54 protein-coding genes and 1 pseudogene (1 of these 55 running past the window's edge) are annotated in these 57671 nt (G+C 53.0%); 46 read left to right on the top strand and 9 right to left on the bottom strand.

Annotated elements, in window-relative coordinates:
• From ACFSX3_RS32510 to ACFSX3_RS32485, 6 genes are all read left to right on the top strand, one after another.
• On the top strand, positions 1-262 hold the final stretch of the coding sequence (locus tag ACFSX3_RS32510) for a CheR family methyltransferase (RefSeq protein WP_209991853.1). The gene continues 608 nt to the left of window position 1, outside the view; 262 of the gene's 870 nt are visible here — the last part of the coding sequence; the start codon falls outside the window, past its left edge; it ends in the stop codon at positions 260-262.
• A 17-nt stretch (positions 263-279) separates the two neighbouring features.
• On the top strand, positions 280-1950 hold the full coding sequence (locus ACFSX3_RS32505) for a response regulator (RefSeq protein WP_209991854.1): 1671 nt from the start codon (positions 280-282) through the stop codon (positions 1948-1950).
• A gap of 96 nt (positions 1951-2046) precedes the next feature.
• A complete protein-coding gene (locus ACFSX3_RS32500; protein WP_036694974.1) occupies positions 2047-2385 on the top strand; it encodes an STAS domain-containing protein in 339 nt (112 codons plus the stop codon).
• Between the two features lie 18 nt (positions 2386-2403).
• A complete protein-coding gene (rsbW, locus tag ACFSX3_RS32495) occupies positions 2404-2856 on the top strand; it encodes an anti-sigma B factor RsbW (RefSeq protein ID WP_173139715.1) in 453 nt (150 codons plus the stop codon).
• Positions 2853-3623, top strand: a complete 771-nt coding sequence (locus tag ACFSX3_RS32490) for a sigma-70 family RNA polymerase sigma factor (RefSeq protein ID WP_209991855.1) — start codon at positions 2853-2855, stop codon at positions 3621-3623. Before rsbW ends, ACFSX3_RS32490 begins: the two co-directional genes overlap by 4 nt.
• A gap of 211 nt (positions 3624-3834) precedes the next feature.
• Positions 3835-4800 carry a WG repeat-containing protein gene (locus ACFSX3_RS32485; protein WP_209991856.1) on the top strand — a complete coding sequence of 322 codons (966 nt, stop codon included), beginning with the start codon at positions 3835-3837 and terminating at the stop codon, positions 4798-4800.
• Positions 4801-4904: 104 nt separating this feature from the next.
• On the opposite strand, the gene ACFSX3_RS32480 is transcribed toward ACFSX3_RS32485, so the two are convergent.
• Together ACFSX3_RS32480 and ACFSX3_RS32475 are read right to left on the bottom strand one after the other, a co-directional pair.
• Complete coding sequence (locus tag ACFSX3_RS32480; protein ID WP_209991857.1) at positions 4905-5234, bottom strand: DUF5665 domain-containing protein; 330 nt, start codon at positions 5232-5234, stop codon at positions 4905-4907.
• Between the two features lie 129 nt (positions 5235-5363).
• Entirely contained in the window at positions 5364-5888 is a 525-nt protein-coding gene (locus ACFSX3_RS32475; RefSeq protein ID WP_209991858.1) for a YtxH domain-containing protein, read from the bottom strand.
• Between the two features lie 323 nt (positions 5889-6211).
• Here ACFSX3_RS32475 and ACFSX3_RS32470 point away from each other — a divergent pair, with 323 nt between their 5' ends.
• Positions 6212-6931, top strand: a complete 720-nt coding sequence (locus ACFSX3_RS32470) for a pirin family protein (protein ID WP_209991859.1) — start codon at positions 6212-6214, stop codon at positions 6929-6931.
• A 117-nt stretch (positions 6932-7048) separates the two neighbouring features.
• Here ACFSX3_RS32470 and ACFSX3_RS32465 read toward each other — a convergent pair whose 3' ends face one another.
• Entirely contained in the window at positions 7049-7273 is a 225-nt protein-coding gene (locus ACFSX3_RS32465) for a DUF1128 family protein (RefSeq protein WP_209991860.1), read from the bottom strand.
• A gap of 140 nt (positions 7274-7413) precedes the next feature.
• Between ACFSX3_RS32465 and yyaC the strand changes: the two genes are divergently transcribed.
• Both yyaC and ACFSX3_RS32455 read left to right on the top strand, forming a co-directional pair.
• Positions 7414-7941 carry a spore protease YyaC gene (yyaC, locus tag ACFSX3_RS32460; RefSeq protein ID WP_379254988.1) on the top strand — a complete coding sequence of 176 codons (528 nt, stop codon included), beginning with the start codon at positions 7414-7416 and terminating at the stop codon, positions 7939-7941.
• A 68-nt stretch (positions 7942-8009) separates the two neighbouring features.
• Complete coding sequence (locus ACFSX3_RS32455) at positions 8010-8795, top strand: alpha/beta fold hydrolase (RefSeq protein WP_209991861.1); 786 nt, start codon at positions 8010-8012, stop codon at positions 8793-8795.
• Positions 8796-8878: 83 nt separating this feature from the next.
• Here the strand turns inward: ACFSX3_RS32455 and ACFSX3_RS32450 are convergent, their stop codons facing one another.
• Positions 8879-10186 (bottom strand): MFS transporter, encoded by a 1308-nt coding sequence (locus ACFSX3_RS32450; protein WP_209991862.1) that lies wholly within the window; start codon positions 10184-10186, stop codon positions 8879-8881.
• Positions 10187-10753 (bottom strand): winged helix-turn-helix domain-containing protein, encoded by a 567-nt coding sequence (locus tag ACFSX3_RS32445; protein ID WP_173139699.1) that lies wholly within the window; start codon positions 10751-10753, stop codon positions 10187-10189. It abuts the gene before it with no gap.
• 206 nt (positions 10754-10959) lie between these two features.
• On the opposite strand from ACFSX3_RS32445, the gene ACFSX3_RS32440 reads away from it, so the two are divergent.
• From ACFSX3_RS32440 to ACFSX3_RS32430, 3 genes are all read left to right on the top strand, one after another.
• Positions 10960-11622: a DUF6483 family protein gene (locus ACFSX3_RS32440; protein WP_209991863.1), complete on the top strand. Its 663-nt coding sequence runs from the start codon at positions 10960-10962 to the stop codon at positions 11620-11622.
• 47 nt (positions 11623-11669) lie between these two features.
• Positions 11670-12863: a class I SAM-dependent methyltransferase gene (locus ACFSX3_RS32435; RefSeq protein ID WP_209991864.1), complete on the top strand. Its 1194-nt coding sequence runs from the start codon at positions 11670-11672 to the stop codon at positions 12861-12863.
• A gap of 492 nt (positions 12864-13355) precedes the next feature.
• Positions 13356-15998 (top strand): O-antigen ligase family protein, encoded by a 2643-nt coding sequence (locus ACFSX3_RS32430; protein ID WP_379254992.1) that lies wholly within the window; start codon positions 13356-13358, stop codon positions 15996-15998.
• 141 nt (positions 15999-16139) lie between these two features.
• Here the strand turns inward: ACFSX3_RS32430 and ACFSX3_RS32425 are convergent, their stop codons facing one another.
• Both ACFSX3_RS32425 and ACFSX3_RS32420 read right to left on the bottom strand, forming a co-directional pair.
• Positions 16140-16793, bottom strand: a complete 654-nt coding sequence (locus ACFSX3_RS32425; protein ID WP_209991865.1) for an SdpI family protein — start codon at positions 16791-16793, stop codon at positions 16140-16142.
• 110 nt (positions 16794-16903) lie between these two features.
• Positions 16904-17164: pseudogene (locus ACFSX3_RS32420) on the bottom strand (autorepressor SdpR family transcription factor); the annotation flags it as partial.
• Positions 17165-17428: 264 nt separating this feature from the next.
• On the opposite strand from ACFSX3_RS32420, the gene ACFSX3_RS32415 reads away from it, so the two are divergent.
• The 11 genes from ACFSX3_RS32415 to ACFSX3_RS32365 all read left to right on the top strand — a co-directional run bounded on the left by ACFSX3_RS32415 (position 17429) and on the right by ACFSX3_RS32365 (position 23261).
• On the top strand, positions 17429-18043 hold the full coding sequence (locus ACFSX3_RS32415) for a DedA family protein (protein ID WP_036696330.1): 615 nt from the start codon (positions 17429-17431) through the stop codon (positions 18041-18043).
• Entirely contained in the window at positions 18040-18606 is a 567-nt protein-coding gene (locus ACFSX3_RS32410; RefSeq protein ID WP_209991866.1) for a thioredoxin family protein, read from the top strand. Before ACFSX3_RS32415 ends, ACFSX3_RS32410 begins: the two co-directional genes overlap by 4 nt.
• Before the next feature lie 5 nt (positions 18607-18611).
• Positions 18612-19241 carry an MBL fold metallo-hydrolase gene (locus tag ACFSX3_RS32405; RefSeq protein ID WP_209991867.1) on the top strand — a complete coding sequence of 210 codons (630 nt, stop codon included), beginning with the start codon at positions 18612-18614 and terminating at the stop codon, positions 19239-19241.
• Between the two features lie 217 nt (positions 19242-19458).
• Positions 19459-19665 carry a hypothetical protein gene (locus ACFSX3_RS32400; RefSeq protein ID WP_209991868.1) on the top strand — a complete coding sequence of 69 codons (207 nt, stop codon included), beginning with the start codon at positions 19459-19461 and terminating at the stop codon, positions 19663-19665.
• Positions 19666-19723: 58 nt separating this feature from the next.
• Positions 19724-20266 carry an RNA polymerase sigma factor SigY gene (sigY, locus tag ACFSX3_RS32395; RefSeq protein WP_209991869.1) on the top strand — a complete coding sequence of 181 codons (543 nt, stop codon included), beginning with the start codon at positions 19724-19726 and terminating at the stop codon, positions 20264-20266.
• Positions 20256-20576: a DUF5345 family protein gene (locus tag ACFSX3_RS32390; RefSeq protein ID WP_209991870.1), complete on the top strand. Its 321-nt coding sequence runs from the start codon at positions 20256-20258 to the stop codon at positions 20574-20576. The genes sigY and ACFSX3_RS32390 overlap by 11 nt, the downstream gene beginning before the upstream one ends.
• Positions 20573-20806, top strand: a complete 234-nt coding sequence (locus tag ACFSX3_RS32385; RefSeq protein WP_209991871.1) for a hypothetical protein — start codon at positions 20573-20575, stop codon at positions 20804-20806. The genes ACFSX3_RS32390 and ACFSX3_RS32385 overlap by 4 nt, the downstream gene beginning before the upstream one ends.
• 40 nt (positions 20807-20846) lie before the next feature.
• Complete coding sequence (locus ACFSX3_RS32380) at positions 20847-21038, top strand: PLD nuclease N-terminal domain-containing protein (protein ID WP_209991872.1); 192 nt, start codon at positions 20847-20849, stop codon at positions 21036-21038.
• Positions 21038-21949: an ABC transporter ATP-binding protein gene (locus ACFSX3_RS32375; protein WP_209991873.1), complete on the top strand. Its 912-nt coding sequence runs from the start codon at positions 21038-21040 to the stop codon at positions 21947-21949. The genes ACFSX3_RS32380 and ACFSX3_RS32375 overlap by 1 nt, the downstream gene beginning before the upstream one ends.
• On the top strand, positions 21946-22719 hold the full coding sequence (locus ACFSX3_RS32370) for an ABC transporter permease subunit (RefSeq protein WP_209991874.1): 774 nt from the start codon (positions 21946-21948) through the stop codon (positions 22717-22719). Before ACFSX3_RS32375 ends, ACFSX3_RS32370 begins: the two co-directional genes overlap by 4 nt.
• A 158-nt stretch (positions 22720-22877) precedes the next feature.
• A complete protein-coding gene (locus tag ACFSX3_RS32365) occupies positions 22878-23261 on the top strand; it encodes an ATPase (protein WP_209991909.1) in 384 nt (127 codons plus the stop codon).
• A gap of 286 nt (positions 23262-23547) precedes the next feature.
• On the opposite strand, the gene ACFSX3_RS32360 is transcribed toward ACFSX3_RS32365, so the two are convergent.
• On the bottom strand, positions 23548-24411 hold the full coding sequence (locus tag ACFSX3_RS32360; RefSeq protein WP_209991875.1) for a PocR ligand-binding domain-containing protein: 864 nt from the start codon (positions 24409-24411) through the stop codon (positions 23548-23550).
• 103 nt (positions 24412-24514) lie between these two features.
• Between ACFSX3_RS32360 and ACFSX3_RS32355 the strand changes: the two genes are divergently transcribed.
• The 21 genes from ACFSX3_RS32355 to ACFSX3_RS32255 all read left to right on the top strand — a co-directional run bounded on the left by ACFSX3_RS32355 (position 24515) and on the right by ACFSX3_RS32255 (position 54721).
• Positions 24515-25474, top strand: coding sequence for an acetylxylan esterase (locus ACFSX3_RS32355; RefSeq protein ID WP_209991876.1), 960 nt, complete (start codon positions 24515-24517; stop codon positions 25472-25474).
• A 186-nt stretch (positions 25475-25660) separates the two neighbouring features.
• Entirely contained in the window at positions 25661-27322 is a 1662-nt protein-coding gene (locus tag ACFSX3_RS32350) for a sensor histidine kinase (protein WP_379254998.1), read from the top strand.
• Entirely contained in the window at positions 27319-28989 is a 1671-nt protein-coding gene (locus tag ACFSX3_RS32345; protein ID WP_209991878.1) for a response regulator, read from the top strand. The genes ACFSX3_RS32350 and ACFSX3_RS32345 overlap by 4 nt, the downstream gene beginning before the upstream one ends.
• Before the next feature lie 98 nt (positions 28990-29087).
• Positions 29088-30731 carry an extracellular solute-binding protein gene (locus tag ACFSX3_RS32340; protein WP_209991879.1) on the top strand — a complete coding sequence of 548 codons (1644 nt, stop codon included), beginning with the start codon at positions 29088-29090 and terminating at the stop codon, positions 30729-30731.
• A gap of 9 nt (positions 30732-30740) precedes the next feature.
• Positions 30741-32159 (top strand): family 43 glycosylhydrolase, encoded by a 1419-nt coding sequence (locus tag ACFSX3_RS32335; protein WP_209991880.1) that lies wholly within the window; start codon positions 30741-30743, stop codon positions 32157-32159.
• Between the two features lie 36 nt (positions 32160-32195).
• Positions 32196-35438: a DUF6259 domain-containing protein gene (locus ACFSX3_RS32330; RefSeq protein WP_209991881.1), complete on the top strand. Its 3243-nt coding sequence runs from the start codon at positions 32196-32198 to the stop codon at positions 35436-35438.
• A gap of 41 nt (positions 35439-35479) precedes the next feature.
• Positions 35480-37102, top strand: coding sequence for an extracellular solute-binding protein (locus ACFSX3_RS32325; RefSeq protein WP_209991882.1), 1623 nt, complete (start codon positions 35480-35482; stop codon positions 37100-37102).
• Between the two features lie 18 nt (positions 37103-37120).
• The gene (locus ACFSX3_RS32320) at positions 37121-38029 is read left to right on the top strand and encodes an ABC transporter permease (protein WP_379255007.1); all 909 of its coding nucleotides are present in this window, start codon (positions 37121-37123) and stop codon (positions 38027-38029) included.
• Between the two features lie 14 nt (positions 38030-38043).
• Entirely contained in the window at positions 38044-38925 is an 882-nt protein-coding gene (locus tag ACFSX3_RS32315) for a carbohydrate ABC transporter permease (RefSeq protein ID WP_042139988.1), read from the top strand.
• 34 nt (positions 38926-38959) lie between these two features.
• Positions 38960-41029, top strand: a complete 2070-nt coding sequence (locus tag ACFSX3_RS32310) for a TIM-barrel domain-containing protein (RefSeq protein WP_209991883.1) — start codon at positions 38960-38962, stop codon at positions 41027-41029.
• A 9-nt stretch (positions 41030-41038) separates the two neighbouring features.
• A complete protein-coding gene (locus tag ACFSX3_RS32305) occupies positions 41039-42556 on the top strand; it encodes an FGGY-family carbohydrate kinase (RefSeq protein ID WP_209991884.1) in 1518 nt (505 codons plus the stop codon).
• A gap of 13 nt (positions 42557-42569) precedes the next feature.
• Positions 42570-43448, top strand: coding sequence for a class II fructose-bisphosphate aldolase (locus tag ACFSX3_RS32300; protein WP_209991885.1), 879 nt, complete (start codon positions 42570-42572; stop codon positions 43446-43448).
• 34 nt (positions 43449-43482) lie between these two features.
• Positions 43483-44532, top strand: coding sequence for an aldose 1-epimerase family protein (locus ACFSX3_RS32295; protein ID WP_209991886.1), 1050 nt, complete (start codon positions 43483-43485; stop codon positions 44530-44532).
• A 19-nt stretch (positions 44533-44551) separates the two neighbouring features.
• Positions 44552-46045 (top strand): L-arabinose isomerase, encoded by a 1494-nt coding sequence (araA, locus tag ACFSX3_RS32290; RefSeq protein ID WP_209991887.1) that lies wholly within the window; start codon positions 44552-44554, stop codon positions 46043-46045.
• Between the two features lie 174 nt (positions 46046-46219).
• On the top strand, positions 46220-46507 hold the full coding sequence (gatC, locus tag ACFSX3_RS32285) for an Asp-tRNA(Asn)/Glu-tRNA(Gln) amidotransferase subunit GatC (RefSeq protein ID WP_173139646.1): 288 nt from the start codon (positions 46220-46222) through the stop codon (positions 46505-46507).
• 25 nt (positions 46508-46532) lie between these two features.
• Entirely contained in the window at positions 46533-47990 is a 1458-nt protein-coding gene (gene gatA, locus ACFSX3_RS32280; RefSeq protein ID WP_209991888.1) for an Asp-tRNA(Asn)/Glu-tRNA(Gln) amidotransferase subunit GatA, read from the top strand.
• Positions 47991-48280: 290 nt separating this feature from the next.
• Positions 48281-49726 (top strand): Asp-tRNA(Asn)/Glu-tRNA(Gln) amidotransferase subunit GatB, encoded by a 1446-nt coding sequence (gene gatB / locus ACFSX3_RS32275; RefSeq protein WP_209991889.1) that lies wholly within the window; start codon positions 48281-48283, stop codon positions 49724-49726.
• Positions 49727-49810: 84 nt separating this feature from the next.
• Entirely contained in the window at positions 49811-50284 is a 474-nt protein-coding gene (locus tag ACFSX3_RS32270) for a GNAT family N-acetyltransferase (protein WP_209991890.1), read from the top strand.
• A 37-nt stretch (positions 50285-50321) separates the two neighbouring features.
• Entirely contained in the window at positions 50322-52247 is a 1926-nt protein-coding gene (locus ACFSX3_RS32265) for a DUF4097 family beta strand repeat-containing protein (RefSeq protein WP_379313778.1), read from the top strand.
• A 125-nt stretch (positions 52248-52372) separates the two neighbouring features.
• Entirely contained in the window at positions 52373-52804 is a 432-nt protein-coding gene (locus tag ACFSX3_RS32260; RefSeq protein ID WP_209991891.1) for a Fur family transcriptional regulator, read from the top strand.
• Between the two features lie 195 nt (positions 52805-52999).
• Entirely contained in the window at positions 53000-54721 is a 1722-nt protein-coding gene (locus ACFSX3_RS32255; protein ID WP_209991892.1) for a glycosyl hydrolase family 18 protein, read from the top strand.
• Between the two features lie 127 nt (positions 54722-54848).
• On the opposite strand, the gene ACFSX3_RS32250 is transcribed toward ACFSX3_RS32255, so the two are convergent.
• Complete coding sequence (locus ACFSX3_RS32250; RefSeq protein WP_209991893.1) at positions 54849-55214, bottom strand: DUF2614 family zinc ribbon-containing protein; 366 nt, start codon at positions 55212-55214, stop codon at positions 54849-54851.
• 128 nt (positions 55215-55342) lie between these two features.
• Between ACFSX3_RS32250 and ACFSX3_RS32245 the strand changes: the two genes are divergently transcribed.
• Together ACFSX3_RS32245 and ltrA are read left to right on the top strand one after the other, a co-directional pair.
• Positions 55343-56218, top strand: a complete 876-nt coding sequence (locus ACFSX3_RS32245) for a nucleotidyltransferase-like protein (protein WP_209991894.1) — start codon at positions 55343-55345, stop codon at positions 56216-56218.
• 625 nt (positions 56219-56843) lie between these two features.
• A partial coding sequence (gene ltrA / locus ACFSX3_RS32240) for a group II intron reverse transcriptase/maturase (RefSeq protein WP_379313776.1) occupies positions 56844-57671 on the top strand: 828 nt, incomplete at its 3' end.

The following is a 57671-nucleotide window of genomic DNA, read 5'->3' as shown; positions in this document are numbered from 1 at the left end:
TTTACGCAAGAATATCATTTTTGCAGAGCATAATCTGGCGACAGACACTTCCTTTAATGAATTCAATGTGATCCTGTGCCGCAACGTAATGATCTACTTTAACGATGAGCTCCGCGATCATGTGCATGGCTTGTTCCATGAGAGCCTCAGCCGGTTCGGAGTACTGGTCCTCGGTTCTAAGGAATCCATTCATTTCACGCGATACAGTGATAGCTATGAGCCTCTGGACCGGGTAGAGAAAATATACCGCAAAAATAAATAGCGGGTTAGGAGGGACCTATGGGGGTTCAGGAACCGATTCATATACTGCTGGTTGACGACCGTCCCGAGAATTTGCTGGCACTCGAAGCCGTCCTTGAGAGTCAGCATTACAAGCTTGTCAAAGCCAATTCTGGAGAAGAAGCACTGCGGTGCTTATTGAAATATGAATTCGCCGTGATTGTTCTGGACGTTCAGATGCCGGGTATGGACGGGATCGAAACCGCCAAATTAATCAAAGCCCGGGAGAAGACCAAGGATATTCCGATCATCTTCATCTCTGCCAACAGCAGGGAATCGGAGCATCTATTCGCAGGGTACTCGGCCGGCGCTATTGATTATATGGTCAAACCGTTTATTCCGCAGATTCTAAAGTCTAAGATTGAAGGCTTTGTTAATATGTATCTGACCAGCAAGAAGCAGCAGCTTCAAGCGATGCAGTTGCAGCAAAAGACGCTGGAGCTTGAGCGCATGAACGGTGAATTGATCAAAGCCAAGGAAGAGGCGGAGATCGCCGCGAAGGCCAAGACCGAATTTCTTGCGATGATGAGTCACGAGATCCGCACACCGATGAATGGCGTAGTGGGCATGATTGATCTTTTGATGGAGACCCAGCTTGCTCCTGAGCAGAAGGAATACACAGAGATTATCCGCAAAAGTGCGGACACACTAATTACGGTGATTAACGATATCCTTGACTTCACCAAGATGGAGTCGGGCAAGATGGAAATGGAAGAGCAATTATTCGAGCTGAATACCACCATTCAGGAGGTATTTAGCTTGTTCTCGGCAGAAGCCGGCAAAAAAAATCTGGAGCTGGCCTATTTCATCGACCAGAAGCTGCCGCGGCTGATCTATGGAGATATGGCCCGGCTGCGCCAGGTGCTGATCAACCTCGTAGCCAATGCGGTGAAATTTACCAACCAGGGCGGCGTTTATTTAGTTGCTTCCAGTCTGCCAGCAGCGGATAATAAACTGGTCATTGAATTTACAGTTAAAGATACAGGCATCGGCATTTCTCCGGAGAAATGTGACCGGCTGTTCCAGCCCTTCTCCCAGCTTGATTCATCCATGACCCGCAAATACGGAGGCACGGGCCTGGGCCTCGCCATCTGCAAATCCCTGGTGGGTATGATGGGCGGAGATATCCGCGTAGAGTCGATGGAAGAGAAGGGGGCTACCTTTGTATTCAGTATCCAGGTTGGGGTGCCGGAGCATGAGCTGGAAGGCGTCAGCCGGGAAGAGGAAGGTGCAGCGAACGGGGGAGAAGACGCAAGCCGGAGCAAAGTGCTGGTCGTGGATGACCATCCGATTAATCAGCGGCTTATGGTTAGCATGCTGGATAAGCTAGGATATCGTGCCGATGTTGCCGAGGACGGGAACCAGGCTGTAGAGCTGACCCGGGAATCCGTGTATGATTTTATCTTCATGGACCTGCAGATGCCGGTGATGGATGGACTTGAAGCAACCTCCCTGATTCGTGAGGAGGGCAGCGGTTCTCCGGACAAGACGGTGATCATTGCGATGACAGCGAATGTGATGGAGGGAATTCAGGACCGGTGCACCGCTGCCGGGATGGACGGTTACATCAGCAAGCCGCTTAAGCTAAGCAGCATCAAACAAATGCTCTCCAGATATTCCGGCAGGGATAATCCCGCAACCCAGCGGAACACCTCAATTTTCAATGCTTAGTCCATGAATTGCCAGTGCCGTATTGTTACTTTTTTGTTTCAACCATGTGCTATTAGGGTTATTGGTAAAGAAAACATTTAATCAGGAGAGTTGTCTATGAATACACATAAAAGCGAAAAGTTTCATGCAAAAACCGAAACTGTTGGTTCGGTATGTACTGTCTATCTGGTAGGTGAACTCGATCTGTCTGTGGCGCCAGACTTTCGTTTGGTGATGGAACCTCTAGTGGGAGATACTGGACTTGATCTAGTGATCAATCTGAAGGATCTGAAGTATATTGACAGCACCGGTATCGGAATCCTGTTGTCGATCCTCAAGGCAAGACATGGAATGGACGTTAAGTTTACCGTTGCTGAAGTTCCTCCGCAAATACAGAAGCTGTTTGACATGACCGGCATTTCCAAATTTTTTGCCTCCCAAGAGAATTCCCACTAGGAAAGGATCGAACTAAGAATGAGTGATGACGTACAAAGAGTAGTTCTTCAGTTACCCGCCAGTGCAGAATATGTCGATATCGTCAGACTTAATTTATATGGCATTGCCTCCAAGATGGGTTTCACTTATGAGGACATTGAAGATATGAAGGTAGCAGTCTCGGAAGCCTGTAATAACTCCGTGCTGTATGCTTACGGGCAGGCAGACGGTGTGGTTGATGTAATCTTTGAGGTAGGATCAAGTGTCTTATCCATTACTGTCAAAGATGAGGGGGAGAGCTTTGACGGTTTGGATGCGTCCGGGGAACGTCTGACGCTTCATGACAAGGAGCTGAATGATGTTCAGGTAGGCGGACTCGGATTCTATCTAATGCAGGCGCTGATGGATGACGTTAGCGTCGTTAGTGAAGCAGGGAAAGGAACAGTCGTTACCCTGACTAAACGGCTCAATTTCAGCGAGGAGAAAGTATGAGTGACAAAGTGACTCCCCCAGAGTCCATGAATGAAGCAGTAAGCCTGATCTGGGAATACCAGCAGACGAAAGACAATGAAATTGCAACAGTGCTCATCCGCAAATATGAACCGATGGTGAAGATGGCCGCCGGCAAAATCGCTCGTAACCGCCCGGATCTCTACGAGGATCTGTATCAGGTGGGGCAAATGGCGCTGATCCGACTGCTGGCGCAATACGACATCAGCTTGGGGATTCCCTTCGAGCCATATGCGATGAAGAGTATGATTGGACACATGAAAAACTTCCTGCGTGATAAATCCTGGTACATACAGGTTCCGCGGCGGATTAAGGAAAAAGGCGCGCTTGTGCAGCAGGCCATTGATGAACTGACCATGCGGCTCGAACGTTCTCCGGCGGTTGAAGAGATTGCCCATTACCTGGATCTGACGGTTGAGGAAACTGTGGAAGTGCTGGCTGGCAGAGAATGTTATCATTATGTCTCCCTGGATTCACCGCTCTCTCAGGAAGAGAGTGGAGCCACACTCGGGGAATTGATCAGCTCTGACGCAAATGACTACGAGACCGTGGAGAAGCGTATGGATCTCCAGCAGGCGCTCGGACAACTGAAGGAGCAGGAGCAGCAAGTACTGCTGCTGGCCTTCCAGGATGGCCAATCCCAGCGGGCTATTGCCCAGAAGCTGGGCGTCTCGCAGATGAGTGTGTCCCGTATCCAGAAGCGGGCTACGGAGAAGCTGAAGCAGATCATGGCTAATTCATCCTATTAAATATCAATGCCATTATAATTATTAGGGCAGTGTTATGATTATTTATAGAGCATAAAATTACTTCAAAAACAATTCCGATGATTAAATGTATCGGGATTGTTTTATTTTTTGATGAGACGGTGGAGTATTTTTACATTTGGAGAAAAAATATAAAGTTAATCATTGGGTCTGAACTGAAATTCATCATATTCTCTCAAGAGAAAATTATTAAATGAAGAGAGGACAAATAATGGTGCACAAATACGGTTATATTGATCGAGACGGTAACTTTGCCATTGAGCCTATTTTTGATTTTACTAATTCGTTTCGAAATGGCATTGCTTCATGTGATTTTGAGGGGAAATCAAGATTTATTGCCGTAAATGGAGATACCGTATTACAAACAAATTACTCTTTTGTAGGTAATTTTTATTGTGGTAGAGCTTTATTTACGAATGGAAGTAAATTCGGATACATGGATTTAGAAGGGAACGTAGTTATACCGATAATATATGATTACGCTTACAATTTTTCGGAAGGATATGCTAGCGTAACAGCACCAAACGGGAAAATAGGCATTATTGATATTGAGGGAAATTTGATCATTGATCCCATTTACGATACTGCGATACATTTTGAAAATGGAATTGCAACAGTCAGTAATGCAGAAGGGAAATATGGGTGTATTAACATCGATGGAGATTTTGTAATCGAGCCGAAATATGATTCTCATATATTTTTTTCGGAGGGCCTAGCCGCAGTAAATGTAAAAAATAAGCATGGATATATTGATATGCAAGGAAATTTGAGAATTCCACTTCAATATAAATACACAAATGGATTTTATGGCGGGTTAGCTCCAGTATTAGTTGGTAGTAAATATGGTTTTATCAATAAAACGGGGAGTATTGTAATAGATCCTGTTTTTGTTGATGTAGGCAAGTTTATTTCAGGGGATCTATCTGCTGCGAAACTGAGTAAAAAATGGGGATATATTAATCGAAGTGGAGAATTCACAATTGAACCTAAATTTAAAAATGTTTCGCATTTTATCGAAGATAGAGCCTTTGTTATTGAAAATCAATATCAAGTAGTAATAAAAACTAGTGGGGAGTTTATTGATACGAAGTATTCGCTGATTCAAGCGGAATCCTTTAACGAAGGATTGAGTGCTGTTCAAGCAGAGGTAAGAAAATAAATATATTAATTTTAATCTGGTTATTCGGCCATGAGCAACATCCCTCCTGCAGTCTATTCGCGATAGAGTAGGCTGCAGGAGGGATGCGCGGGAAATGTGATCAGCTAGTTAGCATCTATATACTTTTTGATTTCTCCAAGATATTCCCCGATAACCGGTACATTGAGAAACAAACTGAGAATATAGCCAAGTAAACCGAGAATGACAAAGGTACCGAGTGAGAGGCCCAGACCTCTGGAGATCCCGGCCATCAGATTGGTAATAATCCGCTTCTTGGGGTCTGTATAGTTCTCCAGGATATCCTTGAACTCGGATTTCTCCAGTGAGTCGGCGATCTTGTCGAGCCTCGCATTCAAGCGCTTGACCTCATGCCGCAGCTCGAAGGGATGCTCATCTACGTCATAAGCTTTGGTTCTGTTGTCCGCTTCTCCCATAAGGCGTACCTGCTTTCTGTAGCCTGAATCAGGCTTTATTGAAATATAAGACATGCATAAATAGGGAGCGGCCAGCTACGGAAGATCTGGCCGCTCCCTTCAATGTATAATCAGCCTGAAAATCCGGGATTAATAAGAGGATTTAACTTCGTCCTTAGCATCCTTAGCTGCGCCTGCGATTTCCTTGGAAGCGTCCTTCGCCTTGTCGGCAACATCTTTGGAGGTATCCTTGGCTTCAACCGCTATGTCCTGGGAGGCATCCTTAACGCTGCCCGTGATGTCCTTGGAGGCATCGCTTACCGTTTCGCCAATCTTTTTGCCGGTTTCCGCCAGAGTAGCTGCAATTTGTTGCTTGCTGTCACTGACTGTGGTGAAGATATCGGAGGCTTTGGCCGATACGGTGCCTGCCAGGTCTGTAGCTTTTTCACCTACGGTCGTAGCAATCGTCTTGGTCTTGTCAGTTACGGCTCCGGCAACCTCTTTCGTCTTGTCCGTAGCTACGGTCAGCTTATCGGACAGGTCACTGCGCATCTCGCGTCCAGGCTTCGGTGCGAATAACAGTGCCGCTGCTGCTCCGAGCAGACCGCCGATGAAGATCCCTTTAAAGAATGTGCTGCCGCTTTCTACCGGAAATTCCTTCTCTGCTTTATTCATTATCAATCACTCCTTATCAGAATTGTCATTCAAATTCAGGTGAGCCTGAATGTTCTTACTTCGTATATACACTTTGGGCTAAGTGCTGAAACAGCGGAATAGCTTGGCAAAGATTGCCGGAGCATAAGGGAGCATACCAGCCGAAAAGGTGTTTTTTCATACCTATTTCGATGAATATGCGGCTTTACAAGTTTGATTGATCTCGAAGGGAAGGGGGTAAGAAATAGTTAATCATAGCGCATCTATACATCCCATATTGAAGAGCATTCATTCCCCTGTTTAGGATATTGATAAGATTCCAACATCTATGGAGGTGCAACATTATGATAAAAGTAGTTACAGCAGCCGAGCGACATACATCGAATAGAGAATGGATACACAGTGAATTCAGCTTTTCGTTTGCCGATTATGATGATCCCAGCAACGCCCATTTCGGCGCACTGCTGGCGCATAACGACAATGAATTGAAGCCGGAGCAAGGTATGCATGAGCACCCGCATCATGATCTGGAGATTATCACTTATGTGGTATCCGGTGTGCTGAAGCATCAGGATGATCTGGGGAATCATGCAGATCTGCAGGCAGGCAGTGTGCAGCTGATGAGCGCAGGAACAGGCATTAACCATTCGGAGACGAATCCGTCAGACCATGTGGATGTCCGGTTCCTGCAGATCTGGCTTTTGCCCGACCGGCCCGGTAAGACTCCGAAATGGGATGCCCGGTTCTTTCCGGCCGAGCTTAAGCTCAACCACCTGCTGCATGTGGCTTCAGGGGAAGGGACTCAGGGCTCGCTGCAGCTGGACAATGATGTTAACATCTACTTGTCCGTTCTGGAGACGAACCGTGAGCTGCGCTATCCCCAGCAGGAGGAGCGGCGCACCCATCTGTATGTCATTTCCGGGAATCTGGAGATATCATGCGCGGACGGTGTATTCCAGCTCCAGCAGGGGGATGCGGCGCGTATCCGCAAGAGCTGTGACCTGACCCTTAAAGGCATAAGCAGCGAAGGCGATGCCGAATTCATCCTGATTGATCTCCCGTAACAGCCGGAGCATGACAGTAAGATTATTATTGCAGCATACAAAAGCCCTTCAGCTTCAACGTCCCGTCTTACGGACAATGAAGCTGAAGGGCTTTATAGTGTATACGAACTGCTGGTGCTATTTCTGGCGCAGGCGTCCTAGCTCGGAGACCAGTGCCTCCACCTGTGAGATACTGAGCCTGTCGCTGCCCATGGCAACCTCATACACATCCTGAATATCCTCGTATTGCTCCACCGAAAAGGCTGACGCCTGCATTGCAGCGGCACTGGCCATTTTCAGCTTGTTTTTGATGCCCTCAATCATATATTCAACGTTTTCCTGGCTTGGTTTCGATAAGTCCATTGGGTATACCGTCCTCCCTTAGTCATAGTTCCAGTATTTTAACATGGTTGACCCGCAAATGACCATTTTTTTGTCCAGATCACGCAAACATGTTAAATTATAGGGAAACATTCCAGGTAGGTTAACGAGGGGGGAAGGTCTTGGCCATCAGAGAAGAGGAGAGCAGAAAAAGACGTAAGATGGATGCCGGGGGGCTGGCAGCCTTCTTCCGGGAGATCGCAGAAGTGTATTCGGCGGAGAAGTTGACCTTTCTCTGTATCGGAACGGACCGCTCTACAGGGGATGCACTCGGCCCCCTGACGGGAAGCCGTCTGCTGGAGTACGGATTTCCGAATGTAACGGGAACGCTGCCATCGCCCTGTGACGCGGATAATCTGGTTCAGCGGATAACAGAGATTCCGGAAGGGCAGATTATTATCGCTATCGATGCCTGTCTGGGACCGCCTGCGGCGCTGGGCTGTTATTTTGCGGCAGCACAGCCGCTGCGTCCGGCAGAATCTGTCGGGCTGCGGTTGCCGGCAGTAGGGAATTACAGCCTGGCAGCCATCGTTGATGTGAACAGCCCCCGCCCCTACCGGACCCTGCAGACCACACCGCTCTACCGGGTGATCCTTATGGCTGACCAGATTGCACTGGCTGCAGCCCATGGTTTCGGACTTACGGATTGAGAGCGTTTCAAATGTTCTGTTCTAGCTTATTAATATAGACGACTACATAAGAAAGAGGGGAAGCAGCCATGGAAAATGTTCGATGCGAAGGAAGCAACATTTGCTACAGTGATCAAGGCAAGGGTGAAGTAATAGTGCTGCTGCATGGATTCTGCGGGAGTGCTGAATACTGGGAGAAGGTTATTCCAGGCTTAACCGCCAATTACCGGGTCATTGCCCCTGATCTGCGCGGGCACGGGGCTTCAGATGCTCCGCTTGGAGCCTATACCATCGAGCAGATGGCCGATGATGTGCTGTCGCTGCTGGATGCCTTGGAGATTCCTGAATGCTATCTGCTCGGACATTCGCTCGGAGGCTATATTACCCTGTCGTTTGCCCAGCATCATGCTTCCAGATTGAAGGGCTTCGGGCTGATTCATTCCTCCGGCTATCCGGACAGTGAAGAAGCCAAGGAGAACCGGCTGAAGAGCGTCACGATGATCCAGAGCGAAGGCATCTTTGCTTTTGTAGATCAGCTGGTGCCTGGACTGTTTGCTCCTGAAGCGGAACCCCGGCTGCTGGATCGTGCCAAGGAGATCGGCTATAAGACTCCGCCGCAAGGCGCTATTGGCGCGTCCTTGGCTATGCGCGAGCGCCCGGACCGCCGCGATGTGATCTCGGCAACAGCGCTGCCTGTGCTGCTGGTAGCCGGAGCAGAGGATTCCAAGGTAACGCCAGAGCGGACCTTCACCTCGGATAACCAGAATATCACCAAGGTGACGCTGCCCGGTGTAGGCCATATGGGCATGTTTGAAGCACCGGAGCAACTGGTACAGATTATTAAGGATTTCGTGCACGCCCCTGTGCAGAAGTAATTCATATAAGCAGAAAGAGGCAGCACTTCCGCCATCGGGTGGGTGCTGTCTCTTTGTGTTGACCGCACGGCCGCATGGCGGTTTTATTGAAATTTACGGATAGCCGGAACACAGAGCACGAGAGCGACACAGGTCAGTCCCAGAGTGGAGAAAATAAGGATTGTCGGAACCCCGCCAATCAGGTCGGCCAGCCAGCCGACAAAGATGTAACCGACCGGCAGCAGAGCGAAGGACCCGAACATATCCAGACTGGCTACCCGTCCAAAGGCTTCCTTCGGAACAAGCTCCTGCAGGCTGATCTCCCAGATCAGCCCGAAGATCATCAGCCCGAAGCCTTCAAGGGCAAAGAAACCGATGGCTGCAGCAGGAGTACCCGCGAACGGCATGAGCAGCAGGGCCAGACCACCCAGCATAGCACCGCTGTAAGCCATAATGCCGCGGTTCTTCCATTTGGGCCGCAGTCCGAACAGCAGGCCTGCGATAATTGCGCCTACCCCGGAGAAAGTAACGGCAAGCCCGTAGACATAAGGAGGCCAGCCGTGATGGACCTTGAAGAGCCAGGGAAGCAGGACGGTGCTGATTCCCGCGTAGCAGATGTTGATGAAGCAGAAGGCCAGAATCGTAATCCACAGCCAGGGGTGGCTGCGCAGAACGGAGATCCCCTCGATGAAATCCTCTTTCCAGTTAGGAGTATCCTGGGCTTCAGTATCCGGTAGAACTGAGGCCGCGGCATCTGCGGCGGGTCTGGTCTGTAATTGGGCGATCAGCACTCTGCGCAGATAGACCAGGCAGATGAGGGAGATAAGATAGGTGAAGGCATCCAGGCCAAACCCGACACCTGCGGACAGGTGAGTGATCAGCAGACCGCCCAGGGCGGGGCCGATCAGGCGTACGGACTGGGTAGTGATTTGGGTCAGCGAATTCGCAGCCACGCGGATGTCGGGAGTGAATACTGTGGCCCGGACTGCAGCATAGGCAGGCTGGAATAGACCATCGAGCAGACCATAGAAGGCTACCAGGATACAGAGCAGCGGAATGCTGAGTATTCCGGTCAGGGCTAAGACTGCTGTTATCATCATTACGGCAAAACGGGCAATATCCGCCAGCATCATAATCCGCACACGGTCGTAACGGTCCACGATATGTCCGGATACCGGAAGCATGATCACATTCGGCAGCATGTAAGCGGCCATGACCAGACCCATCGTGGTAGTTGATCCGGTCAGGGAATAGACGAGAACGGGCAGAATGACCATCGTCACTGAGCTGCCGAGGAATGAAATTAAATGTCCCAGCCACAGATAAGGGAAGGCGCGCGAGCGGACAAAAGGAGCAGCGAAACCCTGCAGCGGATTGTGCTTTTCCTGCCCGGAAGGGGCGGCGGTATTCATCTACTTCTGTACCTCCGAATCTGTATCCGGCTCAGTAGCAGGCTCTGCAGACTGCAGACGGCCCATCACGATTTCCACGCCATATTCGTCGCCGGCAGTAACTTTAGATTCCCAGGCGGTGATCAGCTCCATCATCTCCTGATGGAATTTCGCAAGCTCCCGGGGGGAAAGGGTGAGTCTGGTGATGAAATGCTCCACCTGGTCTTCTTGGCTGAAGTGAAAGCCGGTAAGCTGCTCCGAGCGGAACATAGTTCCCTTAGAGCGGTAGAATTTCTGAATGATGCCCCCCGCCGTTTCGGTGCGGACAAGCTCCAGAAGCCCGCCTTCATAGAGCTTGATGATGTGGTAGTGGATGTTCCCCGGTGTCTTGTTCAGCTTCCCGGCAACCTGTTTGGATGTGAGGGGTTCCCCCGACAGCGTATGCATGATCTTAATCCGCAAGGCACTTTCCAGCAGTTTATCCTGTTCCGGGGTTACCTTCAAAGGCTGGACGTTTTCTTCCAGTTGAGACTTGCTTGAAGCAGCAGCTTCCGGAGGGCTTTGCCCGGGGTCAGCAGGTTGTGGCATCACGTTTCCTCCTATAGTTCGATCTGTCTTACAGTACGATCTGTATTCCAGATCAGATATGTGTATTGTATTTGAGGCTGCTATTTTATGTCAAGAACAATCAGCAGCAGTGAACAGGGGTGTCTGTTGAGGAACGGGTTGTGCACAGGTGGCGCAGGCAGGTGGAATGGTTTAAGATGATTTCAAAGGCGAAAGGGTGAGCAAACATGTTCCGGAGAGATTATATCGTGCGCATGATTGAGGATATGACGGCAATGGTAGCCAAGGTGCTGACCTTGAAGCAGGATAAAAAAACTACAGAAGCCCTGTGGGAAGTGGATGAGCTGCTGATGCGGCATTTTCGCCTGAATTCGCGTCTGCTCAATTCGTTGTCCGTAGAGGATATTATTGATATGTTTCGTCTCGGCGGGGTGCTGGAAGCGGATAAGCTGCAAGGGGTAGCCCGGCTGCTGAAGGAGGAAGGCGGAATCTACACGGCCAAAGGGGAGCAGGATCAGGCCTTGTTCAGGGCGATGCGCTCGCTCCACCTGTTTTTGTATGCGGATCTGCATGGCGCCGACCGGGAACTGCTGAATATGACGGAAGAGATCAATGAGCTGCTGGAGGAAGTGGAGCCCTACCGCCTGCCGGCCAAAACAGAGCGGCTGCTGATGGCCTACCAGGAATCCATGGGACGGTATGCCAAAGCAGAGAACAGTCTGTACCGGCTCTGGGAGCATGGGGAGAATGTTGCAGAGGAGGGCAGGGAGCTGTACGGACGGCTGCTGCTGTTGAGTCCGGAGCGGTTAGCCGAGGGCGGTCTTCCTCTGGAGGAAGTGCAGCAGGGCGCGGAGGAATGGAGCAAGCTGACGGTTAGTGCTATAATATAACGATATTCAGGAGACACCGTGCTCTATTTTATAAACCCGAAAGTGGGATGTACCCAGTGGAAGCTTTGAAAGAATTGATCGAGCAAGTGATTACCGGCCGTACGCTGATTACAGCTACTTTAAGCCAGCTGCGCAGCAAAGGCGAGACCGCCTACAGTAAAGTACAGATCAAACCTGTTGAGTTAAAAGGGAAGCTGCATTATCAGTTTGCCTACTATATCGGCCCCAAGGTGGAACACCGCAACATTCCCGCAGAGAATGCCGCAGAAGAAATGCTGTCTTTGCTGCGGGAGACCTTCCGCCAAGGCCTGCTGTGTACCGCCAGTGCCGACTACCAGGTGCTGATCAGCAAAAAATATAAGGTGTCCATTCTGACCAAATCGGCCAGCAAACAGGAAGCCCCGGATCTGGCCCATAACCGCCGGAAGCAATATGTGCTGGACGAGGGCGAGCCGGTGCCGTTTCTGGTGGAGCTTGGCATTATGAACAGCGAGGGCAAGGTGCTGGCCAAAAAGTATGACAAGTTCCGCCAGATCAACCGGTTCCTGGAGATGGTCCAGGATGTGCTTGGCGACCTGCCGGCAGGGCGTCCGCTGACGATTGTTGATTTTGGCTGCGGCAAATCCTATTTGACCTTTGCCCTGTATCATTATCTGGCCGTCCGTGAGCAGCGGGAGCTGAATATTGTCGGTCTTGACCTGAAGGCGGACGTCATTGAGCATTGCGGTGCGCTCGCTGCCAAGCTGGGCTATGACCGTCTGCGGTTCTTGGTCGGTGACATCGCCGACTACAATGAACTCGATCAGGTCGACATGGTCGTAACTCTGCATGCCTGTGATACAGCGACAGATGCCGCTCTGGAGAAAGCAGTACGCTGGGGTGCATCGGTCATCCTCTCGGTGCCCTGCTGCCAGCATGAGCTGTTCGCGCAGGTCGAGAGTGAGGTGCTGAATCCGCTGCTGTCACACGGTATCCTGAAGGAGCGGTTCTCGGCGCTCGCCACCGATGCAATCCGGGCCAAGCTGCTGGACCTGATGGGCTACCGCAGCCAGCTGCTGGAATTCATCGACATGGAGCACACTCCGAAGAACATCCTGATCCGCGCCGTCCGCAGCGACAGCGGCGATCAGGCCGCCAAATGGCGCGAGTATACCGCGTTCCGCGATTTTCTCGGTGCCAAGCCTTATCTGGAGCGCGTCTGCTCTGATCTGCTGCCCGGGGGGAATACGGAGCTTAATTAACCAGCTTAATAGTTCAGTGTGTGACAGAACGGCTGCTTCCTATGGGGGCGGCTGTTTTTTTGTGTGAATGCTCAATTGGATGCTCAAATTAAAATCCTATTTAAAATTCTATTTGAAATCCTGCCTCAAATGCAGCAGTTTCGTCATTACGCTGGCCCCCTGATCGGGATTGTTGCACAAAATGCAGCATTTCCTCTCCCCTAAGCCGGTTTATGGAACTATTCTTGTATTTTGTGCAACAATCCATCTGGACACCCGGATATATCTGAATCAAAGCTGCAATGCTTGCAACATTTTGAAAAGTCACGTCGACTTATCCTGCCTGACTACCAGTCCTTCTCTTAAGCGTTATCTCTCCCTTATGCGTTTATCTCCCCCTATGCGTTTATTTCCCCAATCATAGACTTAAGTGTGTTTTATGTAGCCATTTTCTTTTGCATTGCGATAGATATGGGAAGACTGTAGGCAACAAGAGGAATAGGAGATTTAGGAATGCAGATCAATCGGTTTCGGCAATACGGGGGAATGGCGGTCACGCTGGGTTGCGGTTTGGCGCTGATAGCAGCGGGGGCTGCGGCCTGTATGCTGCGGGGATTCTTTTTTGTAGGGGAAATGTACCTCTTCCTGACTGGATGGTATGCGCTGTGCGGAGTTCTTACCTTAGGGGGGCTTGTCCTCTATGCTGCCTCCAGCTGGGAAATGCGGAAGCTGAAGCTGAAGGGGAAGCTGGCAGGGAAGGCGGAGCCCGTACGGGCGCTGGCCGGAGGGGGCGTGAAGGGAGATACTGGAGGTCCCGTAAAGAGAGAAATAACTGAAGCTGAGAGGTTAGCCGGGAGTAAGCGGTTGGTGACATATCATGGCGGGAGGGCCGCGACGACGCGGGCAGCAGTTGAGGCAGTGTCCGGGAGCGGGCGAGTGTTGGGTGGCAGCGTGAGCAGAGTTAGGAGGTTAAAAGCGATTGTATGGTTGTTGCCGGGCTGCTGCATGGTCATCTGTATTCTATATGCAATTCATGCCTTCCGTGGCCCCTTATCCTCGCAGGGAACATGGAATGAATTGCTGCGCTGGGGATTCTACGCCAGCTATGCTCTCTTCGCTGTACTTGCGGCAGGAACGCGCCGGGGAGGAGCTCTTCTTGCCGCGGTCTGGCATCTGCTTGGCCTCGTGATCAGCCTGTCTGCCTTATTGGCGGTATGCGGAGGGCTGCCGCTTCCCTACGCGGTAGCCTACAGCCAGTCACCTGAGGTCAGTGTTACCGGTGCCCGGCTGGCCGGACTGCTCCAGTATCCGAATGCCTTTGGCGCGGTGATGGCTGTGTTTCTGCTGGAAAGGTTATTCTCTGCCGCCAGCGGCTTCAAGCTGATGGGCCCTTCGGGAACCGTGAACGGAGAAGAGGGCACAGAGGAAGAGGGCGGAGCATCCCGTGGAGCAGCAAGCCTGGAGGAGCACGGTGAAGAGGTAAGTAGAGCTGAGCAAGAGAACATAGCCAGCAGTGAAGCAGAGGGTGGGACGGTAAGCCGGACAGGGCAAGAGAACATAGCCAGCGGTGAAGTGAAGGGTGAAGCGCTAAGCAGCGCGGGTGAGACCGCTATAGCTGGCAGAGAGGAGCGCGCGTGGCGCCGGACCGCAGAGCTAATGCGGACAGCGGCGCGCCTGCTGCCGCTCTTCCCGTACGCCGCCGCGCTGCTGCTCAGCGAGTCGCGTGGCGCATGGCTGGCTGCGGCTGCCGCCGGTGCCGCAGCCCTTCTCCTGAAGCGGCAACTGTTCGTGCCGCTTCTGATCACCGGCGCCGCCCCCGTTGCCGCGGCGGCGCTGCTCTACCGCCAGCTGGCCCGCTCCGGGCTGGCGGCAGAGCCCCTGCCCGGCCTGCTGCTGCTGGCCGGGCTCTGGGCCGGCGCGTGGCTGGCCGGCCTATGGCTGCACCGCCGCGTCAGCCGCGCGGCGGGCAAGCACCGCGCCGCCCTGCTGGCGCTGGCGGCGGGGGCCTGGACGGCGGCGGGCAGCGCCGTCCTCCTGCTGGTACGCGCGCGGATCACCGGGCCGTCACCGACGGCCGACGCGCGCGGACTGTTCTACCGCGACGCCTGGAAGCTCGCGGCAGAAGCGCCCTGGCTGGGGCGCGGGGGCGAGACCTGGCGGCATACGTACCTTGCCGCCCAGTCCCGCCCCTACGTGGGCACCCAGGTGCACAGCGGTTACCTCGACATCCTGCTGAACCTCGGGATGGCGGGTCTGGCTGCGGTCCTCCTGCTGCTTCTGGCCGCAGGAGGACTGGTATTCAAGGCGTCACCAAGGCTGCTTCCGCCCCTGTTCGTGATCCTGCTGCATAGCGCAGTCGATTTTGACTGGAGCTATGGACTGGTCTGGCTGCTACTGCTCCTGCTGCCCGCCTGGGCACTTGCCGAAGCAAACAGCCGGACCGCTAGGACGGCTGCCCCTCCAGCTCTGTATGACTCCCGTTGGCAGCGCAGCAAGCCGACCGTCCAGCGAAGGAAGCGGCCGCGCCGATTATGGGGATACGCAGGAATCAGCGTTCTCTGCGGGCTGACCCTCCTGTTCAGCGGCCTTTCCTTCCAGGCCATGAAGGGGGCTGCTCTATTCAAGCAGGCGGTCAGAGAGAATGACCCTGCCGTACAAATTACACTGCTGCAGCAATCACTGAGATGGAATCCGAGGGAGCCTCAGACTGCGGTTGCTTTATCGCGGCTGCTCCCACAGAAGCAAGGGGTTGATCTGTTGTTGCGAAGCCTGTCATTCTCTCCAGGGAATGTTGCTATACACGGGGAGCTTGCGGCAAGATATCTGCGGGGCAGTGATCCGGGAGAAGCACTGTACTGGGTCCGCCGCAGTCAACAGACGGATCACTTTAATGCTGCGGGGCGGCTCGCCGCATTAAGAGGGATGCTTGAGATGGGGGAGCGCAGCTTGGCGGAGGGAGACAGACGTTTAGCGGCGGACAGCGCTGCTGCGGGGCTAGAGCTGCTGCGGCAGTACAGCCTGCTGGCCGCCAAGGAACAGGAGAGAGGACCGCAGCATAATGACCGCAACTTCACCCTATTTCCGCAGAGCAAAGGGATTTACTTTCATTTAACCCATTTACAGTCCCAGGCGGCGCTTAGCTCCAGCAATAGATAAGACGCGTCTCATATTGAAACTCGGAGTTTGACCGCCGCTGCGGTGAACATATCAGCACAATGACCGCAGCAATGGGAGCATTTAGACTGCCCGCTGCCGCCCATCCCTTCAGCCTCAGTTCATAGCCATCCCGGACTAATCTCAGGCTTTAACACGCCGTGAGATCAGCCAAGAGTATACAGTAGGGAGAATAATCATGATTACCAGAGCAGTAATGATCATGCAGATCGATAGCGTAGCGGGCATGAAGGCCGCCAGTGCAATTAGCAGGCCGCCGATCACCCACATCCTTCCGGAGAAGCGGTGGGTTCTCCGCCATACGGCTGGGTCATGCAGCGTCCAGGGCGTGCGGACTCCGGTGAAATAATTATCCCTGATCTGCGGCAGGAAATTTCCGATTACAGCCAGCAGCAGCCCCAGGCTTACAGTAGCCCACTTTCCGGCGGCAAAATGCTCATCCAGCCCGGAACTGACCGACAGGACAAGGGCGGCATCACAGATGACGGCAACGGTGAGACGGACCATTTTGTAAGCGCCCGGGAACTTATTGTAATTCTCTCCCTTAGGATCAATATTGCGAATGAACTGCATCGTTAGCGGAAAAATCAACCCCATAAAAGAGAACAAGGCAATAACTGAACCCTTGCTCCAGTAAGTATTGACCTTGCCGGTAATACTGAATTGGGCGGGAAGCTGATCCGGCAGACTCCCGTAATTCAGCAGAGCATAACCCAGGGAGAGCAAGCCCAGCATGACAATCAGCGTATCCTGCCATTTCCATGTGAAATTCTTCATCAATCTTCATCCTCCGTATTTTTAATAGCGCGCGGGTCACTTTTCCCCTTGGACCCTGAGCCCTTTGGATTAGCATCCGCCTGAGCCTCCGGTTTGCTGTCCGTACTGCCCTTGCCCGTACCCGTCAATTCCAGGAACCAGCCAAGCACCTCTTCAAGTACCGTGGAGTTTAGCGAATAGACGATGAATTGCCCGTTACGTTCATCCTGCACCAGCCCGGCGTGCTTGAGCGCATTCAAGTGGTGCGAGATGCTGGGTTTCGTCATATTGAAAAAATCTGCAATTTCCCCGGCCGTCCGGTCCTTTTCACGCAGCAGCCTGAGAATTTGCCTTCGGGTCGGGTCAGCGAGCGCTTTGAACGAATCATTCAACTCCATATGCGTCGATTCCAATCTTTGTCAATATAGAAACTCACATATGGTTCACGCTATAAATTATCCTTCTATTTCCCGCCGAAACGTTCCCTTTCTTTTAAAAGGTCAGAAAGCCGTTTCCGCTTGTTTTCCTTAATGTAGAAGTCGTAAGCCTGCATATGCTAGAATAGGCTAGGAGAAGCTGGATACATAGAGCGGTTAAGCGGATGGGTTCTGCCAGCAGAATACCACGCTATTACGCCATACGGGAGGAGACCTGCATTGCACTTTATATCTGATGTCATTTCACAATTGTTTGAATGGATTCAGTCTCTGGGCTACTTCGGGATTATGATCGGCCTCATGATTGAAGTCATCCCAAGTGAGATTGTCCTGGCTTTCGGCGGCTATTTGGTCTCACAAGGCGATATTAACTTTTTTGGTGCGGTGCTGTTCGGTACCGTCGGGGGAGTGATCGCCCAGATCTTTGTTTATTGGATTGGCCGTTATGGCGGCAGGCCTGTGCTGGAGAAGTACGGCAAGTACATTTTCATCTCCAAAAAGCACATTGACCACTCCGAAGAATGGTTTCAAAAGTATGGGACCGGTGTGATTTTCACAGCCCGCTTTATCCCGGTTGTCCGCCATGCCATATCGGTTCCGGCTGGTATTTCCCGCATGCCGCTGGGCAAATTCACTATGCTGACAACCCTTGCAGTCATTCCGTGGAGCGCGTTGTTTGTCTATCTGGGGTATACGCTCGGGGACAAGTGGAAGACCATTGATGAGGTCGCAGCCAAGTACACTCATGAGATTCTTCTTGGCGCTATTGCGGTAATTATTCTGTATTTCCTGTTCAAGTGGTACAAATCCAAAAAGAAGGGTAGTGCAGTATGAAGCAGAATGTAGCATCTAAATTTGGCCAAGGCCTGACTCCGCGCCAGTTCGTGGAAGCCATGACGAAGAACCAGCAGGCTTTTGAAGCCTGGTATGAGAAGTTCACCTGGGAAGACGAGAGTGACCGCGAATATTTCGAGAGCCTGAATCACCGGGATGATCTGCGTGTGTTGATTCTGGCTGCCGACTGGTGCGGAGATGTTGTCCGTAATGTCCCGGTAGTCTTCCGGATTCTGGAGACTGCGGGCTTCAAGACGGAAGTGATGATTCTGGAAGAGAATCTGGACCTGATGGACAACTTCCTGACCATGGGCGGACGTTCGGTTCCCATCGTGATTTTTGCGGATACCGGAGGTTATGTACTGGGCCAGTGGGGACCGCGTCCGGAGCATGTGCAGACCCTGATGAGAGAGTTCAAACGGGAGAACCCTGACCGCGAAGCAGCGGACTATGACAGCAAAATTACCGAAGTGCGCAAAGCTATGGGGCAAGCCTACGGAGAAGGAACGGAATCACACGCAGTTATCGTCAAAGAGCTGCGCAGTCTGATCTCCGGATTCTAATGCCGATGCTTAATATTCGTTCTTATAACCTGGGGGCACTCCAGACTAACGCCTATCTTCTGACGGGGGCAGACCCGAAGCGCGGTGTCATCATTGATCCGGGTGCTAATCCTGCGGGTCTTCTCCGCGGCGCTGAGGGAATGGAGATTGAAGCGATTCTGCTGACGCATGCCCATTTCGACCATATTGCCGGACTGGACGAGGTCCGCAAAGCCAAGAAGTGCCCGGTCTATATCCATCCGCTGGAGAGCGAGTGGCTGGGCAGCCCGAAGCTGAACGGCTCCTTGATGTGGCCTGATACTACGCCTCCCATCAGCACAGATCCGGCAGAGTACGATCTGGCGGAAGGCCAGACTCTGAAGCTGCTCGGCCTTTCTTTCCGTGTCATGCATACGCCGGGACATTCGCCGGGGAGCGTTAGCTTTTTATGCGGGAATGATTTGTTCGCCGGTGATGTCTTGTTCAAAATGGGAGTGGGACGTACCGATCTTCCGGGCGGCAGAGAACGGGATCTGATTGACTCGATCCGCGGCAAGCTCTACCGGCTGGATGAGGAAGTGAGAGTGTTCCCCGGACATGGTCCGCGAACCTCAATCGGCTATGAGAGGCTTCACAACCCTTATGTCCCGATGTAAGAGGACGCCAAAGCCGTTTCCGTTTGCCGTGTAACGACATCTTTTGGCTGGATTTGACACAAACCGGGAAATTAGAGGTAGACAAGCCGGGGCCAGGTTGTTACAATATGGTTAATTAAATGTAACATTTACCTCGCGAAGCACGCAGACTGTGGAATAATCCCGGTTTGCGTTCTTTTTTTTGCCTATAGATATGAATTTTATTGGGGGAAGCAGAATGAAGGATAATATGCATTGTCAGTTGGATTACGGGGAATTGGAAGCGAATGATTCATTGATAGCGGAGCGGAATGAAGTGAATGATCTGGGCGGGAAGAGTGATACTAAATATACGCTGTTCTGGAGTTTTCCCGGAGGCAAGGGGGCTATTCAGCCATGGAGACGCAGACTGTGGGAGCTGCAGAATAATTCTGACTCGGAATGAACGATAACTATTACATAGACGTATTACAGGTGTGACAGAAGAGATAAGGGGAGGGGCTATGGGCGACAGGACGCTGGAGATGATCAGCCAGGCACAGCAGGGTGACGCTGCTGCACTGGCCGTGCTGCTGCGGGAGCATTATCCCTTCCTGTACAAGTATCTGATCAAAGCGACACTTGACCCTTTGCTTGCGGAAGAGATTGCTCAGGACACGATGGTCAGATGCATGGAGAAGATCGGGACTTATAATGGGACCTCGGCATTCTCCTCATGGCTGATTACCATTGGCAGCCGGTTGTACATTGACCGTAAGCGGCGCTGGAGCCGGGAGGCACAGTGGCGGGAAGGGCAGATGCAGGAGCAGGGGAACCGCAGTTTACGCTGGAGCTTTGAGAGCCGGAATATGGAGTGGAGTGAAGTGCTCGACGCCTTGTCGCGTCTATCCTCTGCGCACAGAATGGCTGTGCTGCTGAAGCATTATTACGGATACAGCTACGATGAGATCGGGGAGATGCTTGAGATCCCTTCCGGAACGGTCAAATCACGGGTAGCTGCCGGATTGGGTCAACTGCGAAAGGAGCTGAATGAGGATGAGGTTTAAGAGTGACGAGGAACTGCTGGGTAAGCTGTCCGCAGAGCTGGATCACCTGGATATGCTCTATGCCGATGTTACTCCGCCCTCCTTGCCGGAGCTGGAGCAGCTAATTGCCGGGGAAGCTATCCGCCGGAGGAAGCGGCGCCGTAAAGAGCTGCTGTTATTCCTATTGGTGGCTCTTGTACTGGTTACCATAGTGATTTCTATTCTAAGCACGGCGCCGGTGCTGTATTGGAGTCTGCAGGCAGTGTTCATTCTGAGCGCACTTGGCAGCCTGGGAGCAGCGCGGATCAGACACGGGCGGGAGGAATCATGAGCGTGAAGGAGCTGCAGGAGATACCTGTTTGGATTTGGATAATTCTTGCAGCTGTGCTGCTGCTGCAGGGAACCTGGCTGTTCCGTGATGCCAGGGACAGAGGTCAAGGGAGGAAGGCCTGGTTCTGGGGAATCTGGGGGCTTACCGGTGCACCGTCACCGGCAGTATGTTACCTGCTGTTTGTAGTTCTTCCAGACAAGCGCAAACGGAAGGACGGAAGGAGCCGCTGAGACAATAGTTCATTGCCCGACAGATAAGGAGGACACGGCTATGGAGGATTTGAATTGGGGATTGATTGCGCCGCTGCTTGCACTGCAGGTAGTGCTGGCAATAATCGGTCTGATTTCACTGAGCAAGACAGAGCAGGTACGCGGACCGAAATGGATGTGGGTTCTGTTCTTGATTTTTGGCAACCTGCTGGGCAGCGTGGCTTATTTTACACTGGGAAGGAAAGAATTCTAATGCCGCTGCTTGAGGTCAAGGATCTTCACAAGAGCTTTAAGGGGCATCCCTCGGTGAACGGCATCAGCTTTGGAATTGAAGCAGGACGCTGTGTCGCGCTGCTCGGACCCAATGGAGCCGGGAAGACTACAACGCTGCGTATGCTTTCCGGTCTTCTGAAGCAGTCTGCCGGAACGATCACTTTTGACGGGGCTCCGGGGAAGGATTACCGCCGGCAACTGGGCTATCTGCCGCAAGCCCCGGCTTTCTACAACTGGATGAGCGGACACGAATACATCGTATTTGCCGCCAGGATGAGCGGCATGAATGCACGGGAGGCTGCGGTGGCATCGGGCGCTGTGCTGGAGCGTGTGGGACTAGGCTCTGCGGCACGGCGGCGGATTGGCGGTTATTCCGGGGGGATGAAGCAGCGCCTCGGGCTGGGCCAGGCCCTGGTACACCGCCCGCGCCTGCTTTTGCTGGATGAGCCTGTCTCCGCGCTTGATCCTATCGGACGCCGGGAAGTCATGGAGCTGCTTAGGGACATCCGGGAGGAGACAACCGTTATTTTCTCCACACATGTGCTGCATGATGCGGAAGAAATATGTGATGATGTCGTATTGATGAACCAGGGGACTATAGCTGTCCAAGGAACCTTGTCCAGTCTCCGTGCAGAATACAGTCTGCCGGTAATCCGACTCACTACAGGGAAGGAAGATTCGGCTATCCGCTGGCTTGAAGGACTTAGACACAGGGATTTTATTGAAGAAGCGCTAATTTCGGATGGCAAGGCCGTGTTCAATGTCACGGATGTAGAACTCGCCCGCCGGACGCTTTTACAGGAAGCTGTGGAACTGGATATTCCGCTGCTGCAATTTGAAGCAGGCTCATCGACACTGGAGGACCTGTTCATGAAGGTGGTGGGAACATGAGGAGGCTTTGGGCTCTATATTTGAAGGAGATGCTGGAGAATGTGCGCAGCTATAAGCTGATTTGGGTTCCCGTGGTGTTTATTGTTCTGGGAATTATGCAGCCGCTGGTCAGCTTTTATATGGCGGATATCCTGGCGTTCTCTTCCAATGTCCCGGCTGGATTGATGGAGAGTATGGAGAGACCAGCCGCGTCTTCTGTAATGGCTCAGGCCTTAGGCCAGTATGGAACAATTGGGATGCTGATTCTGGTGCTGGGAACGATGAACAGTCTGGCAGGAGAGCGCAGCAGCGGCACCTCCGAACTGTTAATGGCGAAGCCGGTCTCCTCTATATCCGTTGTTGCAGCCAAATGGACCGCGAACTTCACGGTGCTGGTTATTGCCATTGGGTTGGGAACAGCGGGAGCGGCTTATTATACTGTACAGCTTATGGGGGCTTTATCCTGGGGGGATGTGATTGCAGCGTCTGCACTGTATGCGCTGTGGCTGCTCTGTGCGGTATCGCTTACGCTGCTCTTCAGTGCCTGGCTGCGCGGACCTGCAGCTGCCGGTCTATCTCTCCTGCTGGCAGCGGTCATGAGTCTGGTCCATGGCCTGTTGCCAGTTAAGCTGAACTGGATGCCTGCTGCTCTGCCGGGAATGTCTGCCGGTGTACTTGCAGATGGAGGCGCCGGAGTGAGCTTGGCACCGATTGTCTCCGCAGTGCTCCTGATTATTATTTGTATTGCCAGCGCCTCACTGCTGGCTGGAAGGAATAAATTGCCAGTCTAGCAAGCTTTGCAATAAGAAAGCGATCTTTCATGAATTTTCAGAGTGTTTTCTGCGGAAATTCATCGTACAATCATCCTGCTGCTGGACAGCTCTATCTTTTTTTAGTAGACTGTTGAAACAAGCAGAACCATGATAGATTTTGGTCAGGAGGTAGGATGATGCTGCGTTTAGGAGAGAAGATTGTCATTATCGCAGACGCTTTTGAGCAGAGTCTTCCTATCGGAGACTTTGGCTACCTGATTGCTTACGACCGCAATCCTGATAATGCGTTTGATTATGTCATTCGTGTTCCCCAAGCTAACCGGAATTTCTATGTTACAGCAGAGGATATTGAGGCCGAAGAACAATTGCTGGTACTAGAAGCTGAAAGAGCCACGCACGAAGCGCTGATAGATTATGCATTGTCAACGTACAATGAGAAGCTGTTTCATCATCTGATGAACGGCGAGGAAGTTGAGGTTGAAGAGATAGAGGCTGCATCCCAAGAGAGTTTGTCCCAGGCGGATTTCATCAAGCAGGTGAACCTTCGCGCCTGGATTTAAGTAAGAGCCGGCGAATGCCGGCTTTTTTTTGATGAGTCATCATCGAAGCTAAAGCCCCACTTTGTGGGTTTTTTTTGTCTCCTGACAAGCCAAGCGCGCTGTCTATAGTACACACCTTTGAGAACAAAATGACTATTAATTCAAACGATTATTACTATTTTGGTCCAGGGACGGGATGATAAGATCAGCACAGAGCAAGGCAGAACTGCTAGAGGCCGGGGGTGATAACAAGAGGCTGGTGCCGGAAGCTGCTATCTCTGCTGTATACGCTTTCAACCAGGAGCCGTCAGAATCGGCCCGGAGTGCGTCCTTGTAAAGTGTTTTCTTTGCGGTAGACGCTGGGCAATGTGCCGGTGACCTTTTTGAAGGCTTTGGTAAAGTAATTATAATCGGGAATGCCGACTTGCTCCGCAATTTCGTAAATCGGACTGTCGGTGTCACCCAGCAGCCTTTTGGCCATTTGGATACGGAGGCTACGGATATATTCCGCAATGCCCATGCCAAAGTTCTGCTCCGAGAGCTTGTAGAGATGGGATTTGCTGATGCTGAATGCTTTGCACAGAACGGGAACGGACAGCGGTTCCTGGATATGCTCTGTAATATAACCGTCGATCTTTTGTGCCAGCGTATCCTCCTTCAGAACCAGCATCCGGGATAGATACAGGTAGCTGGCGCTCATCTCCATGGTTTTGGCGTAAGCATCAATGACTTCCTTGGAGATGTATTTTTTGCGCTGGAAGGCGCTGTACAGTTTATTCATATCCACATTATAGGGGCTTATATTCTCACAGACCTTCTCCCATAACTCATCACGGGACCCGGTCTGCAGCAATTGGCCGAACATAATATATCCGATGACCTGATTGTCCGTTTGAATTGGAACCACCGTTTCGGTAAGTCCGGCATGACATTGATAGGTGTAAAGGGCTTTCTCCTTTTTCACTTGGGTGCAGGCTGCCTGGTCACAGAGGATGCATTGGGCCTCCGCGCGCGGATCACTGCGGATGATATGACAATATGTCGAATGACGGGTAGGGTATGCGGCCAGCTCAGTAAAGGAATTGTCGAAAATCACGGTGCGGATACCGGTCAATGTATAGAAATTGCGCAGCAATTCCTTGACTTCGGGCAGGTTGAACAACAAGCTCATGGTGCGGCCTCCTCTTCTTCCGGGTTGTTTCTTTCGTTGCTGGCAACATTGTACTGTATTTGATATGGGACACACAAACCAAGAGAGACGGAGGTGCTTATTAATGCCGCTAGTCGATATGCCGTTAGAACAATTATTAACGTATGAGGGACGTAATCCCCGTCCGGCCAACTTCGAGGCTTATTGGGAACAAGCACTGCAAGAGATGAGAAATACGGATGCCCGTGTGGAACTGGTGAGAAGCGGGTTTCAGGTTCCGTTCGCCGAATGCTTCCATTTGTATTTCACGGGGACAGGGGGAGCGCGTATCCATGCGAAGCTGGTCAAGCCGAAGCATGTTGCAGGTCCGCACCCGGCGGTAGTGCAGTTCCATGGGTACGCCCACCACTCGGATGACTGGGCCGACAAGCTAATCTATGCTTCCTTGGGCTTTACTATAGCCACATTGGATTGCAGAGGCCAGGGAGGACTGTCCGAAGATGTTGGCGGGGTCAAAGGAACCACACATAAAGGGCACCTGATTCGCGGACTGGATGATGCGCCCGAACGGCTGCTGTTCCGGCAGATCTATCTTGATGCGGCACAGCTCGCCGGAATTGTAATGGACATGCCGGAAGTGGATGCGGCCCGCGTCGGTGCAATCGGCGGATCGCAGGGAGGGGGGCTGGTGCTGGCCTGTGCGGCGCTTGAGCCGCGGATCAACCGGGCTGCACCCAGTGTTCCGTTCCTGTGTGATTATAAACGGGTATGGGAAATGGACCTGGCCCGAGATGCCTATGAGGAACTGCGGACGTTTTTCCGTCACCGCGATCCCCAGCACCTGCGGGAGAATGAGATTTTTGAACGGCTCGGCTATATTGATGTTCAACACCTGGCGGACCGGATCAGCGGGAAGGTGATGATGGGTGTGGGATTGCTGGATACGGTGTGTCCGCCTTCGACACAATTCGCCGCCTACAACCGAATCCGCTGCGAGAAGAAACTGGAGATCTATCCCGATTTCATCCATGAACGGCTGCCGGGCTTCGAGGACAAAACCATACAATTTCTGCTTGAAATGTGAGAGGCTAACCGCCTCTCTTTATTATTGTTTAAGGGCCTGCTGCAGAGGTATGATGGGACTACAGGGGAGGCTTGTGGAAGGAGAGAGATGCTGTTGATCAGATTTATGAGAACGCTTTCAATTTATCCCAAACTTGTTATGGCTTTCTTGCTTGTCATTATTCCGCTCTACCTGTGGGGGCTGGTCATGAATCAATCCGGACAGGAGGTTGTCCAGAAGCAAATCTCGGAATCCATGGCCAGCCGTGTCCACTTCTATCTGACTTCGCTGGAGACAGAGCTGACACGGCTGACGCGGCTGAAGCTGGAGTATGTCAATGACGATGATTTGCTCTTGCTGGCCACGGTTCCGAACCAGTTGAACGATTATGAACGGACCCGCGCCTTGTTATCCGCCAAGAGCAAATTATATTTGCTCAAAAGCTCCAGCCCGTTCGTGGAGAACGTTAAGCTGTATATTCCTTCCCTGGACCGAAGCATCAATGCCAACAATTTCGACAGTGCGATGCCGCCTGAAGAACTGGAGGGCATTTTGAACCCGGCCCACATGAAATCACCGATCTTCGGCATGGGCGAGAAGCTGCTGATGAGTGGCGTCTACCCCGATGCGGTGTACGCCGGCCGGCCGCCAGTGCTGGCCATCGAAATTCAGCTGTCACGCCCGGAGATTCTCCGCTCACTCTCCAGCATGGCCGAGGGGGAGGGCGGCGGAGCTCTATGGATGGACACTGGCGGCCAGTGGCAGATTGCCTCCGGTGTGGAGGACTCGCTGCTGGCTGCGTTCGGGGAAGCTCTCCGCGGGGAGTTGCTCAACGACAGCGGCGAGTCCGGCCAATACCGGCTGGAGTCGGCAGGCATTGACTATTTTGGAGCCAGTGAATATTCACCGCTGCTGGGGACGACTTTGGCCGTGTTTGTCCCTGCGGAGACGGTGCTGGAGCCGCTGAATAAGCATCGCAACTGGATTTGGGGAGAGTCGCTGGTCGCTTTGCTGCTCGCCGTAGTGTTCTCTTACTGGATATACCGGTTTATTCATAAGCCGATGAGGCGGCTGATTACTTCCTTCCGGAGAGTGGAGATGGGTGATCTGAGTGTCAGGCTCTATCACGGCAATCAGGATGAATTCAATTATGTATATAACCACTTCAACCATATGCTGGAGCGGATTCAGGAGTTGATTCATGAGGTGTATGAGCAGCAGATCAGATCCCAGCAATCCGAGCTTAAGCAATTGCAATCGCAGATTAACCCCCATTTTTTCTACAACACCTTCTTCATTCTGCAGGGTCTCGTTCGTATGAGGGAACATGAAGTAGCCGAGCGGATGCTTCACCACCTCAGCGGCTATTTTCAGTTTATTACACGTAGTGGAGCGGAGCAGGTCAGTCTGCTTGCAGAGATGAAGCACGCATGGTCTTATGTGGAGATTCAGAATATACGTTTCGCCGGTACGGTCACAGCCGAACTGGAGCCCATACCGCAGGGGTGGGAGGCTTCCATGGTACCTCGGCTCATTGTCCAGCCATTAATTGAGAACGCTTATGCCCACGGGCTGGAGAACAAGCTGGCAGAAGGGATGCTGCGGGTAAGCTTCCGTGAGGAAGGGGAGGACCGGCTGGTCATCGGGGTGGAAGACAACGGAGAATCGCTGGACGAAGAACAGCTGAATGCGCTGCGCAGAACGCTGGCTCTTGCTGAAGAAGCGATGGAGACGACAGGAATCCTCAATGTGCACCGCCGGCTCCAGTTGAACTATGGTCCGGCGTTCGGAATTGAAGTATCACGCAGTGAACTGGGCGGATTGAAGGTGCTGCTGATGATAAGACGGGAAGAAGGGAGACAGCCATGATCAGACTGCTGATTGTCGATAATGAACGGTGGATTGTACGGAACCTGCTTGATCTGTTCGGGCACTGGGACAAGCTGGAGCTGGAGGTATACGGTGCGTATTCCGCTGCGGAGGCACTGGAGCAGCTGGGGAAGATGAAGTTCGATATTGTATTGTCCGATATCCGCATGCCGGGAATGGACGGGCTGGAGCTGCAGCAGGAAATCAGACGTTACTGGCCGTGGTGCAAAATTATTTTTTTGAGCGGATATAACGAATTTGATTATATACAGCAAGTCATGCGCGGCGGCGGGGTGGACTATCTGTTAAAGACAGAAGGCGAAGAAGCGATTCTTCGCGCTGTGGAGCAGGCCGCTGCGCAGCTATATGCGGCGGTGGAAGCAGAGGAGCTGATCGAGCGTGCGCACCGGCAGCTGCAGCTTGTCCGTCCGCTGCTGCTGGGCGATTATTTGCTGGAGCTGCTGCAGGGGGATAGCCCGGGCGTAAGCCAGCTTGCACATAAATTCCAGGAACTGGAATGCCCGCTGGATGCTGCCCGCGGTGTACTGCTCACGATCGGGCGTGTGGACGATTGGCGGGACGAGCTTAGTGTAGCAGACAGGGAGCTGATGCTGTACGCTATCCGGAATATTGCCGAAGAATACTGGCTCCCCTCCGTGCGCTGCCTCAGTCTGCGTTATGAGAAGAACAAGCTGCTGTGGCTGCTGCAGCCTATGGCAGATGCTCCGGAGGACAGGGAGCGGGCGCTCCGGTTCATCCATGGGACGCTTGAGACGATCGCCATGAGCTGCAAGCGGCTGCTGAAGCTGCGGCTGTCGTTCTCGGCGGGTGCAGCATTTCGCCCCTGGGAGGAGGCGCCCCGGCAGTTCAGCACCCTGAAGGCGCTGCTGGGACGGGGACTTGGCATGGGCAAGGAGCTTGTCCTGATCGAACAGCGCAAGGAAGCCGGAGAGGAGGCGCAGCAGGCAGAGCTGCACAATCATGAAATTAGCAGCCAGTTGGGGAAGCTGGGAGCCATGGCAGCTTATTTGGACAACGGACAGCAGGAGCATTTTTTTCTCGAATTCGGCAAGCTGGCAGCGTTGGCCTCTCCTGGGCGTGGCACCGACAACCGGCTGAAGCTGGAGATCTACTATTCGCTCATGTGTTTGTTGCTGTCTTATATGAACCGCTGGGAACTGCATGAGGTCATCGGAGAGTCCATGGATTTGGACAAGCTTACAAGATATGAGGCCCACCCTTCCTGGGAGAGCGCGGAAGATTATTTGTCGGCGCTGGCCATGCAGCTGTTTGAACAAAAGCAAGATGACCAGGTTTACCGCGAGCATGATTTGATTACCCGCGTCCGGTTGTACGTGGAGCATCATTTGGCCGGCGATCTGTCACTGACCCGGATCGGTGATGTCGTAGGCTACAATCCGTATTACTTGACCCGGTTGTATAAGCGTTTAACGGGCCAGTCGTTGCCGGATTACGTGGCGTCGTCCCGGTTGGCGGAAGCCCAGAAGCTGCTGGAGGGCGGCAGTCTGATTGTGCAGGACATTTCGAAAGCGGTCGGCTTTATGACGGAGCAATCCTTCTACCGCTTTTTCAAGAAGGAGACCGGCATTACTCCCCAGGAATACAGAGAGCGGCATACCTTATCCAAATCGGATAATCAAAAGTGAAAATCGGCGAGTAGAGTGGCCAGGGGAAGCGAGCCTATAATAATGCTAAATAAGGCGAACTTTCACGAAGCTCCTCCAAGATTGAAGGGGGATAAGAAGTGAAGGGAAAGAGATTGGCAGTCTTGACGTCTTACGGAATCGTTCTGTCGCTGCTGCTGAGCGCGAGCAGTCCCGGAACGGGCATAATTCTGAACTCTGCGGAACATGAAGTCTACCCGTTTGGAAAATACGATCCGCCGATTCAGCTTCATATCGCTCGTCCGGTCGATCAGACCTGGACGTATCCCGGCGGTGACAGCATTGAAGATAATATCTGGTACCGGGAGTACCGCAGCCTGCTGGGCATCGAAATTGAACACGATTGGACCGCCCTGCCGGGCGAGTACAGCCGTAAGCTGAATGTCCTGATCGCATTGGGCAGTCTGCCGGAGATGTTCTCCGTCTCGGCAGGCCAGCTCAAACAGCTGGCGGATGCGGATCAATTGGAAGATCTGACGGCGGTATATGAGCGCTTCGCTTCCGGCCGCACCAAAAAACTGCAGCTGGGAGACGGCGGTGCGGCCTTGGCTTCCGCCACGTTCAACGGCAAACTGCTGGCCATTCCCATCGTCAATGCTCCGATCTACGAAGCCAATCTGCTGTGGGTGCGTACGGACTGGCTGGACAAATTGGGTCTGCCTGAGCCCAAAACGCTGGAGGAGGTGTTTGCGATTGCCGATGCATTTACGGGGCAAGATCCCGACGGCAACAACCAGCAGGATACCTTTGGCCTGGCCATCAATAATTACCTGTATGGCGGCATTGCCTCGGTTACCGGATTCTTCAATGCGTATCACGCTTATCCGCAGACCTGGATCAAGGACGGGAACGGTCAAGTGATGTACGGTTCCATTCAGCCGGAGATGAAGAGTGCGCTGGGCAAGCTTCAGGAGATGTACAGGAGCGGGCAGCTGGACCGGGAATTCGGTGTCAAGGACAGCGACCAGGTAGTGGAGGATATCGCCGCGAACAAGCTCGGCATGACGTTCGGCGCCAACTGGAATCCCTATGTATTCCTGGATGCGGTACGGCTAAACCCCGGAATGGAGTGGAAGCCGTATGCGGTGCCTTCGGTGGATGGCGTGCCGGCCAAGGCCAGCGTAGGCTTCTCGGCCAGCGGATATGTCGTAGTGCGCAAAGGCTATCAGCACCCGGAGGCTGTAGTGAAAATGCTGAACCTGCATGAAGAGGTGGTTCACGGCTCCAGACGCGGCGAAGGCGAATTCATTACTGTGGAAGAAGCCGGCGGACGGATCAACACCTCCAGGCTGTCCTTTGTCCAATCCGGTGTATCCAACGAGGATGTGGCAGAGTCGTTGTCGTTACTGCGCGAGGCTATCAGGAACGAGGATGGAAGCCTGCTGAAGGATGCGCTCACCGAAACCGACAAATACGGGCCGACCCTTGATTACCTGACAACCGGAAATATGGATAATTGGGCCGTTGCCCATCAATACTTCGGGTTCGAGACGACCATGGACCACTATAGCGGCGACCGGCTGCTGATGACTGCCTTCGGAGGACAGACCCCTACGATGACAGAGAAGTGGGCCATGCTGGACAGACTCGAGAAGGAAACCTTCACCAAAATTATTATGGGGGCGGTTTCCATTGATGAATTCGATAGATTCGTAAAGGATTGGAACCGGCTTGGCGGTAAAGCGATCCTGGAAGAAATTAATGAACCGTATGGAGGAGAGTGAACGAGCAGCATGAGCAAATTATTCTACAAGCCTGAAGACGGCTGGCTGGCCGACGTTATCCCGTTCTATGAAGACGGCGAGTTCAAGCTGCTGTATCTGAAAGATTGGCGCGACAGGGAAGGACACGGTGAAGGCACGCCCTGGTTTCTGCTGGGGACCCGGGATTTCATTCACTACAAGGAATACGGAGAGGTTCTGCCGAGGGGCGCGGTATCCGAGCAGGACCTGTATATCTATACGGGATGCGTGCTGAAGAAAGACGGACTGTATCATATTTTCTATACCGGCAACAATTTTCATTTTCCGGCAGAGGGCAAGGCGCAGCAGGCAGTGATGCATGCGGTCAGCAGCGATTTTGTACATTGGGAAAAACGGCCGGAGGATGCCTTCTTCGCACCAACGGTGGGCTACGAGGAGCATGACTGGCGTGATCCGTTTGTATTCTGGAACGAGGAGGCGGGGGAATATTGGATGCTCCTTGCCGCCCGGTTGAAGAAGGGCCCCGCGGGTCGCCGCGGCTGCGTTGCCCTATGCGCCTCCAAGGACTTGACCAGCTGGGAGGTACGCGATCCGTTCTGGGCTCCCTACTTGTATACGACTCACGAATGCCCGGACCTGTTCCGGATGGGGGACTGGTGGTACCTTCTGTACTCGACATTCTCGGACCGTACGGTCACGCATTACCGGATGAGCCGCTCGCTGCAGGGGCCTTGGCTGGCACCCGAGAACGATGCACTTGATACCCGGGCATTCTATGCCGCCAAGACCTGGACCGACGGTGAGCGGCGTTATGCTTTCGGATGGAACCCGACGCGGGAAGGCGAGCATGACGGGGGCACCTGGCAATGGGGCGGACATCTGGTTGTGCATGAAGTCGTACAGGGCACGGATGGTGCGCTGCTTGTAAAAGTGCCGGATACCCTGAATGCTGCGTTTAATCAGGAAAGCGCTTTATCCTTCACCGAAGTGCTCGGACGCTGGAAGTTCAGCGGCAGCACGGCTGCGGTTACGGCAACCGATTCCTTCGCCGGTGCCTATGCGGGGCCATTACCGGACGGCGCCTGCAAGCTGGAGGCGACGATAACGTTCGCTCCCGGCACCCGGGGCTGCGGCATTATTCTGCGGACCGATCAGGAGTTCGGGCAGGGGTATATGATCCGGCTGGAGCCGGGCCGTAACCGGATTGTTGTTGACCAGTGGCCGAGGAAGGGAGATGTCCCCTACGCCGTCGGCATGGAGCGGCCGCTGCAATTGCTGCCCGGAACCGCCTGCTCGTTAAGCATATATCTGGAAGATCAGGTATGCGTAGTCTATGTGAACGAGGAGCTTGCGTTAAGCACACGGCTGTATGATTTCCAGCAAGGAGGGATGGGGCTGTTCGTGAGTGAGGGGAGTGCGGAATTCATTACCAGGCAGTTTGCAATGTAGGTCCATTCCATTCCGGATGAAGAGAGGGGATAGGTAATGATCCATGTTGTCAGAAGAACAGTGATGGTATGTGTGGCGTGTATCCTTTGGTGTGGCAGTCTGCCGGGTCTTAGTTTTGCAGATACAGCTAATGTGAAGGTGACGATTGATTCCGGCACGGCCGCCATCGACTTCACCTATGGAACGATAAATCTGGCCCGCGGCAACGAAGGCAAGCTGACCGGTATCCGCCATCTGGCGCAGAACAATCTGTGGAATGATACGGCAACTTCCACCGTTTCAGCGAAGAGAGGGCATGTCACCTATGAACACACCTGGGGGTCGGGCACTTCGCTGGCTGAGCTGGAAACGACGGTTGCCCGTAAATATGACGGTACCTTGACCGTCAGCCAACATGCGCAGACAGTGCAACCAGGTATATCGGGCGTGCAATGGGGATTCATTATCCCCGATACGTATGATCTGATTATTCCTGCACTGGGCGGGATACGGCTCACTGCCGAATCACCGGACGCCGCCTATGGCTTCTCCCAGTTCACCTATCCCGATGTCTGGGAGGCGCAGATGTTTCTTGTGCAGGGGGCAGAGGGCGGACTGCTGGTTCATGCGGATGACAATGCCGATTTCTTCAAAACATTGCATGTGAAGCATGAGAATGGCAGCTTCTATGTTGGAATAGAGACGCAATCGCCCGCTCCGTTTCAGCAAACGACCAAGTCAGTCTCCACGGATTGGCGGCTTAAAGCCTACGCCGGTGACTGGGCAAAAGGATCGGCGATGTACCGGGAGTGGGCAGATGGCGCCTTTGGGTTAGCTGAATCTTCCGCGAAGGCACCGGATTGGGCGAAGGATATCGGATTCACGGTACTGACCGATCTGGAAGACCAGCCGATGCTGGAGGAGCTTGCACAGCGGGTAGATGCGGAGCGGACGCTGCTGGTTGTTCCCGGCTGGAGAGCGGACCCCTATGATGTGAATTTTCCCAATTATGAGCCTAAGCCGGATATCGCAGCCAGGATCGACGCTGCTCAGGCGCTGGGATTCCGCGTGATGCTGTATGTCAATATATTCGGAACATCGTTTAACAACGAGAATTATACACAGATGCAGCCCTATCAGGTGAAGGATCCGTTCACGCTGGAGCGGAAGCGCTGGGAGTATACAGCAGGATCGGAACAGATTTCATTTGCCGTTATTAATCCGGCGGCGGAGGCGTGGCGGGAACTCTTCGTTAACAAGATGACTGCCCTGGTGAATGAGGTCGGACCGGACGCGCTGCATCTGGACCAGTCGCTGCTCATGTATAACGATGCCAACGGCCTGATTGACGGCAACAACATGATGCAAGGCAATATCGCCCTGCACCGCGAGCTTAGAGAAGCGCTGCCGGATATCGCCTTGGGCGGGGAGAGCTTGAATGAAATCACGACACGCTATGAGTCCTTTGCGCAGCGCCATGCCTATGGCATCTTCTCCGCGAGCGGAACGTGGGATGACAGCAAAATCAATCAGGTGGTTCCGGCCAGCTCAGCGATTTTTGCCCCGTATACGACCATTTATGGTCATCCTGATCATGCGAACCCGATCACGGAGGATTATTTCATGGCCTGGCATAAGGTCGTTCAGAACCGGCTCGGGGCCATTCCGATGCTCACAAGACCTAATCTGGGCCAGATCGCCAATCCTACCCCGCTGATGGAACAATTGCTGGATGAAGCGGGCTGGTACCAGAGCGCACAGCCTACAGCCGATTTCAGCAATATGTCAGATCCCACTTTGTTTGCTTTCAGGACAGCAAACGGCGGCAGTGCCAAATATGTCCGCGATTCCTATGGCGAGAAGCTGACCGCCTACGACGGGAACCCTTCCGGCGGGGGCACCGACATCATGCGTTATTTGTACGGGGCAGAGACCTATCCGTTGCCGGGAAGCATTCCGGGGTGGCTGCTCTATGACGAACAGAAGCTGTTCGGGCTGGACCCGGACAAAACGTATCTGTATTTGAACCAGGTCCGCGATCCCGAGGGATTCCATGTCTATGAGTGGCCGGAGGATGTGGCGCTAAAACGGCTGTCCAGCCGCTCCACCCACACCACCATCGTTATGGACGACAAGCTTCAGTTCGGGGATATAGATCTGCTGAATTACGAGGGACCGGTTAGAGCAGGAGAGGTTCTGGGAGACGGTACCGTCCATACAACCGCTGCCCCGTTCCCTACCACGGGCGGATTCTCCTACTCCTTCCCCGGAGGAGGAACTGAGCAGCACTGGGGCGACCGGATCCTGGCCCATCCGCCTTACGCAGGACAGTGGCAGGGCGGGCATACCTGGCTGGAATTTGATATCAATCTGCCTGCAGCAGCGGCAGCGAGCTTTCAAGCCGGTGTGCAGCTGGGCTCCGAGCAGAATGTTGCGAGCAGTGACGGTGTCACCTTCAAGGTATCCGCTTGGGATAAGGCAGAAGCGCCTGGGGACCGTACGGTGCTGAGTGAAGAGCAGTTCAGCAGAAGCGCCTCACCTACAGCCATGGAGCTGGATTTGTCGGAATTCGCAGGCAAAGAAGTGACCCTCCGGCTGGAGACGCATCCCGGTGTGACGGTGGACAATGATTCTGCCGTATGGGTGGCGCCGACAGTAGCCGTCGCAACTTACGGCGGCAACCGCAGCGTAAGCTTCAAGGTGAACAGCCCGCTGCCCTTAACTGTGGTGCAATCCAGCTACGGAGCAGCCTCGTCTGTAAGTCTAGGTAACAATCACTACGAAATTACAGCACCTGCCTCGGGTACGGTGTATCTGATTCACAACGTGTCTGCTCCTGTGCAGCTGCCCTTATCGTTACCCGGCGCTCCATATCATTCGAGCCTGGTGTTCGAGGACGGAAGCGAAGGGCAAGCCCAGTCTCCGTTCGGCGGATTCCCGGGAAGCGGCTCTGTACTCGGTGTTGAGAAGCAGGGGCTGGATGCCCACCCGCCGCAGCACGGGCAGACGCATATTGAATATGCCTTGAATTTGCCCGCAGACACGCAGGCTGTACTGCAGGGATTCGCCGGCATTAAGGACGGATCGGATGACTCCCAGGGCGCCGGCTTCCGCATAGCGGTGAACGGAACGGTAAAGTGGTCGCAGGATATCATGCCGGGTGGGGCCTGGACGCCGTTCAGTATCCCGCTGGCCGAATATGCCGGAACTTCGGTCATCATCACCCTGATCACTGATTCGTTGGGCGACTACGGATATGACAGGGCCTTCTGGGGCCAGCCGGCTCTGATTGTGCAATAAAGAGGTCATGCAGAAACCGAATATGAGGGGGAAGCAAAATCATGAGAAAAATTGCCGCGTTATCTATTAGTACCGTTCTTTTGGCCCTGACAGCCTGCAGCTCACCATCCAATACCAACACCAAAGACACTGCCAGCTCCAGTGCCGATCCGAAGCAACCCATTGACCTGCGGGTAGGCCGTTATTCCCTGCCCACCTGGGGATATCCCGCAGGGGATGATTTTGCGAACAACATCTGGTACCGGCATTATGCTGACAAGTTCCATCTGAATGTCATACACGAATGGACAGCTCTGCAGAATGAATACAATGAGAAGCTGAACATCGTCATTGCCTCGGGATCAATTCCGGATATCGTCATCGAAGCCTCCACCAACCAGCTGGAGACCATGGTGAAGGCCGGTATGACAGCGGATCTGACCGATGTTTTCGAGGAGCATGCTTCTGATTTGACGAAGGAGATTCTCACCGGTGACGGCGGCCTTGCGATGGATTCGGCTACCTTTGACGGCAAGCTCATGGCTTTGCCTTACACGACCTCGGTCATCTATGAACCCAGTCTGCTATGGGTGCGGCAGGACTGGCTGGATAAGCTTAACTTACCAGTGCCGAAGACCATTGACGATGTGATTGCGGTGGCCAAGGCCTTCAAGGAACAGGACCCGGACGGCAACGGCATTGACGACACCGGCGGGCTGGCGTTCAGCAACTGGCTATTCGACGGGATTACCTCCACCACCGGATTCTTCAACGGCTACCATGCCTATCCGCAGAGCTGGCTCAAAGGAGATGACGGCAAGATCACCTACGGCAGCGTGCAGCCTGAAATGAAGAATGCCTTGGCTAAGCTCAGAGAAATGTATCAGGCCGGCCTGATTGATCCTGAGTTTGGCATGAAGGATACGACCAAGGTAACGGAGGAGGTCAGCGGCGGCAAATACGGCATCAGCTATGGACGCTGCTGGAACGTATACATGTACGGTACGGGCCTGGAGGGCCAGCCGGATATGGTCTGGACTCCACTGGCGGCCCCAAGCGCCGACGGCGAGGATGTATTTGCCAATGTAGGCACAACCGTGGTGAGTTACTATGCAGTGAACAAAGACTATAAGCATCCCGAAATTCTCGTCCAATTATTGAATGATTACAACGAGATGGCTTACGGTCCGAACCGGAATGATCCCGAGGTCAAGAAATTCTTTGCTTTCGAAAAAGGGCAGACCATTGTAGAACAGGGGCACTTGTCCCTGGCCCGGACCCTTACGACCGATGATGCTACCGTGAAATCTTTGGAATACCTGATCGAAGCCATCGAGAAGCGCGATCCCAGCAAGCTGGATCAGGCTCTGACCGAGACGGGGAAATACGAACCGAGCGTAGCTTATCTGGACGGCAAGGGGACCGGCTATATGGAGTATCACCAGGTCAAAGCCTTCAAAACGATTGTGGAGGGCTATGGCACGGATCATCTGATTCCCCAGGCTTATGGAGGCACCACGGAAACGATGCTGAACAAAATGGGCATTCTGGGCGATTATGAACGTGAAATTTTCACGAAGATCATTATGGGTGCGGAGCCTATTGACGCCTTCGATACCTTCGTATCCGAGTGGCACAAGCTGGGCGGCCAGCAGATTCTGGACGAGATCAACGCCAGCTTGTGATGAAAGGGGTAGCCTATTGTGAGAGCTTTGCACCTGAAGAGCCGCTTCAGACATGAATTACCGTACCATTTGTTTTTGATACCGGGAATTATACTGGCTGTTCTATTCTGCTATATCCCGATGATGGGGATTGTCATGGCCTTCCAGAACTTTAGCGTGTTCAAGGGCTGGCTTGCCGGTCCGTGGGTCGGGATGGACAATTTCAAATATATTATTTCCATGCCCCGCTTCGGGCAAGTCATGTATAACACGATCTATATCTCGATTTTGAAAATTGTATTTTCATTGATTGTGCCGATCGTTGTTGCGCTGCTGCTGAACGAAATGCGCGGCCAGAAGCTGAAACGGGTGCTGCAAACTGCGATGTACCTGCCGTATTTCCTGTCCTGGGTGGTCCTCGGCGGCATCATTCTGGATGTCCTCAGTCTGGAGGGGGTGATTAACAGCCTCATCCAGGCCTTTGGCGGAGAGCCGGTGGGCTTCCTGTCCAGCAACCGTCTGTTCCCCGGCGTACTGGTCACTACTGAAGTGTGGAAGAACTTTGGCTTCAATACGATTATCTATATGGCTGCGCTAACCTCCATCAATCCGGATTTATATGAAGCAGCCATGATTGACGGAGCCAGCCGCTGGCGGCAGATCTGGCATGTTACGCTGCCCGGCATTCGTCCCACGATCATTCTTCTGGCTACTCTCAGTCTGGGCAATGTGCTGAACGCCGGGTTCGAACAGGTATTCATGCTGCTCAATCCGCTGGTGGTCGATTCCGGCGATATCCTGGATACACTGGTCTACCGGCTGGCGTTCAATCAGGCACAGTACAGCGTAGCGACAGCCGTAGGACTGTTTAAATCGCTGGTGTCCGGAGTACTTATTTCAGTTTCTTATTATATGGCTTATAAGTTTGCCGATTACCGCATTTTTTGAAAGGGGGAGCAAGGGTGAAATACCGTTTGAACGGCAGCACCGTGTTCGCAGTATTCAACAAAGTGTTTCTCATTCTCTTGGGAATCCTCTGCATTGCGCCGATTGTCAATACGTTAGCCATTTCCTTCAGCTCCGCCTCGGCGGTGGCGATGGGGAAGGTACGGTTTTTTCCGTCGGACTTTTCACTGGACGCTTATAAATTTATCGCTACCCGTCCGGAATTTCTAAGATCCTTGGGCGTGGCTGTGATCCGTGTGCTTGTGGGCAGCGCCCTGCAGATGCTGGTTACCTTTATTTCGGCTTATCCCCTTTCCAGGGAGAACAGGGATTTCAGCATGCGGACGTTTTATGTATGGTTTTTCATGTTCACCATCCTGTTCAGCGGAGGCATCGTCCCCCTGTACATGCAGGTGAAATCCCTCCACATGCTGGATACCATGATGGTACTGGTTCTGCCGACAGCCCTGGCGGTCTTCAACATCGTTCTGATGATCAATTTCTTCAGAGGACTGCCCCGGGAACTGGATGAGTCCTTCCGCATAGATGGAGCCGGACACTGGACCATCCTGTGGCGGTTATATTTCCCGCTGTCGTTGCCTGCCTTTGCGACCATCCTGCTGCTGGCTATGGTAGGGCATTGGAATAGCTGGTTTGACGGAATGATCTTCATGAACCAGACCGAGAACTATCCGCTCGCCACCTATTTACGCTCCATTATTGTCAGCTTCGATTTCAGCAATGTGAGGTCTGAGGACGCCGCACTCCTGGCCAGCATCTCACCGCGCACGACCAAGAGCGCGCAGATCATTCTGGCCACGTTGCCCATCTTGTGCGTCTACCCTTTTTTACAGCGTTATTTCGTGTCTGGTCTCGTCCTGGGAAGCGTGAAGGGATAGTTCCAAAAACTATTTACAGTAGGAGAAATGGATTATGCAGAAAATTGCCAGTGGAATCTTTAAGCTGACCTTCGGAACACCCGAAGAATTTACACCGGTATCGGTATTGAAGCCCGTCACATGTCTCGAAGCGCTGAATGCGCTTGAAGATCATCCGCTTCCCTTTCTAAGGGAGGACATTCATTTTCAACCGCGCCAGGGCTCTGTATTGCTGGAGATTCCCTTGGAGCCGGAAGAGGAAGTATACGGTTTGGGCTTACAGCTTAAATCGTTCAGACAGAGCGGCAGCAAGAAGAAGCTGCGCACGAATTCCGACCCGTCTGCGGATCTGGGCGACTCCCATGCGCCGGTTCCCTTTTATGTAAGCACTGCCGGTTATGCCATTCTGGTGGATACGGCCCGGTACGCAACCTTTTTCAGCGGAGGGTGCAAGAGAGTTGGCAGCAAGCAGGATCTGGAAGGCTTCGAATCGGCAGGCACCGAGAAGGGGCACTGGGAAGTGAAAAAGGGAAGCGGCAATATGCTGGTGGATATCCCTGCGGCGCAAGGAGTAGATATTTATGTGTTTTGCGGCGGGGATATGAAGGACGCGGTCAGCCGCTATAATCTGTTCAGCGGCGGCGGGGCGTTACCTCCGATGTGGGGATTGGGTGTCATGTACCGCGCCGACTGGCATGCGGATCAGGAGGATGTCCTGCAGTTAGCCCGGCAAATCAGGGAAGATGAGATGCCCTGCGACATGTTTGGTCTGGAGCCCGGCTGGCAGACGAACGCCTACTCCTGTACTTATGTGTGGGACAGCAACAGATTTCCGGATGAAACAAGGCTGATCCAGGATCTGAATGATATGGGGTACCGGCTTAATCTGTGGGAGCATGCTTATGTGCATCCTGATAGTCCTGTCTTCTCGGAGCTGAAGCCTTATTCGGCCGACAGCTATGTATGGGACGGTCTGGTGCCGGATTTCACCCAAGCTGAGGCCCGGAAAGCCTTCACGGACATCCACCAGCCCTTCATTGAGGCGGGGTTGTCAGGCTTCAAGCTGGATGAATGTGATAACGGCGATTATATCGGCAACTGGGGTTTTCCCGATTTCGCCCGTTTTCCGGGAGGGGCGGACGGGGAGCAGATGCACAGCTTGTTCGGCCAGCTCTATCAGCAAACGATGCTCGCCCCGTTCAAGGCAGCGGATCGCCGGACCTATGGACAGGTGCGCGCTTCCCATGCGCTCGCGGCGCCCTATCCCTATGTACTGTACAGCGACCTCTACGACCATGAAGACTTCGTACGGGGGCTCGCCACAGCGTCCTTCTCAGGTCTGCTCTGGTCGCCGGAGGTCCGCCAGACAGCAACGAGGGAAGAGCTGCTGCGCCGGATTGGCGCTGTGATTTTCTCGCCTCTGGCGGTGCTTAACTGTTATATGATTCCTTCGCCGCCGTGGAAGCAATTCGATCATGACAAGAACCATGCCGGTGAATGGCTGGAGGATTGGCCGCAGCTGGCGCAGCAATGCAGAAAGCTTCTGCAAATCCGAATGAGTCTGATTCCTTACCTGTATGCCGCATTTGGCAGATACCGTCAGCAGGGGGTACCGCCTATACGTCCCTTAGTGATGGATTACCCGGGTGACTCTGAGGTGCTGGATTGCTTCGACCAGTTCATGGTTGGAGAGGATCTTATGGCTGCTCCTGTTGTCTATGGTAACGGTGACACACGTAAGCTCTACCTGCCTCAAGGCCGCTGGTACGAACGATTGAGCGGAGAGTGGCTGAACGGCGGACAATGGATCACCCGCCAGGTTGCTGAGGATGAAGTTCCTCTGTATATCAAACAGGGCGCGCTAATTCCTTGGGCAGAGCCCGTTCTATGTGTCCGGGACGACACCGTTTTTAATATAGAGCCTGTTCTGTACGGTGCGGAAGCAGGGGAATGCTCGCTTTTATGTGATGATGCAGTCAGCTATTCCATGATTGCTGAGAGCCTGCCTTTTGCCACAATTAAGGTGACCCAGGAAGGCGGCCTGAGCATAGAAGAACAAGACATAATCTCTAAGCGCTATAGGTTAGCCGGTGTGAAATACGTCCCGGATGGGGAGAGGGGCTGAATCGGGGACATGGCCGTCGATCTCATAGGCCTAGATATCGGGTCAACAGGAACGAAATGCCTGATCATGGCTCCAACGGGTGAGGTGCTGGCCCAGGCATACAGGGAATACCCCATGGAATCGCCGGAAAGCGGCTGTTATGAGCTGAGTCCGCAGCGGGTGTGGGAAGCGGTTCAAGCTGTGATCAGTTCCGCAATGATTAAGTATGACAGACCGCCTGCCATGCTTGCCGGACTGTCCGTTTCTTCCTTTGGGGAGGCTGCCGTTCTGCTCGACAGCGGGGGCTGCGTGCTTGGAAACAGCCTGCTGTATATTGACAAGCGGGGAAGCGAGCAACTGGAGGTTTTGGTGGAGCATATCGGAGAAGAGAACATCATTGGCAAGACGGGCCTTCATCCCCATCCGATGTACACCCTCTCCAAATTGATGTGGTACCGGGAAGAGCGGCCGGACATTTATGAGCGGCTTCATACCTTTCTGCCGTTTGGATCATTTATTCTCTTCAAGCTGGGTGCAGGACCCGTGATCGACTATTCGCTGGCATCCAGAACGATGGCCTTTGATGTTCACCGGCTTGAGTGGGATGAGGAGATTATCCGGGCGTCAGGCTTAAGGAGCGGGATATTTCCCCAGGCGCTGGAGCTTGGATCACGGCTCGGCCGGATTTCACCCGCAGCGGCTGAGGTGCTGGGGCTGCCTGCCCACCTTCAGCTGGTGCTCGGCGGACATGACCAGGTATGTGCTGCCATTGGCGCGGGAGTCACGGAAGAAGGCTCGGCCGTAGACGGCATTGGCACCGTAGAGTGCATCACGCCGGTCTTCGATAAAATGCAGGTCAATGACCAAGCGCTTGCGCTCAGCAAGCTGGCGCTGGTTCCTTATATCCAGGGGAGTTATACCACCTATGCGTTTAATTTCACCGGCGGCTCCCTGCTCAAGTGGTACAGGGACCAGTTCGGTTATGAAGAGAAATGTGCGGCAGATGAGTCCGGCCGGAGTGTCTATGAGATTATGGGCGAGAGCGCCGGAGAAAGTCCTACAGACATTTTGGTACTGCCGCATTTTGCCGGCACAGGCACACCTTACATGAATCCGGCTGCGGTTGGGGTCATCGCGGGCTTGAATTTCAACACCATGAAGGGTGAACTGTACAGAGCCTTGATGGAGGGCGTCACCTATGAGATGAGGCTCAATCTGGATTGTCTGGAGCAAGCGGGTATGCGTATCAGGGAACTAAAAGCCTGCGGCGGCGGTTCCAAGTCTGCCCTGTGGCTGCAAATCAAGGCGGACATCATGAACAGGGCCGTCATCGCCCTTGATATCGAAGAGGCGGGTATTCTCGGAGCGGTTATTCTGGCCGGGGTGGCGCTGGGAGTGTTCCCTTCCTATGCAGAAGCTGCCCGCCGTTTGGTGAAGGTGGGCACTACCTTCTATCCCCGCCCGGAGAACCGCAGGCACTACGATGAGAATTACGCCAAATATAAACGGCTGTATCAAGCAGTGAATAACGTCATGTCGAACCCATAGGAGATGCTGAAGAATGCCATTAGTGACCCTGAAAGAGTTAATGAAGGATGCCGAAGCCAAGCGTTATGCCGTCGGCGCGTACAATGTGATTAATTTGGAGATGATCCGGGGAATCATTGCCGGGGCCGAGGAGGCGCGTTCACCGGTCATTCTGTCCTTTGCGGAAGTACATATTCCGCTTGTTCCGCTTGAGGTGATCGCTCCCATTATACTGGCGGCTGCGAGGCAAGCGCGGGTTCCCGTTGCAGTACACCTGGACCACGGCCAGGATCACGAAATTCTGATCCGGGCGATGCAGCTCGGCTTCTCGTCGGTGATGTTCGACGGTGCGCATCTGCCGCTGGAGGAGAATATCCGCCAGACCAATGAGATCAGCAAAATCGCCAAGGCGCTAGGAGTTTCCGTAGAAGCCGAGCTCGGCAAGATTCTGCGTCCGGAGGGCTGCGGAGCGGATGAAGAGATCGAAGAATATGATCCGGACGATGTATACACCAATCCCCAAGAAGCACAGACCTTTATTGCACATACCGATGTCGATGCGCTCGCCGTTGCTTACGGGACCGCGCACGGTGTTTATCTGACAGAACCGGTTCTGGATTTTGAGCGGTTGAAGCTCATCAAAGAGCTTACCGGCCTGCCGCTGGTGATGCATGGCGGGTCTGGACTGGATGAAGCTGCCTATGAAACTTCCATACAGTGCGGCATCCGCAAGCTTAACTATTATTCCAATATGGCGCATGAAGTGGCCAATACCCTCCAGGCGAAATTGACGGCCAACAGCGCGCAGCAGCACAAAAGCTATTATCATGACATTTCCAGATGGGCTATGGAAGCAGTGCAGCAGGATATTGTTCGTACGATGAGAATTTTCGGGAGTGCCGGACAAGCCTGAGGCTTTCCTTCCCGGGTGCAGGAGGAATGGTGGTATGGCAAGACTATATGGCAGAGAATGGACCCGTCGTGAGCTGGAAGCCAGAGTTGGGAGAATAGAGCAGCTTGCGGGAGTGCAGCCCTTTGTAATGAGAGAAGGGCCGGAGGCCGGTCAGGAAGTGTTCCGTGTGCGGACCGGCTCTGGCCTCTCCTATTGGGTGCATCCCGGCAAGGGAATGGATATCTCTTTGGCTGAATTTTGCGGCATTCCGGTTAGCTGGTCTGCCGCCAACGGCGATCCCCATGCCGCTTATTTCAGGGATGAAGGGAATCACTGGCTACACACAGCTTCCGGCGGGTTGCTGATGACTTGCGGATTGTCGCAGGCAGGTGCGGCCGGCCGGGACGAATACGGAGCTTATGGATTGCATGGACAGATCCATCATACACCCGCACGCCAAGCTTCGTATCAGGCGGAATGGCAAGGCAATGAATATGAGATCCGCCTGCGGGCAGTCATAGAGGAGACGTCCATTTTTGGACATAAGCTGCGTTTGACCCGCACCATTACAAGCAGGCTTGGAGAGAACAGTCTGCTGCTTAACGATTGCGTGGAGAATGCAGGCTTTACACCGGCCCCGCATCTGATGCTGTATCATTTCAACTTTGGGTTTCCGCTGCTTGCGGAGGATACCCGGATCATCTTGCCGGAGAGCATCTGTGCTCCGCGTGATGATGATATGGAGATATCACGGATACATGAATGGCAGGCGCCGGATCATCGTTTTAAGGAACAAGTGTACTACCATGAACCCTTGGAACGGCAAACATATATCTGCGCTCAAATCAGCAGCCCTTCTTTTCCTGTACCCGGCTTATCCTCTTCATCGGGAGGCCTGACGGTAGAGCTGAAGTGGGATCAGCGGACGCTGCCCAGACTGGTGCAGTGGAGAATGCCCGGAGCAGGTGAACATGTGCTGGGACTCGAGCCGTCCAATTGCTGGACCCGGGGAAGAGCGGAGGAGCACAGAGCGCATTCTTTGAAGCTGCTGGAGCCTGGAGAAGCCGTTCATTACGAGATTGAATTGAAATTCAAAACGAGCTGAACTAACGGAGGAATTTGATATGCTGCAAGCTAAGCCATATGTATTCTGGTTTGTAACAGGGAGCCAAGGTTTGTACGGAGAGGATGTACTTGAGCAGGTGGAGGAGAATTCCAGGAGAATGGTCGAGGAGCTAAACCGCGAAGGAGGCCTTCCGTATCCGATTGAGTTCCGCGAAACAGTCACGGCTCCGGAAGCGATTCTGCGAGTGTGCCTTGAAGCCAATTCCAGCGGGACCTGCGCGGGGGTGATCACATGGATGCACACCTTCTCTCCGGCCAAAATGTGGATCTCGGGGCTAACCCAGCTGCGCAAGCCGCTGCTTCATCTGCATACCCAATACAATATCGAGATTCCCTGGGACAGTATTGATATGGAATTTATGAACTTGAACCAGGCGGCGCACGGCGACCGTGAGTTCGGGTTCATCGGCGCCCGCCTGCGAATGCCCAGAAAGATTATTGCAGGCCACTGGAAGGATGAAGAGGTGCGTGCAAGAATCGGAGGGTGGATGAAGACGGCGGCGGGCTATACCGGGAGCCAGACGATGAGAATCGCCAGATTCGGCGACAATATGCGTGATGTCGCAGTGACGGAAGGCGATAAGGTGGAGGCGCAAATCAAGCTGGGGTGGACGGTCAACGGTTATCCGGCCGGTGATCTGGCTGAACGGGTTAGGAGTGTCAGCGAAGCCAAGCTGCGTGCGCTAATGGATGAATACGCGGAATTATACGACTTTACGGATCAGGGACGTACCGATGGCGCTGAACGGGGAGCTATTCGTGAACAGGCGCGGATGGAGATTGCGCTGAGCGAATTTTTGGAGGAGGGCGGATATACAGCGTTCGTGACCAGCTTCCAGGACCTGCATGGACTGAAGCAATTGCCGGGGCTGGCGGCTCAGCGGCTGATGGCGGCAGGCTACGGCTTCGGCGGTGAAGGCGACTGGAAGACGGCCGCGCTGGTACGGATGATGAAGATTATGGCCGGCAATCAAGGCACCTCTTTCATGGAGGATTATACGTATCATCTGCAAAAGGGCAATGAAATGGTACTGGGTTCCCATATGCTGGAGATCTGCCCGTCCCTGGCTGCGGACAGACCAAGGATTGAAGTGCATCCCTTGTTTGTCGGCGGCAAGGAAGCTCCTGCGCGTCTAATATTTAACGGAGCCAGCGGCAAAGGAATCAATGCCACACTGGTGGATATGGGCGACCGGTTCCGCCTGATCGTCAATGAAGTGAATGCCGTACAGAATGAACATAGAATGCCTCATCTGCCGGTAGCGCGGCTCCTCTGGCAGCCGGAGCCGTCCTTGACCCGTGCATCGGAAGCGTGGATTCTGGCCGGGGGTGCACATCACTTCGCCTTTTCCTTCCATACAACAAGTGAACAGCTCCGGGATTGGGCGCGTATGGCAGGAGTCGAGTGCCTTGTTATCGACACCTCCAGCACCATGATTTCACTTGAGAATGAGCTGCGCTGGAATGACCTGTATTACCGGATGAATCATTAGCCGGATTAAGCTTAAGCACTCAAGACCCGCTTCCTGCCACAATCAGCAGGTGCGGGTCTTTTGCTGTATATATCTCCCTCCATCGACAAGCGCATTGAATTGTAAGGCCGTCTACCCTATAATTAAAAACGTTATCCGGGCGCTTTAGCCCTTTAAACAGGAGGGATATTCATTATGAGCATCACCGTCAAAGATGTGCAGCATGTGGCCAAGCTGGCCCGACTGCAATTAAGCCCGGAAGAAGAGGCTACCTTCACCGAACAAATGAATGCTATTTTACAATATGCCGAGAAATTGAATGAACTGGATACCGAGAATGTAGAGCCGACCACCCATGTGCTGCAAGTCAGCAATGTGATGCGTGACGATGCGGTGAAGGAGAGCCTGACCCAAGAGGAAGCGCTGCTTAACGCACCGGAACATGAAGACGGACACTTCAAGGTTCCCGCTGTTCTGGAATAACCATACCCTGAGAGGAGGAAGCAAGTTGAGCCTGTTTCAATATCGACTACCTGAAGTACATAACATGCTGCACAGTAAAGAGGTCTCGGTCCGTGAACTGACTGAAGAATCCCTGTCCGTCATTGCGGAACGTGACAGCAAGGTTCATGCTTTTTTGACACTGAATGAAGAGGGTGCCCGTGATCAGGCACGTGCGCTTGATGACAAGCTGGCGTCCGGAGCAGCGGGTGGTCTGTTATTCGGATTGCCTGCCGGAATCAAGGATAATATTGTGACCAAAGGTCTGCGCACCACCTGTGCCAGCCAGTTCCTTAATAACTTCCAGCCGATTTATGATGCGACCGTAGTCTCCAAGCTGCGCCAGGCCGATGCCGTAACCATGGGCAAGCTGAACATGGACGAGTTCGCCATGGGCGGTTCGAATGAAAATTCCAGCTTCGGGGCGGTGCGCAATCCGTGGGATCTGGAACGTGTTCCCGGCGGGTCGAGCGGTGGTTCGGCAGCGGCGGTTGCGGCCGGAGAAGTGTTCTTCACCCTTGGCTCCGATACCGGAGGTTCGATCCGCCAGCCGGCTTCCTACTGCGGAGTGGTCGGTCTTAAACCTACCTATGGCCTGGTCTCCCGTTACGGTCTGGTAGCTTTTGCCTCCTCCCTGGATCAGATCGGTCCGATTACCCGCAGCGTTGAGGATTCAGCGTATGTACTGCAGGCGATTGCCGGTTATGATGCCCAGGACTCCACCTCGGCCAAGGTTAGCATACCTGATTATCTGAGTTCGCTCACCGGTGATATTTCCGGTCTGCGTATAGCTGTGCCGAAGGAATACATCGGCGAAGGCGTAGACGCATCGGTCCGTGAATCCGTGCTGTCAGCGCTTAAAGTGCTGGAGAGTCTCGGCGCCGTGTGGGAAGAGGTTTCGCTTCCGCATACAGAATATGCCGTAGCTGCTTATTATCTCCTGTCTTCTTCCGAGGCTTCATCCAACCTTGCCCGTTTTGACGGTGTCCGTTACGGGACGCGTGTGGATGACGGAGGCGGTTTGCTGGATCTGTACCATAACTCCCGCAGTCAAGGCTTCGGTCCTGAAGTCAAACGCCGGATTATGCTCGGCACCTATGCGCTCAGCTCCGGATACTACGATGCTTATTATTTGAAGGCGCAGAAGGTTCGCACCTTGATTAAGCAGGATTTCGATGAAGTGTTCAAGAATTATGATGTCGTGATCGGCCCGACTGCGCCTACGACAGCCTTTAAGCTGGGCTCGCAGACCGAAGATCCGCTGACCATGTACCTGAATGATATCCTGACCATTCCTGTCAGTCTGGCCGGTATTCCTGCCATCAGCATCCCTTGCGGCTTCGCAGAAGGCCTGCCTGTCGGCCTGCAGATTATCGGCAAGGAGTTTGACGAGAGTACGGTACTGCGCGTTGCGCATGCCTTTGAACAGCATACAGAGCATCACAAGGCCCGTCCGCAAATGTAGCTTTTATATTAAGATGCACTTAAGATTTGAACTTGAAGCTACATCGTCACTGCGGTGAACATTTGGACTTCCGGCCGCTGTTGTCCCCAGATTTCTTGATTTAAACCGCTCTTCGCGGGTGAAATCCGGTGACTGATGATGCTTCCGAAGCGAGCTTTCCTGCGGAAAGCTTTCAGGCGGTCGCTACCGCTCCTACAGTTCCAAATTTCCCCTCCGTTTCTTTTGCTTTTTGTTTATTTCTTTAGTGCTTCTTATATAATTTGAGTATATGCCCACAAAACTTTTAAGGGATGAGATTATCTATGTCTAAATATGAAACGGTCATCGGGCTTGAAGTTCATGTGGAGCTTCATACCAAGTCCAAAATCTTCTGCGGCTGCTCCACAGAATTCGGCGCTCCGCCTAATACCCATACCTGTCCGGTCTGTCTGGGCCACCCCGGCGTATTGCCGGTTCTTAATCGGCAGGCTGTAGAGTACGCCATGAAAGCCGCAATGGCTCTGAACTGTACGATTGGCGATGTCAGCAAATTCGACCGCAAAAACTATTTCTACCCCGATTCCCCGAAGGCCTACCAGATTTCGCAATTTGATCAGCCTATCGGCCTGAACGGCTGGATTGATATTGAAGTGAATGGAGAGACCAAACGGATCGGCATCACCCGTCTTCATCTGGAGGAGGATGCGGGCAAGCTGACTCATGTGGATGGAGGATTTGCTTCACTGGTTGACTTCAACCGGGTGGGGACTCCGCTTATTGAGATTGTCTCTGAGCCTGATCTGCGTTCGCCTGAGGAGGCGCGTGCTTATCTGGAGAAGATCCGCGCCATCATGCAGTATTGCGATGTATCCGATGTGAAGATGGAAGAAGGCTCGATGCGTTGTGACGCCAATATCAGCCTGCGCCCGGAAGGGCAGGAGGAATTCGGTATCCGGGCGGAGCTGAAGAATATGAACTCCTTCCGCGGGGTTCTCCGCGGGCTGGAGTACGAACAACTCCGTCAGGGAGAGATTCTGGATGACGGCGGGATCGTTGTGCAGGAGACCCGCCGCTGGGATGAAGCTGGGGGCAAGACCTTGTCTATGCGCGGTAAAGAAGAAGCCCATGACTACCGTTATTTCCCGGACCCGGATCTTATCGTGCTGCATATCAGTGATTCCTGGAAGGAACAGATCCGTGCCACCATTCCGGAGCTTCCAGATGCCCGGCAGGCCCGTTACAGCGAAGAATTTGGCCTGACTGCCTATGATGCGGGAGTGCTTACCTCATCCAAGCCGCTAGCCGACTTCTTTGAAGGCAGTCTGGCTTATACACAGGATGCCAAGGCTGTCGCCAACTGGATGATGGGAGACCTGCTGGGATATTTGAACAGCAATAATCTGGAATTATCCCAGGTGAAGATTACGCCGCAGGGACTGGGCGAGATGATCGGCCTGATCGCAGGCGGAACCATCAGCAGCAAAATTGCCAAAACCGTGTTCAAAGAAATGCTGGAGAGCGGCAAGCTGCCTGCAGTTATCGTTGAAGAAAAGGGTCTAGTGCAGATTAGTGATGAAGGTGCGATTAAGAAAATCGTACAGGAAGTGGTCGCTGCTAATCCGCAATCTGTCGAAGACTACAAGGCCGGCAAGAAACAAGCGATCGGCTTCCTTGTAGGACAGGTCATGAAGGCAAGCAAAGGGAAAGCGAACCCGGGTCTTGTGAACACATTGCTTGCAGAAGTGCTGAACAGCTAGATTGGGTAATAGATTATAGAATCTTGGGCACAGGGCTTGTCGGCAACGGCAGGCCCCTGTGCAGTATATAAGGGGAATGTACGGATGGATACAATAGTGAAGCTGAATCTGCAGGATGAGATCATGCTGGATGAGCTATGGAGCCTTCAGCATAAGGCGTACCGCCTGGAGGCGGAGATCATCGGGTTTCGTGACATACCGCCGCTGCTCGAGACGAGGGACATGCTCAGCCGGGTTACAGAGGAGTTCTACGGCTGCTTCGATGAGACGGAGGAGCTGCTCGGCGCTGTTGCAGTCACCCAGGAGTCTCCCGGCAAGCTAACCGTTACCCGGATGATGGTCAGCCCGGACCATTTCCGCCAAGGCGTGGCCGGAAGACTGTTAGAATTTATCTTTGACCGTTATGCGGAGATGGAGCAGTTTATCGTTTCTACGGGGAAGCTGAACCTTCCGGCAGTGACGCTCTATACCAAGCACGGGTTCATTCCTGTGGGGTCCGAAGAGGTGGTTCCGGGAGTAGAGTTGCTGGAGTTCCACCGGACAGGCAGGCTGAAATGACAAGTACATCCCATTTTAGAAAGGAGGAGTACCGAGAATGAATTCCGGTCAACAGAATCATGAGGAGCTTCCCGTGCTGGAGGAAGAGAATGAGGCAGGCTTGCCGCTGTCTGAAGCTGATGAAGAATTGAAGGCCCCCTACATCCCTCCCCGTACCAAACGCCGTCCGCGCAAACGTAAATTTATGGCCGGCCTGCTGGCTGCAGTGCTTCCCGGCACGGGACATCTCTATCTCGGGCTGCTCCGCAAAGGGATTTCTGTCATTTTCCTAATTGTGCTGGATATTGTGGCGCTGCTGTATTTCTCATCTATCGGGATGCAAATTAATGTACCATTGCTGATCTTGCTGGGGCTGCTGATTCCGGTATTATACTTCTATAATGTATTCGACGCGCTCCAGAACGCAGACCGGATTCTGCGGTTTCCTGATGAGCATGATCCAGAAGAGCTGGAGACCATCCAGTCTAGTACATCATCAAGACGCCGGGTAAGGATCAGCGAGCCGGGGATTTCCTTTGGCCTCCTGCTGCTTATCGGCGGAGCGCTGCTCTTTCTTTTCCAGCAAAAGCCGCCCTGGCTTCGGGGATTCATTGAGACCTCTGCCGGTGCTGCCGCCTCCGTGGTGCTGATAGGCCTTGGCCTGCTTATGGGAATCAGAGAGATGGCCCGGGACTCCATAGCGCGTCAGGACAAGGAACGGAAGAAGCGGCGGATCGGCAGATATACGGCCTCAGTAACACTGGCTGTTGTCGGAATTCTGCTTCTCCTGGACTGGCGCGATGGAACGGATTATATGATGCTGCTGCTCAAATGGTGGCCTATCATTCCGGTATTATGGGGAGTAGAGTATCTGCTGATCTATATTCTTTTCCGCCGGCTGAAGCAGAACGGTACTGCCGGAAGAGCGAGGATGGATCTGCGGGGATTGTTCTCTGCGGTAATACTGGCTGCCTGTGTGTTTATCGTAACCGAGCAGGAGCACTATCTGCATCTGTGGAACAAGGTGAGTCTTAACCTGACCGTGGCGGCAGTCGATTACGGGGAAGCGGAAGGAAGCTCTTATCAAAAGGCTCCGCTGATGGTTCCGGTCGAACTGAACACCTCCAAGGTCAATATTGACGCTATAAATGGAGATATTCTCATTCACCGGGCTGCTGTGGAGGATATCGAGATTACGGCAACCGTATGGGTGGACCAGCTGGACGGGGTACTCGCTGAATCCATAGCCGATCAGTCCTTTGTCGAGGTGACAGAGGGAACAACGATCAAGATCACACCCCAGAGTAAGGCGTACGGTGAATCCGGCAAACGCCAGCCGCGGATCAACCTCGATATCTCCCTGCCGGAAGACCGGCGGTTCGACCTGAACGTCCGTACGATGAATGGCGGAATAACACTGCAGAATGTGGAGGCCATTGCCGACATCTCGCTGGAGACCGGGAACGGGGAGCTGATCCTGCACCGCATTTACGGTAATGTAAAAGGTAAAACCTTAAACGGCGCGGTGCGCGCCAGAGATGTCCTGGGCAATGTGGAGCTGGGGACAAGCGGAGGCGATATGGGGGCCTGGGACGTCAGAGGTGCCTTGAAGATGTCAACGGCGGTTGGCAATATCACGGCATATGACAGCGGGGATACGCTGGATCTGTCCACGAAGAACGGCAATGTTGAGGTATCCGGAGCAAGAGCCAAGCTGCATGCCGAATCCCTGAACGGCCGGATCAGTGTCCGCTCCGGAGATTTCGGGGGAGACTGGGATATTTACAGTGCAGTGGGGGATATTGAACTGTTCCTGCCGTTAACGGGTAATTATACGGTGGAGGGCTCCAGCGGCTATGGAGATATAGTAACAGACCTGCCAGGGCTCGTGATTGACAAAAAAGTGCTTTCCGGCCAGATCGGAACCGGCGAATTCAAGCTGCGTGTAGACGGAAACAGCAATTTAAATGTGAGCAAATATTGAAATAAGGAATTTTTATTATATAATAATGAATATAATGTAATGACTTCATTGACAACGCTAAAAGCAGAGTCATACAATTACATTAGAATTATTATTAAGTTGTATAATCAAAGGCGGTGGCATGGATGGGTAGTGGCGTACAGCATGCATTGGAGCAATTGAAGACAACCGGTGTCCGTATTACGCCTCAGCGTCATGCGATTCTAACGTATCTGATGGAAGCGATGAATCATCCTACGGCAGACGACATCTACCGGGCGCTTGAGCCTCAGTTTCCGAGCATGAGTGTGGCAACTGTGTATAACAATCTTAAGATGTTCATGGAAGCAGGTATGGTCCGTGAGCTGACCTACGGTGATAATTCCAGCCGTTTCGACGCCAATGTATCTGATCATTATCATGTTATCTGCCAGGAATGCGGCAAGATTGAGGATTTCAGCTACTCTACTCTTCATGAAGTAGAGCGGCAGGCCGAACAGGCCACAGGCTTCAAGATTCATGGATTGCGTATGGAGCTGTACGGTGTGTGCAAAGGCTGCGGCGAGAAGCAGCACTGAATGGAATAATACCTATAAGCGTGTAGAGTCCGAATGCGGATTCTGCACGCTTTTTTGTATAGAGATAGAATGAAGCTGTTACAAAAATACAAACCTTCCAAGAGATTCGCGCAACCAAGCTCGCCTGCATGGCGTATACTTAACAGAAGCGTTGCCTGCTTTTAAAAATTCAATATATTGTTTGGAGGACCTATTTTGGACAGAAGACAGAGACAAGGACGCGTCAAAAAGCGTGGAAGTCTTTTTCGCAGCTTACTGGGACTTGTCATTATAGCCGCTGCAGCCTTTTGGGTTGTTTATTATGTACTGCCGAACCGCCAGCATCTGGACCCTGACTGGAAGGGGCTGGACAAGCCGATTTTTGTGAAAGGACAGCTTACGGGTTACTCCGCTTCAGGTACAGGGGATAGTATGCTGTTACCTCTGCCTTTTTTACAGGAATACGTAGACCCTTCTATCCGTTATGAAGACAAGAGCAAATCTGTAATTCTCTCGACAGACAGCAGTCTTCTGTACATGCAGGAGGAATCAACAGCAGCAAGTCTGAACAATGAACCTCTGCAGCTTCGCCTTGCTCCTGAGGTTAAGGATAAAGTGACCTACCTTCCGGTAGACACGCTGGAGAATTTGTACGGCTTCGAGATCAATGAGGATACGGCTACCGGTGCGGTACTGCTGATGACTGCGGGAGAATCGGTGCCGCTTGGCAAAGTGAAGGGTGAGGAAGGCGGAAAGACCAAAGCCCTGCGCAGTGAACCCTCGGTGCATGCACCGATTTTTGCTGATATGAACCCTGGGGATGTCGTACGAATCTGGAACACGGACACGAAGGACTGGGTATATGCTCAGCTTGACAACGGTTATGCAGGCTATGTCCAAGCGGATGATATTACCGCAGACGGAACCACAACAGTAGAGAAACAGCCCGCAGCGCCTACACGCGCCGAGCGCAGCTGGAAGGGCAAGCCTGTTAACATGTTCTGGGAAGCCGTGTACGAACGCAAGCCGAATCCGGCCAAATTTGCTGATTTGCCGGGAGTTAACGTAGTTAGCCCTACCTGGTTCAGCATTATTGATGTGAACGGTAATGTGCGCAGCCAGGCTGACCGTTCCTATGTGGATTGGGCGCATAATCAGGGGATGGAGGTATGGGGACTGCTGAGCAACAGCTTTGAACCCGATTTGACTACTGAAGCCTTGTCCACATATGACAATAGGATGAATGCCATTGTTCAGATGCTAAAGTATGCAGACCTGTATAACTTAGACGGCATTAATATCGACTTCGAGAATGTGTACACCAAGGATGGACCGAACGTAACGCAGTTCATGCGGGAACTGAAGCCGATGGCCCAGAGCCGGAATCTGATTGTCTCTATTGATGTGACGCCGAAGTCCAAGAGCGAGATGTGGTCCATGTTCCTCGACCGCCGGGCGCTTGCCGCCGTATCCGACTTCCTGGTTGTAATGGCCTACGATGAACACTGGGCAGCCAGTCCGGTCGCAGGTTCAGTAGCCTCTCTACCATGGGTTAAGAGTTCTTTGAACCGGATTATCGAGGAGGATGAGGTACCGGCAGAGAAGTTGATTCTGGGAGTGCCGCTTTATACGCGGATTTGGACGGAAGCCACCGAGAAGGGCAAGACCAAGGTAAGCTCCAAGGCCGTCAGCATGAATGCGGTCAAGGAGATCATTGCTGAGAAGAAGCTGAAACCGGTATTCGATAAGGAAGCCGGACAGAACTACGTGGAGTATAAGGAGGAGGATGTTCTCCGCAAAATCTGGATCGAGGACACCACCTCGCTCACAGCAAGGGTAGAGTTGGCCCAATCCTTGAAACTGGGCGGTGTGGCAGCCTGGAACCGGAGCTTCGCCAGTCCGGAGGCTTGGGAAGCATTGAAGGGAATTATAAAATAAGATTATCTCCTGCTCATCATAATCATAAAAAAGGTGTTGTCCTGGAGAGGACAACACCTTTTTTTGCAAGGAAATCCGAATATCCGCATAACAACAAATGATTGGAGTCAACGCTGCCTGAACACGTTCAATGTTTAAGCTGCTGGAGTTCAAGCTCTTCGGCAGTAATGGTAGCTTGTGCAGGGTCCATGGTGAGGACGGTGTGGCAGAACATGCAGCGGTCGGTTTTGCCCAGCATTTTGGTCAGCTTATGGCACTCCGGACATTCCACCTGAACCGCACTGGTGGAGAGCATGCCCGCCCAGAAATAAATAGCCAGACTGGCCATCATGGAGACGAGTCCAATGACAAGACCGACAGCAGCAACTACCTTGCCGGCAGATCCCCAGAAGACAATACCTGCAGTTCCCATGATCATAAGCCCCATGCCCAGCATGGTCAGAAGCAGTCCCCAGGTGCGAAAAGCATTGATTTTGGCTGATTTAAATTTCATGAGTATGATCTCCTAACTGAAATATAGTTCGGTTGTTCAGGAGGAACTGGCATGAATATGTAGAATAAGATTATGTATAGAGATTATAACTGACGGATGCAAAATCGCCAAATTTGATGGAGGGAAGTATGGAACTGTCCAATTTGACCCTACTAAGCGGGGAGACATTTGAGGAGAATGTTCTGGGAGCCGTTGCTTGGCGGCAAAGAGGGGATGCCACGTTTCAGAGTGCGCTGCTGCACGATTTTGATATGGTGGTACTTCTGCTGCATGAGGAACAGGAGACGGAACGCATCATAACCCATAGCATTGCCGCTGATAAGCGGACGCAATCGGTACATGTAGGTCTATCTGCACTGGAACGTGCTGTAATGGCCGGGGATAACAACGAGCTTGTTAGCAGCCTGATATCCGGAGAGGTCATCTGGGACCCGAAGGGGATCTTGGCGGAGATGCGCAAGCAGCTTACCCAGTTTGAGGGCCCGCTCAAAGAACGGGTGTTGTTTATGGAATTCGCCCGTTTTTTACATATGTATATTAAGTCCAAGCGTTATATTGAAGCAGGGTGTACCATGGATGCCTATAATTGCGTACTGATTGCCTTATATCATTGGGCACGCATTGAAGTAAGTGAAGCGGGGTATTTCCCGGAACCGGCAGTATGGGGACAGGTGAAAAGCCTGAACTCCCCGGTCCATAAGCTATACGAAGAATTGACTATCAGCACAGAGACCTTGGACCAGAGAATTGAGCTGATCCTGCTCGCCTGTGAATTTGCCCTCATGTCAAAAATGGAGGATTCCTGTGCCATGCTGCTCCATATTCTGGGCAGCCGTAAGGAGGCATGGAGTATTAAGGAGCTTCTGCAGCATTCGGGGCTTAGCCCGCTCCAGGCAGAGTTGCCGCTTGTACTCCGCAAGCTTGTCTCCCGTTCATTAATTCGGGAGATCGCCTCATGGGCAGTTGAAGCCGGGGACGGTCATACCATTCGTTATACCCTTTAAGTGAACAGTACGCCTACTGGCGGGAACAGCTCTATATATAGATAGCATTAGCGGGAGAATGGAGAGGGTACATGTACTCTCTTTTTTTATAGGCGTGCCCAGAGGCACGCATTATCTAGTTGGTGCAAGTCCAACCAAGAGAGGGGCCAAGCCACTCTTGTAGCTAGGATGCTTGCGCATGGCGAAATCTGTGTGTAAAAGCGCATCGACAAAAGTACCGGTCAGAGACCGGGCGAGCAACAATTCAGGCCGCAACATCAAGTGAATCCTGCCGCGTCGTCAAAAAGGCCCTGCAAAGGGGAACAGAGGGAGCCGAGTCCCGCTATTATGGACGAAGGCCAAGGAAACTGTGCAGAACTTGGAACAGCAGTGAAGAATCCTCCGGCGTATAGGGAACGGCATGGATTGAAAGATAATGCAGTGAACTGGGGAGACCCTCCCCCACACGGAAGAATTTTTTTTTAGGAACCCGTAAAGAGACGCTCTATAAGTCCAGAAGACGAAGTGAACCGTCTGTGGGAAGGGAGTCCGAGGGGCTTATAGTACCGAAGAACCTAAGGACAACATAACCTTAGGGAGGGAAGGAGCCCTACTTTGTTTACGCTTTTGGAGGAGGTACGAGTGAGTGAATGCCAAATGGCTAACGACACCCAAGGAAAAAGTTCAAGAACTCCAAGAAAAGCTAGGTCATGCGGCCAAGGAGAACAACAAGCGTAAATTCCATGCGCTGTACGACAAAGTCTACCGGTGGGATGTGCTATGCGAAGCCTGGAAACGGGTGAAAGCGAATAAGGGAGCTGCGGGAGTGGACGCCGTAACGCTCGTTGAAATCGAGAAACAAGGAGTCACGAGATTTCTCAAAAGCTGTGAGCGAGAACTGAAAGAAGGCAGCTACCATCCGCAGCCCGTACGGCGGCACTATATCCCGAAGAAAGACGGGAAGCCAAGACCACTAGGCATCCCTACGGTACGAGACCGAATCCTACAGATGGCAACCAAACTGGTGATTGAACCCATCTTTGAAGCAGATTTTAAAGAGGTCTCCTTCGGATTTCGCCCGAAGCGAGGTGCAAAAGGAGCACTGGAACGAATCCGGAAAGCCTGCAACCGCAAAGGAAATTGGGTAGTCGACGTCGATATCCAAGGTTACTTCGACAATATAAATCAAGAGAAACTCATGAAATTGGTACAGATGCGTATCAATGACAGACGGATTTTGAAGCTTATACGGAAGTGGCTTCATGCGGGAGTGATGGAAGAAGGAAAGGTACGGCGCTCCGATCTAGGGACACCCCAAGGTGGTGTCATCTCGCCACTGCTGGCGAATATCTATTTGAACTACTTTGACTGGTTATGGGAGAAACACGGAAGTGGGCTGGGAGAACTGACGAGGTATGCAGACGACTTCGTTGTGGTCTGTAAAACCAAAAAGGATGCAGAACATGCGTATGAA

The sequence above is a fragment of the Paenibacillus rhizoplanae genome, assembly GCF_042684125.1.
GTDB lineage: Bacteria > Bacillota > Bacilli > Paenibacillales > Paenibacillaceae > Paenibacillus_AQ > Paenibacillus_AQ rhizoplanae.
This window is presented reverse-complemented; position numbering and strand designations above follow the sequence as displayed.

Coding starts and splice junctions, on each gene's coding strand:
- ACFSX3_RS32505 (WP_209991854.1), top strand. CDS start 280: ATGGGGGTTCAGGAACCGATTCATATACTGCTGGTTGACGACCGTCCC.
- ACFSX3_RS32500 (WP_036694974.1), top strand. CDS start 2,047: ATGAATACACATAAAAGCGAAAAGTTTCATGCAAAAACCGAAACTGTT.
- rsbW (WP_173139715.1), top strand. CDS start 2,404: ATGAGTGATGACGTACAAAGAGTAGTTCTTCAGTTACCCGCCAGTGCA.
- ACFSX3_RS32490 (WP_209991855.1), top strand. CDS start 2,853: ATGAGTGACAAAGTGACTCCCCCAGAGTCCATGAATGAAGCAGTAAGC.
- ACFSX3_RS32485 (WP_209991856.1), top strand. CDS start 3,835: ATGAAGAGAGGACAAATAATGGTGCACAAATACGGTTATATTGATCGA.
- ACFSX3_RS32480 (WP_209991857.1), bottom strand. CDS start 5,234: ATGGGAGAAGCGGACAACAGAACCAAAGCTTATGACGTAGATGAGCAT.
- ACFSX3_RS32475 (WP_209991858.1), bottom strand. CDS start 5,888: ATGAATAAAGCAGAGAAGGAATTTCCGGTAGAAAGCGGCAGCACATTC.
- ACFSX3_RS32470 (WP_209991859.1), top strand. CDS start 6,212: ATGATAAAAGTAGTTACAGCAGCCGAGCGACATACATCGAATAGAGAA.
- ACFSX3_RS32465 (WP_209991860.1), bottom strand. CDS start 7,273: ATGGACTTATCGAAACCAAGCCAGGAAAACGTTGAATATATGATTGAG.
- ACFSX3_RS32455 (WP_209991861.1), top strand. CDS start 8,010: ATGGAAAATGTTCGATGCGAAGGAAGCAACATTTGCTACAGTGATCAA.
- ACFSX3_RS32450 (WP_209991862.1), bottom strand. CDS start 10,186: ATGAATACCGCCGCCCCTTCCGGGCAGGAAAAGCACAATCCGCTGCAG.
- ACFSX3_RS32445 (WP_173139699.1), bottom strand. CDS start 10,753: ATGCCACAACCTGCTGACCCCGGGCAAAGCCCTCCGGAAGCTGCTGCT.
- ACFSX3_RS32440 (WP_209991863.1), top strand. CDS start 10,960: ATGTTCCGGAGAGATTATATCGTGCGCATGATTGAGGATATGACGGCA.
- ACFSX3_RS32435 (WP_209991864.1), top strand. CDS start 11,670: ATGTACCCAGTGGAAGCTTTGAAAGAATTGATCGAGCAAGTGATTACC.
- ACFSX3_RS32430 (WP_379254992.1), top strand. CDS start 13,356: ATGCAGATCAATCGGTTTCGGCAATACGGGGGAATGGCGGTCACGCTG.
- ACFSX3_RS32425 (WP_209991865.1), bottom strand. CDS start 16,793: ATGAAGAATTTCACATGGAAATGGCAGGATACGCTGATTGTCATGCTG.
- ACFSX3_RS32410 (WP_209991866.1), top strand. CDS start 18,040: ATGAAGCAGAATGTAGCATCTAAATTTGGCCAAGGCCTGACTCCGCGC.
- ACFSX3_RS32405 (WP_209991867.1), top strand. CDS start 18,612: ATGCTTAATATTCGTTCTTATAACCTGGGGGCACTCCAGACTAACGCC.
- ACFSX3_RS32400 (WP_209991868.1), top strand. CDS start 19,459: ATGAAGGATAATATGCATTGTCAGTTGGATTACGGGGAATTGGAAGCG.
- sigY (WP_209991869.1), top strand. CDS start 19,724: ATGGGCGACAGGACGCTGGAGATGATCAGCCAGGCACAGCAGGGTGAC.
- ACFSX3_RS32390 (WP_209991870.1), top strand. CDS start 20,256: ATGAGGTTTAAGAGTGACGAGGAACTGCTGGGTAAGCTGTCCGCAGAG.
- ACFSX3_RS32385 (WP_209991871.1), top strand. CDS start 20,573: ATGAGCGTGAAGGAGCTGCAGGAGATACCTGTTTGGATTTGGATAATT.
- ACFSX3_RS32380 (WP_209991872.1), top strand. CDS start 20,847: ATGGAGGATTTGAATTGGGGATTGATTGCGCCGCTGCTTGCACTGCAG.
- ACFSX3_RS32375 (WP_209991873.1), top strand. CDS start 21,038: ATGCCGCTGCTTGAGGTCAAGGATCTTCACAAGAGCTTTAAGGGGCAT.
- ACFSX3_RS32370 (WP_209991874.1), top strand. CDS start 21,946: ATGAGGAGGCTTTGGGCTCTATATTTGAAGGAGATGCTGGAGAATGTG.
- ACFSX3_RS32365 (WP_209991909.1), top strand. CDS start 22,878: ATGCTGCGTTTAGGAGAGAAGATTGTCATTATCGCAGACGCTTTTGAG.
- ACFSX3_RS32360 (WP_209991875.1), bottom strand. CDS start 24,411: ATGAGCTTGTTGTTCAACCTGCCCGAAGTCAAGGAATTGCTGCGCAAT.
- ACFSX3_RS32355 (WP_209991876.1), top strand. CDS start 24,515: ATGCCGCTAGTCGATATGCCGTTAGAACAATTATTAACGTATGAGGGA.
- ACFSX3_RS32350 (WP_379254998.1), top strand. CDS start 25,661: ATGAATCAATCCGGACAGGAGGTTGTCCAGAAGCAAATCTCGGAATCC.
- ACFSX3_RS32345 (WP_209991878.1), top strand. CDS start 27,319: ATGATCAGACTGCTGATTGTCGATAATGAACGGTGGATTGTACGGAAC.
- ACFSX3_RS32335 (WP_209991880.1), top strand. CDS start 30,741: ATGAGCAAATTATTCTACAAGCCTGAAGACGGCTGGCTGGCCGACGTT.
- ACFSX3_RS32330 (WP_209991881.1), top strand. CDS start 32,196: ATGATCCATGTTGTCAGAAGAACAGTGATGGTATGTGTGGCGTGTATC.
- ACFSX3_RS32325 (WP_209991882.1), top strand. CDS start 35,480: ATGAGAAAAATTGCCGCGTTATCTATTAGTACCGTTCTTTTGGCCCTG.
- ACFSX3_RS32310 (WP_209991883.1), top strand. CDS start 38,960: ATGCAGAAAATTGCCAGTGGAATCTTTAAGCTGACCTTCGGAACACCC.
- ACFSX3_RS32305 (WP_209991884.1), top strand. CDS start 41,039: ATGGCCGTCGATCTCATAGGCCTAGATATCGGGTCAACAGGAACGAAA.
- ACFSX3_RS32300 (WP_209991885.1), top strand. CDS start 42,570: ATGCCATTAGTGACCCTGAAAGAGTTAATGAAGGATGCCGAAGCCAAG.
- ACFSX3_RS32295 (WP_209991886.1), top strand. CDS start 43,483: ATGGCAAGACTATATGGCAGAGAATGGACCCGTCGTGAGCTGGAAGCC.
- araA (WP_209991887.1), top strand. CDS start 44,552: ATGCTGCAAGCTAAGCCATATGTATTCTGGTTTGTAACAGGGAGCCAA.
- gatC (WP_173139646.1), top strand. CDS start 46,220: ATGAGCATCACCGTCAAAGATGTGCAGCATGTGGCCAAGCTGGCCCGA.
- gatB (WP_209991889.1), top strand. CDS start 48,281: ATGAGATTATCTATGTCTAAATATGAAACGGTCATCGGGCTTGAAGTT.
- ACFSX3_RS32270 (WP_209991890.1), top strand. CDS start 49,811: ATGGATACAATAGTGAAGCTGAATCTGCAGGATGAGATCATGCTGGAT.
- ACFSX3_RS32265 (WP_379313778.1), top strand. CDS start 50,322: ATGAATTCCGGTCAACAGAATCATGAGGAGCTTCCCGTGCTGGAGGAA.
- ACFSX3_RS32260 (WP_209991891.1), top strand. CDS start 52,373: ATGGGTAGTGGCGTACAGCATGCATTGGAGCAATTGAAGACAACCGGT.
- ACFSX3_RS32250 (WP_209991893.1), bottom strand. CDS start 55,214: ATGAAATTTAAATCAGCCAAAATCAATGCTTTTCGCACCTGGGGACTG.
- ACFSX3_RS32245 (WP_209991894.1), top strand. CDS start 55,343: ATGGAACTGTCCAATTTGACCCTACTAAGCGGGGAGACATTTGAGGAG.